The sequence below is a fragment of the Deltaproteobacteria bacterium genome (assembly GCA_016709225.1).
In the GTDB taxonomy this organism is placed as follows: Bacteria; Myxococcota_A; Polyangia; order Nannocystales; family Nannocystaceae; genus Xiheibacterium; species Xiheibacterium phototrophicum.
Genome location: JADJEE010000001.1, coordinates 3054384 through 3112054, shown reverse-complemented (window position 1 = coordinate 3112054; position 57671 = coordinate 3054384). Strand labels below are relative to the sequence as shown.

At 70.2% G+C, this 57671-nt stretch carries 49 protein-coding genes, 5 tRNA genes and 1 pseudogene (2 of these 55 cut by a window edge); 33 read left to right on the top strand and 22 right to left on the bottom strand.

The annotated features are described in order from the left end of the window. The 3 genes from IPH07_12730 to IPH07_12720 form a co-directional block, all read right to left on the bottom strand. Nucleotides 1–604 carry the beginning of an acetyltransferase gene (locus tag IPH07_12730; GenBank protein MBK6918254.1) on the bottom strand. 1136 nt of this gene lie to the left of the window's left edge, so 604 of the gene's 1740 nt are visible here — the first part of the coding sequence; its start codon is at nucleotides 602–604; its stop codon lies off the left edge, out of view. A gap of 2 nt (nucleotides 605–606) precedes the next feature. Then, on the bottom strand, nucleotides 607–2454 hold the full coding sequence (locus tag IPH07_12725) for a hypothetical protein (protein ID MBK6918253.1): 1848 nt from the start codon (nucleotides 2452–2454) through the stop codon (nucleotides 607–609). 107 nt (nucleotides 2455–2561) lie between these two features. After that, entirely contained in the window at nucleotides 2562–4235 is a 1674-nt protein-coding gene (locus IPH07_12720; GenBank protein MBK6918252.1) for an outer membrane protein transport protein, read from the bottom strand. A gap of 49 nt (nucleotides 4236–4284) precedes the next feature. Between IPH07_12720 and IPH07_12715 the strand changes: the two genes are divergently transcribed. Beyond that, a complete protein-coding gene (locus tag IPH07_12715; protein MBK6918251.1) occupies nucleotides 4285–5118 on the top strand; it encodes an enoyl-CoA hydratase/isomerase family protein in 834 nt (277 codons plus the stop codon). A 9-nt stretch (nucleotides 5119–5127) separates the two neighbouring features. Here IPH07_12715 and IPH07_12710 read toward each other — a convergent pair whose 3' ends face one another. Both IPH07_12710 and IPH07_12705 read right to left on the bottom strand, forming a co-directional pair. Beyond that, nucleotides 5128–5442, bottom strand: a complete 315-nt coding sequence (locus IPH07_12710) for a hypothetical protein (GenBank protein ID MBK6918250.1) — start codon at nucleotides 5440–5442, stop codon at nucleotides 5128–5130. A gap of 71 nt (nucleotides 5443–5513) precedes the next feature. Further along, a complete protein-coding gene (locus IPH07_12705; GenBank protein MBK6918249.1) occupies nucleotides 5514–5900 on the bottom strand; it encodes a VOC family protein in 387 nt (128 codons plus the stop codon). Between the two features lie 28 nt (nucleotides 5901–5928). Here IPH07_12705 and IPH07_12700 point away from each other — a divergent pair, with 28 nt between their 5' ends. Further along, nucleotides 5929–6864, top strand: coding sequence for an AraC family transcriptional regulator (locus IPH07_12700; protein MBK6918248.1), 936 nt, complete (start codon nucleotides 5929–5931; stop codon nucleotides 6862–6864). Between the two features lie 59 nt (nucleotides 6865–6923). Here IPH07_12700 and IPH07_12695 read toward each other — a convergent pair whose 3' ends face one another. Continuing rightward, the gene (locus IPH07_12695) at nucleotides 6924–7661 is read right to left on the bottom strand and encodes a 2OG-Fe(II) oxygenase (protein ID MBK6918247.1); all 738 of its coding nucleotides are present in this window, start codon (nucleotides 7659–7661) and stop codon (nucleotides 6924–6926) included. A gap of 252 nt (nucleotides 7662–7913) precedes the next feature. Between IPH07_12695 and IPH07_12690 the strand changes: the two genes are divergently transcribed. Together IPH07_12690 and IPH07_12685 are read left to right on the top strand one after the other, a co-directional pair. After that, on the top strand, nucleotides 7914–9059 hold the full coding sequence (locus IPH07_12690; GenBank protein ID MBK6918246.1) for a VWA domain-containing protein: 1146 nt from the start codon (nucleotides 7914–7916) through the stop codon (nucleotides 9057–9059). A 210-nt stretch (nucleotides 9060–9269) separates the two neighbouring features. After that, nucleotides 9270–9920 (top strand): hypothetical protein, encoded by a 651-nt coding sequence (locus IPH07_12685; protein ID MBK6918245.1) that lies wholly within the window; start codon nucleotides 9270–9272, stop codon nucleotides 9918–9920. A 301-nt stretch (nucleotides 9921–10221) separates the two neighbouring features. On the opposite strand, the gene IPH07_12680 is transcribed toward IPH07_12685, so the two are convergent. Continuing rightward, nucleotides 10222–10581, bottom strand: coding sequence for a DUF202 domain-containing protein (locus IPH07_12680; GenBank protein ID MBK6918244.1), 360 nt, complete (start codon nucleotides 10579–10581; stop codon nucleotides 10222–10224). A 273-nt stretch (nucleotides 10582–10854) separates the two neighbouring features. Next, on the bottom strand, nucleotides 10855–11208 hold the full coding sequence (locus IPH07_12675) for a hypothetical protein (GenBank protein ID MBK6918243.1): 354 nt from the start codon (nucleotides 11206–11208) through the stop codon (nucleotides 10855–10857). Between the two features lie 120 nt (nucleotides 11209–11328). Here IPH07_12675 and IPH07_12670 point away from each other — a divergent pair, with 120 nt between their 5' ends. From IPH07_12670 to IPH07_12660, 3 genes are all read left to right on the top strand, one after another. Beyond that, complete coding sequence (locus tag IPH07_12670) at nucleotides 11329–14604, top strand: serine/threonine protein kinase (GenBank protein ID MBK6918242.1); 3276 nt, start codon at nucleotides 11329–11331, stop codon at nucleotides 14602–14604. 25 nt (nucleotides 14605–14629) lie between these two features. Next, nucleotides 14630–15268 (top strand): sigma-70 family RNA polymerase sigma factor, encoded by a 639-nt coding sequence (locus tag IPH07_12665; protein MBK6918241.1) that lies wholly within the window; start codon nucleotides 14630–14632, stop codon nucleotides 15266–15268. Nucleotides 15269–15358: 90 nt separating this feature from the next. Beyond that, nucleotides 15359–16630, top strand: coding sequence for a hypothetical protein (locus tag IPH07_12660; GenBank protein MBK6918240.1), 1272 nt, complete (start codon nucleotides 15359–15361; stop codon nucleotides 16628–16630). A 148-nt stretch (nucleotides 16631–16778) separates the two neighbouring features. On the opposite strand, the gene IPH07_12655 is transcribed toward IPH07_12660, so the two are convergent. The 8 genes from IPH07_12655 to IPH07_12620 all read right to left on the bottom strand — a co-directional run bounded on the left by IPH07_12655 (nucleotide 16779) and on the right by IPH07_12620 (nucleotide 25494). After that, complete coding sequence (locus tag IPH07_12655) at nucleotides 16779–18257, bottom strand: hypothetical protein (protein MBK6918239.1); 1479 nt, start codon at nucleotides 18255–18257, stop codon at nucleotides 16779–16781. Nucleotides 18258–18271: 14 nt separating this feature from the next. Beyond that, the gene (locus tag IPH07_12650) at nucleotides 18272–18865 is read right to left on the bottom strand and encodes a hypothetical protein (protein MBK6918238.1); all 594 of its coding nucleotides are present in this window, start codon (nucleotides 18863–18865) and stop codon (nucleotides 18272–18274) included. An 8-nt stretch (nucleotides 18866–18873) separates the two neighbouring features. Further along, nucleotides 18874–20310: a DUF1585 domain-containing protein gene (locus tag IPH07_12645; protein ID MBK6918237.1), complete on the bottom strand. Its 1437-nt coding sequence runs from the start codon at nucleotides 20308–20310 to the stop codon at nucleotides 18874–18876. A gap of 13 nt (nucleotides 20311–20323) precedes the next feature. Continuing rightward, nucleotides 20324–21007: a hypothetical protein gene (locus IPH07_12640; GenBank protein ID MBK6918236.1), complete on the bottom strand. Its 684-nt coding sequence runs from the start codon at nucleotides 21005–21007 to the stop codon at nucleotides 20324–20326. A gap of 48 nt (nucleotides 21008–21055) precedes the next feature. Then, nucleotides 21056–22489: a hypothetical protein gene (locus tag IPH07_12635; protein ID MBK6918235.1), complete on the bottom strand. Its 1434-nt coding sequence runs from the start codon at nucleotides 22487–22489 to the stop codon at nucleotides 21056–21058. Nucleotides 22490–22491: 2 nt separating this feature from the next. Continuing rightward, nucleotides 22492–23259: a hypothetical protein gene (locus IPH07_12630; GenBank protein MBK6918234.1), complete on the bottom strand. Its 768-nt coding sequence runs from the start codon at nucleotides 23257–23259 to the stop codon at nucleotides 22492–22494. Beyond that, the gene (locus IPH07_12625; GenBank protein ID MBK6918233.1) at nucleotides 23256–24758 is read right to left on the bottom strand and encodes a serine/threonine protein kinase; all 1503 of its coding nucleotides are present in this window, start codon (nucleotides 24756–24758) and stop codon (nucleotides 23256–23258) included. Before IPH07_12625 ends, IPH07_12630 begins: the two co-directional genes overlap by 4 nt. A 115-nt stretch (nucleotides 24759–24873) precedes the next feature. Then, on the bottom strand, nucleotides 24874–25494 hold the full coding sequence (locus IPH07_12620; GenBank protein MBK6918232.1) for a sigma-70 family RNA polymerase sigma factor: 621 nt from the start codon (nucleotides 25492–25494) through the stop codon (nucleotides 24874–24876). Between the two features lie 243 nt (nucleotides 25495–25737). On the opposite strand from IPH07_12620, the gene IPH07_12615 reads away from it, so the two are divergent. Beyond that, nucleotides 25738–26322, top strand: coding sequence for an ATP-binding protein (locus IPH07_12615; GenBank protein ID MBK6918231.1), 585 nt, complete (start codon nucleotides 25738–25740; stop codon nucleotides 26320–26322). A 7-nt stretch (nucleotides 26323–26329) separates the two neighbouring features. Here the strand turns inward: IPH07_12615 and IPH07_12610 are convergent, their stop codons facing one another. Genes IPH07_12610 through IPH07_12600 form a run of 3 tightly spaced genes read right to left on the bottom strand, consistent with a single transcriptional unit; the run spans nucleotide 26330 to nucleotide 31019 of the window. Further along, nucleotides 26330–28105 carry a hypothetical protein gene (locus tag IPH07_12610; GenBank protein MBK6918230.1) on the bottom strand — a complete coding sequence of 592 codons (1776 nt, stop codon included), beginning with the start codon at nucleotides 28103–28105 and terminating at the stop codon, nucleotides 26330–26332. 56 nt (nucleotides 28106–28161) lie between these two features. Then, complete coding sequence (locus IPH07_12605; GenBank protein ID MBK6918229.1) at nucleotides 28162–29571, bottom strand: hypothetical protein; 1410 nt, start codon at nucleotides 29569–29571, stop codon at nucleotides 28162–28164. Nucleotides 29572–29624: 53 nt separating this feature from the next. Next, the gene (locus IPH07_12600; GenBank protein MBK6918228.1) at nucleotides 29625–31019 is read right to left on the bottom strand and encodes a glutamate--cysteine ligase; all 1395 of its coding nucleotides are present in this window, start codon (nucleotides 31017–31019) and stop codon (nucleotides 29625–29627) included. Between the two features lie 276 nt (nucleotides 31020–31295). On the opposite strand from IPH07_12600, the gene IPH07_12595 reads away from it, so the two are divergent. From IPH07_12595 to IPH07_12495, 21 genes and pseudogenes are all read left to right on the top strand, one after another. After that, nucleotides 31296–31661, top strand: coding sequence for a polymer-forming cytoskeletal protein (locus IPH07_12595; GenBank protein ID MBK6918227.1), 366 nt, complete (start codon nucleotides 31296–31298; stop codon nucleotides 31659–31661). Between the two features lie 93 nt (nucleotides 31662–31754). Further along, nucleotides 31755–32069, top strand: a complete 315-nt coding sequence (locus IPH07_12590; GenBank protein MBK6918226.1) for a polymer-forming cytoskeletal protein — start codon at nucleotides 31755–31757, stop codon at nucleotides 32067–32069. Between the two features lie 3 nt (nucleotides 32070–32072). Beyond that, the gene (locus IPH07_12585; protein ID MBK6918225.1) at nucleotides 32073–32840 is read left to right on the top strand and encodes a polymer-forming cytoskeletal protein; all 768 of its coding nucleotides are present in this window, start codon (nucleotides 32073–32075) and stop codon (nucleotides 32838–32840) included. A gap of 49 nt (nucleotides 32841–32889) precedes the next feature. Next, complete coding sequence (locus IPH07_12580) at nucleotides 32890–34680, top strand: HEAT repeat domain-containing protein (protein MBK6918224.1); 1791 nt, start codon at nucleotides 32890–32892, stop codon at nucleotides 34678–34680. 89 nt (nucleotides 34681–34769) lie between these two features. Beyond that, nucleotides 34770–36005 (top strand): hypothetical protein, encoded by a 1236-nt coding sequence (locus IPH07_12575; protein ID MBK6918223.1) that lies wholly within the window; start codon nucleotides 34770–34772, stop codon nucleotides 36003–36005. 113 nt (nucleotides 36006–36118) lie between these two features. After that, nucleotides 36119–36190, top strand: a tRNA-Thr gene (locus IPH07_12570). Between the two features lie 91 nt (nucleotides 36191–36281). After that, nucleotides 36282–36364: transfer RNA gene (locus IPH07_12565), tRNA-Tyr, on the top strand. Nucleotides 36365–36431: 67 nt separating this feature from the next. Then, nucleotides 36432–36504: transfer RNA gene (locus IPH07_12560), tRNA-Gly, on the top strand. A gap of 19 nt (nucleotides 36505–36523) precedes the next feature. Beyond that, nucleotides 36524–36599 (top strand) — tRNA-Thr (locus tag IPH07_12555). Nucleotides 36600–36901: 302 nt separating this feature from the next. After that, entirely contained in the window at nucleotides 36902–37063 is a 162-nt protein-coding gene (rpmG, locus tag IPH07_12550; protein ID MBK6918222.1) for a 50S ribosomal protein L33, read from the top strand. Between the two features lie 76 nt (nucleotides 37064–37139). After that, nucleotides 37140–37212: transfer RNA gene (locus tag IPH07_12545), tRNA-Trp, on the top strand. Between the two features lie 159 nt (nucleotides 37213–37371). Beyond that, nucleotides 37372–37800, top strand: a complete 429-nt coding sequence (secE, locus tag IPH07_12540; GenBank protein MBK6918221.1) for a preprotein translocase subunit SecE — start codon at nucleotides 37372–37374, stop codon at nucleotides 37798–37800. Between the two features lie 23 nt (nucleotides 37801–37823). Beyond that, a pseudogene (gene nusG / locus IPH07_12535) lies at nucleotides 37824–38362 on the top strand (transcription termination/antitermination protein NusG). A 37-nt stretch (nucleotides 38363–38399) separates the two neighbouring features. Then, entirely contained in the window at nucleotides 38400–38822 is a 423-nt protein-coding gene (gene rplK / locus IPH07_12530) for a 50S ribosomal protein L11 (protein ID MBK6918220.1), read from the top strand. A gap of 121 nt (nucleotides 38823–38943) precedes the next feature. Further along, nucleotides 38944–39645: a 50S ribosomal protein L1 gene (locus tag IPH07_12525; GenBank protein ID MBK6918219.1), complete on the top strand. Its 702-nt coding sequence runs from the start codon at nucleotides 38944–38946 to the stop codon at nucleotides 39643–39645. Between the two features lie 167 nt (nucleotides 39646–39812). Then, nucleotides 39813–41123: a hypothetical protein gene (locus IPH07_12520; protein MBK6918218.1), complete on the top strand. Its 1311-nt coding sequence runs from the start codon at nucleotides 39813–39815 to the stop codon at nucleotides 41121–41123. A 493-nt stretch (nucleotides 41124–41616) separates the two neighbouring features. Then, entirely contained in the window at nucleotides 41617–42138 is a 522-nt protein-coding gene (locus IPH07_12515) for a 50S ribosomal protein L10 (protein MBK6918217.1), read from the top strand. 87 nt (nucleotides 42139–42225) lie between these two features. Next, entirely contained in the window at nucleotides 42226–42606 is a 381-nt protein-coding gene (gene rplL / locus IPH07_12510; protein ID MBK6918216.1) for a 50S ribosomal protein L7/L12, read from the top strand. Nucleotides 42607–42797: 191 nt separating this feature from the next. After that, a complete protein-coding gene (gene rpoB / locus IPH07_12505) occupies nucleotides 42798–46979 on the top strand; it encodes a DNA-directed RNA polymerase subunit beta (protein ID MBK6918215.1) in 4182 nt (1393 codons plus the stop codon). 215 nt (nucleotides 46980–47194) lie between these two features. Next, entirely contained in the window at nucleotides 47195–47803 is a 609-nt protein-coding gene (locus tag IPH07_12500; GenBank protein ID MBK6918214.1) for a group 1 truncated hemoglobin, read from the top strand. Nucleotides 47804–47806: 3 nt separating this feature from the next. Continuing rightward, complete coding sequence (locus IPH07_12495; protein ID MBK6918213.1) at nucleotides 47807–48028, top strand: CDGSH iron-sulfur domain-containing protein; 222 nt, start codon at nucleotides 47807–47809, stop codon at nucleotides 48026–48028. Between the two features lie 7 nt (nucleotides 48029–48035). Here IPH07_12495 and IPH07_12490 read toward each other — a convergent pair whose 3' ends face one another. Beyond that, a complete protein-coding gene (locus IPH07_12490) occupies nucleotides 48036–49823 on the bottom strand; it encodes a hypothetical protein (protein ID MBK6918212.1) in 1788 nt (595 codons plus the stop codon). 65 nt (nucleotides 49824–49888) lie between these two features. Next, nucleotides 49889–50374: a hypothetical protein gene (locus tag IPH07_12485; GenBank protein MBK6918211.1), complete on the bottom strand. Its 486-nt coding sequence runs from the start codon at nucleotides 50372–50374 to the stop codon at nucleotides 49889–49891. A gap of 324 nt (nucleotides 50375–50698) precedes the next feature. On the opposite strand from IPH07_12485, the gene IPH07_12480 reads away from it, so the two are divergent. Then, nucleotides 50699–52042: a hypothetical protein gene (locus IPH07_12480; protein ID MBK6918210.1), complete on the top strand. Its 1344-nt coding sequence runs from the start codon at nucleotides 50699–50701 to the stop codon at nucleotides 52040–52042. Here the strand turns inward: IPH07_12480 and IPH07_12475 are convergent. Then, the gene (locus IPH07_12475; GenBank protein ID MBK6918209.1) at nucleotides 51958–54531 is read right to left on the bottom strand and encodes a serine/threonine protein kinase; all 2574 of its coding nucleotides are present in this window, start codon (nucleotides 54529–54531) and stop codon (nucleotides 51958–51960) included. The genes IPH07_12480 and IPH07_12475 overlap by 85 nt on opposite strands. A 464-nt stretch (nucleotides 54532–54995) precedes the next feature. Between IPH07_12475 and IPH07_12470 the strand changes: the two genes are divergently transcribed. From IPH07_12470 to IPH07_12460, 3 genes are all read left to right on the top strand, one after another. After that, nucleotides 54996–56147 (top strand): endonuclease/exonuclease/phosphatase family protein, encoded by a 1152-nt coding sequence (locus IPH07_12470; GenBank protein MBK6918208.1) that lies wholly within the window; start codon nucleotides 54996–54998, stop codon nucleotides 56145–56147. 210 nt (nucleotides 56148–56357) lie between these two features. Next, on the top strand, nucleotides 56358–57335 hold the full coding sequence (locus IPH07_12465) for a restriction endonuclease (protein ID MBK6918207.1): 978 nt from the start codon (nucleotides 56358–56360) through the stop codon (nucleotides 57333–57335). A gap of 7 nt (nucleotides 57336–57342) precedes the next feature. Beyond that, on the top strand, nucleotides 57343–57671 hold the start of the coding sequence (locus IPH07_12460; protein ID MBK6918206.1) for a hypothetical protein. The gene runs 373 nt beyond the window's last position; the window shows 329 of its 702 coding nt (coding positions 1–329); it begins with the start codon at nucleotides 57343–57345; its stop codon lies beyond the right edge, outside the window.

Here is a 57671-nt window from a genome sequence, read left to right as displayed (position 1 = left end):
GCGCGACCGGGTACTCGCCGTCGGGGTGCTCGGCGTCGACGGGGCCACGCCGGGTTTGCGCGTTGGGGTGGGTCGCGACCACGTTGGAGAGCATCACGTCGGCGACGACCTCGACCGGGATCACCGGATCGGTCACGCCGATCGCGAGCAGGTCGGCCAGGCACTTGGCGCGCGGGATGCCGACCGCCGACGACAACGCGATGAGCTCCTCGAGGTTGGTGCCCTCGAGCTCGGCGTTGTCGGGCGTCATCAGCACCAGCTTGCGCATGTTCTGGGCCGCGACTGGCAGCGCGTCGACCTCCTCCTCGGGCATGTCGCGCAGGCGCTCGAGCGCGTTGACCAACAGCGGCCTGGCGTCGAGATCGAGCAGCCATACGTCCTGCAGCACCCGCCGCGGCATCGCGCGCAGCTGCTCGAGGCTGTTGGTCTTCGCGAAGCCCTTCACGTCGAGTCGGAGGTAGCGCAGGTCGACCTCGCGGGTCTCGCCCACCGCGATCTCGGTGGGATCGCCGGGCACGCCGACGCCGTCTTCGTGGCATGCGGCCGCGAACGCAGGCAGGAGCGCAAGGCAAAGCGGCATGCGGGAACGCGTCGCGCGGGACATGGCTACTCCTTGCGTGCGAGGTGCACGGCGATGGTGTCGTCGTCGGTCGGCAGCTCGAAGCGCGCGCGCCAGGTGATGCCGCCGTCGTCCTGGAAGTAGACGGTGGTCACGCCGTCGACCAGCGCGAGCTTCTCGTGGGTGGTGTCGCCGACGCCGGCGACCTGCGTGCTCGAGCGCTTCTGCGTGAGCGCGGGATCGTCGAAGAAGCCGGGGTTGCCGTAGGCGTAGGGCTGGCCGTCGGGCAGGTCCTTCTCGTTGACGAAGAAGAGGTACGGCACGCCGCCCTCGGCCCTGCGGTAGTAGAAGTCCACCGGGTCGTTGTTCTTCTTGTAGTCACCCAGCAGGAAGTCCGACAGCACCGAGGCCTGCTCCTGCAGGTAGGGACGGACTGCCTGCGCGGCCTCGGGCCCGGTGATGCCGACCGGCACGTCGAACAGCGTGAACGCGACGTTGGCCTGGCCCTCGGGGATCGACGCGTACGGCGTCTCGTGCAGGGCGACCTGCGCGACCTCGAGGATCGTCTCCCAGACGTACTGCGGATCGGGCGGGCTGCCGAGGTTCAGCGGGATGTCGTACTCGACCCAGCCGGGCGGGTTGCCACCCTGGCCGATGAGCACGTGCGCGGTGTTGAAGAGGTAGCCGCCGAGGAAGGTGCGATCGATGTAGTCGTTGCGTGCGCCGGCGGTGACGTTGTACTCGAGCAACCACGGGTCGAGCCCCCACACCGAGCTGCCGCCCTGCGGGCTGCCCGGTGCGTTGTCCTGGCACGGCGGATCACCCAGGCACGACGGCACGAACCCGACCGTCTCGGTGGTGCGGAAGCGCAGATCGACGGTGGGGTTGTCGATCAGCCCGCCGAGCTCGAAGTCGGCGGGGTTGGTGAAGTCGAACTCGAGCTCGTCCTCGTAGGTCGGGCCGGTCTTGTCGGCGATCACCGAGATGAAGCCCTTGCCGGCGTCGGCATCGATGCCGTCGCACAGCTGCAGGTTCGACTGCGCCACCGCTCGCATGTGGAAGTCGGGCCCCAGCACCGCGCCACTCGGCACGAAGCTGGGATCGACGATGCCCGGGTGATCGCCGACCGGGCCGTAGCGATCGGCCAGCGTCGCGAGATCGCTGAGCGCGTCGGCGAGCGTGATCGAGAGCTTGCCGCTGGCGCCGACGTTGGGGTGGCTGGCGACGAAGTTCTCCTTGAACGACTGCACCAGGCCCGCGGTCGAGACCACCGGCGAGGTGCGCGGGATGCCGAGCGCATCGGCGAGGATCTGCCCATAGCCGCCGCCGATGCCGAGCGCGTCGGAGAGACCCTGCAGGCCCTCGCTCGAGGTGCCCTCGACCACGACGTTGGCCGGCGTCATGGTGAGGATGCGGACCAGCGCATACTCGGCGCTCGAGCGCCAAGTGCCGTCGGGGCCGACGAAGGTCTGACCGAGCGGCGTCAGCGAGCAGTCGTGATCGGGGTTGGGATCGTCCTCGCGCCAGAACTGACCGCACGCGTCCTTGATCTGTTCGAGTGCCTCGGTGAGCAGCACGCTCGAGTCGAGCTCGAGCAGCAGCACTTCGTCGGCCCGATCACCAAACAGCTCCGCGACCTCGTCGCGGCTCATGTCGAGCACCAAGGGCGGCGGCAGGTCGTCGTTCAGTCGCAGCTCGAAGGTCTGCTCGGGCCCGAAGCCGTCAGGGCCGCCGGAGTCCGATCCGACGCTCGCGTCGTCGCTGGTGACCTCGCCGGTCGAACCCGAGGTGGCCTCGCCCTGGCCCTGCGGGCCGCCACAGGCGACGCCGCCCGTCCCTGCGACGAGCCCCGCGAGCATCCACGTCGTCGTGCCTGCAGCCCTGCGTTCGGCCATGCGTTCGAACCCCGCTCACATCGTCGTACACGATCGGTCGAGCTGTCAAAGCGGCGATCCACCTCGGCGCGCACGCGTGTCGCGATCGCGGACCCGCGATCGCGCGATCACGCCGCGTGCTTCGGCGAGGGTGGCGGTGGGGGTGGCGGCGGCACGACATCGCCGTGGCCGGCATCTGCGGGCGAACCCACCGGCGGCGCCGCGTCGTCGTCGTCGCGCGCGGCGTCGCCGGCGGCGTCGGGATCGGCCGTGGCGGTCGCGTTCGTTCCCGCGCCTGGGGGCGCGGCCGCGGGCGCGTTCGCGGGCGTCGCCACGGCGCGGTGACGTCGACCCTTGGGCAGGCCGAAGTAGAACTGTCCGTGCAGCATCAGCACGCCGATGAACATCGTGTACTTGCCGTTGCCGAGGTCGTAGTCGCTGTTGGTGTTCGTGCGCGGCACGATGAACTGGGCCTTGGCGTCGGCCAACAGCGCGACTCGATCGGTGAAGCGGTGGCGGATGCCGGCGCCGACGATGAGGCGATGGCCATCGGGCGAGAACACGTCGAGGGTCGCGTCGGGTGAGGCCGGCGAGTTGTAGCCGGCGGTCACCGACACGCGCAGCTTCTTGGTCGCCTCGATGCGCGCGTTGACCTCGGTGTTGACGGTGCCCTTCCAGTTGCGGACCAGGTTCTGGTCGTTGTTGGGCCCGAGGCCCAGGGCCGGCTGCGCGAGGTCGGGCGAGCTCAGGCGAATGCGGATGCGATCGAAGTCCTGGTAGAAGACGTACGACACGAAGCCGTCGAGGCCGAAGCGCTTGGTGATCTGGTAGCCCGCGCCCAGTGTCACGCGCTTGGGCATGCGCAGCTTGACGGTGGCCTTGCCGGCGACCACCGGCTTGTACTGCAGGCCTTGCGCGGCGAGGTCCTGCGTGAAGAGGTCGTCGTTCATGTCGAGGCGGAACTTGCCGTGGAAGGTCAGGTTGGCGCCGTGGTGGTAGACCAGCGAGATCGCGAGCTTGTCGGTGGGCTGCAGCGCCACGCCGGCGTGGAACGAGATGCCGTGGGCGATCGCCTGCTTGATCTCGATCGGCCGTGCGAGCGCGTCGAGCTCGCGCACCTCGGAGGGGGCGTCGACGCCGAAGTCGTTGGCCTGCCCGATCGGTGGCTTGGCCAGCGCGTCGCCGAAGAGATCGACCGCGCCGAAGTCCTGGACCTTCGACAGCGACAGCGTACCGAGCACGTACGAGACGCCGGCACCCAGCGAGATGACGCGATGCAGTCGCACCCCGAGCGCGGCGGTGGCATGCGGTGCCGCCAGCAAGATCGACTCGCCTGCGAAGCGCTGCGGGCCACCCTTGGGGAAGCTCAGCAGCGCGACATAGGGGATGCCGACGCCGAGCCCGATCACCAGGCGATTCGGGATCGCGGGGATCGCCGCGTAGAGATCGAACGCGGGCCCGACCGGATTCGCGCGAACCTTCTCCTGGCTGCCGGCCTTGTTCGGATCGATGTCGGCGGGATCGATCGGCGTCTTGAAACCGAGGTTGTCGGAGAACTGGTAGGGACCCCGCAGGTCGCGTTGGTAGCCGATCGATCCCAGCACCACGCCGGCGCCGAGCTGCAGCTCGGTCTGCTTCAACATGCCGAGCCGCCCGGGGTTCCACCAGGTCGCTGCCGCATCGTCGCTCACCGGGCCCGACTGTCCGCTGCCGACCAGCGGCGCATCGAAGCCGGATGCGCGCGCCGTGCTGGCGGGCAGCGCGGTCGCGAGGACGGCGAGGGCAGCGAGCGCACGTCGCATCGGCTCTGCGGCTATAACACTCCCCGCGGGGCTCCGGTAGTCTGCGGCGGTGGCCGGTGATCTCCTGCTCCGCAACACCCGTGACGGCGTCACGACGCTCACGATGAACAACCCGCGGCGGCTGAACGGCTGGACCGTCGACATGCTCGCCGCGGTGTTGTCGGCGCTGCGCGAGCTCGCCGGCGACGACGACACCAAGGCGGTGATCCTCACCGGTACCGGCGACTACTACTGCGCCGGGGTCAACCTCGCGGGCGCGCTCCAGCTGGCCCACCCCGCCAAGCTGCACGCGTCGATCATCGAGCGCAACCAAGCGTTGTTCGACACCTTCCTCGACTTCCCCAAGCCGATCCTCGTGGCGGTGAACGGGCCGGCGATCGGCGCGAGCGTGACCGCGGCGACCCTGTGCAACGGCATCGTCGCCTCCGAGCGCGCGACGTTCTCGACCCCGTTCGCCGCGCTCGGCGTGACCCCGGAGGGCTGCTCGAGCGTGGTGTTCCCGCGGCTGCTCGGTGCATCTGCCGCGCGCATGCTCGGGCCCGAGGGTTGGAAGCCCACCGGCGCGCAGGCGGTGGAGATCGGGCTCGCGATGCGCTGCGTCCCCCACGCGCAGCTGCAGGAGGAGGCCCACCGCATCGCGCGGGGGTGGATCGAGCAGGGCGTCGGTCGTCGCTACCCGGTCGGCATGTCGCGCGACCAGCTGCACGCGATCAATGCCGAGGAGTCGCGCGTGCTCGCGACCGCGTTCCTGCGTCCGAAGTTCCTCATGGCGCAGTACGACTTCCTGTGGCGCAAGAAGAAGCGCCCGCTCGCCCTGGCATTCTTGGCGTTGGCGAAGACGCAGCCGGCGTGGCGCTTGTTGCTGTCGCCCGAGCAGCGCTAGCAGGGCACCTCAGCCGGGGCACTGCGCGTCGACCACGACCTCGCAGTCGGTGCCCCAGTCGGACTGGCTCGTGCAGCCGTTGACGTTCCACGGCTGGCCCTGGCAGGCCTCGAAGAACGGTGCGTCCTTCAGGGTGCAGCGCTGGATCGCCTCGAACGTCGTGGTGTCGGTGGTCGACCACGCCTGCAGGTACGCGGTGCCATCTCCGATCAGCAGCAGGTCGCTGCCGAAGCAGCCGATGTCGCAGTACGAGCTGGTGAGCTCCGCGGGCGTGCCGTCGGCGATGGCCGCGAGCGCCTGGGTGATGGCGCACTCGAGCAGCACGGCCTCGCGCGCGCTGCGTTGCCGGGGACTGGCAAGCGGGGCGAGTCCACCGGCGCTGCACCGACTTGGGTTCAGACGTGCTGATCGACCAGCACAGGGTTGCCGTCGGGGTCGACCACGACAAAGCTGTCCGGCCCCGAGCCGCCGTCGTCGGCACGCTTCACCGGCGTCACGCCGCTCGCCTCGAGCCGTCGCTGCAGTTCACGGACGTCGGTGAACTGGTCGAGCGCGGCACACTGCGCATCCCAGCCGGGGTTGAAGGTCAGCAGGTTGCGCTCGAACATGCCGCAGAAGAGCCCGATGGTCGCGCTGCCGTTGCGCAGGACGAGCCAGTTCTGGCTGGGGTTGCCGCCGACGGGCTCGAAGCCGAGCTTGCGGTAGAAGTCGCGGGACGCGGCCAAATCCTTGACCGCGAGGCTGATGGAGAATGCACCCAGGGAGGTTGCCGGTGTCGTCATCGTCGGCCCAGGCTACATTGGGCCCGGCGTGGTCGACTTGCCAAATCTTGCGAACCTCGACTACCTCGATCGGGTCAATCGCGCGATCGATCACGTCTTGGCCCACCTCGCCGAGCCGCTTCTGCTCGACGACGTCGCGAAGATCGCATGCTTCTCGCCGTATCACTTCCACCGCATCTTCCGTGCGAGCGTCGGTGAGACGCTGGCGGCGTTCGTCAAGCGCGTGCGCCTGGAGCGGGCGGTCACCGAGCTGTCGCACCGGCCCGACGCCACGCTCACCGAGATTGCGCTCGCCTGCGGCTTCAACTCGAGCTCCGACTTCTCCCGCAGCTTTCGCGCGCACTACGGGGTCCCACCGCGGATGTTCGACGTCGAGCGGTTCCGGGCCGCACGACGCGAGCACGTGCAGCAGCAGCTGTTGCCCGCCGAGCAGACGCATCGCCTGCAGCGGTTGCCACGCGGCGAGAACCCCGATGGCTTCGTCGTGTGCGTGCGCGAGCTGCCGGCTCGACGCCTCGCGTACGTGCGCGTGCACGCGCCCTACGCCGGCGGTGGCGGTGGTGTGCTCGCGGCGATCGAGCGCCTGCGCGCGTGGGCCGAGCCGCGCGGCCTCGCCGACGGGCAGTGGTTCGGCTACCAGTGGGACGACCCGGAGATCGTGCCGCTCGAGCGCTGCCGCTACGACGTGGGCCTCGAGCTACCCGCGGACACGGCGGTCGATCGCGAGGTGGGCACGCTCGAGCTGCCGGCGCTGCGTGTCGCCGAGCTCGCGATTGCCGGGTCGATCGAACTCGAGATGCGCGCGCTCGATTGGCTGTACGCCACCTGGCTCCGCACGAGCGGCTTCGCGCCCGCCCACCAACCCTGCTTCGAGGCCTGGGACGGCCCGCCGTTTCGCCACGGCATGACCCACTTCGAGCTGCGCCTGCAGCTGCCGGTGGTCCCGCTCGACGCCCCGCTGTGAGGAGGTCGCGGGCGCGCCTCGGGTTGCTGGATGGGCGAGCTCGCGCTGCGGGCGTGACGTCAGGGCGCGTCGTGGAAGATGATGCCGAGCGTGCGGCGCTGGCCCGAGCGCAGCACGCTGACGCCGTGGCGGTGCATCACGTGGTAGCGGCCGCGCGCGCCCTGCACGGGGCGGCGGCTCACGGCGAAGATGGCCGCATCCCCCCGCGCCAGCGGCAGCACCGACGCGCGTGATTGCATGCGTGGGCGCTGCTCGGTGATCACGAACTCTCCACCGTCGAAGTCGCGGCCCGGGGCGTCGAGCAGGATCGCGACCTGCAGCGGGAACACGAGCTCGCCGTAGCGATCCTGGTGGAGGCAGTTGTAGTCGCCCGGCGAGTACGAGAGCAGCAGCGGCGTCGGGCGCACCTGACCGGCGTCGTGGCAGCGGGCGAGCAGCTCGGCGAGGGTGTCGGGGTACCGCAACTCGATGCCACTCGCCGCGGCCCAGCGGTTCGCGATGCTGGCGAGCGGCGGGTAGAGCTCGGTCCGCAGCCGAGCGATCGGCTCCGGCAGCGGCGCCGCGAAGTAGCGGTACTCGCCGCGACCGAAGCCGTGGCGCGCCATCACCACGGTGCTGCGGAAGCGCCGCTCGTCGGACCACATCGCCGCGATCTCGCCGCACGCGTACGGTGACAGCAGCTGCGGATGCACCGACCAGCCCTGCTGGTCGAGCTCGTGCGTGCGCGCGCTCCAATCGATCGCGCTCACGACGGGCGCTCGGCCTTGCAGCGCTCGAACGCGCGGAAGCCCGCGCACGTGGACGTGCGGGTGGGTCGCGGGAGCTCGGCCCGAACTTCGTGGATCTGCACGCGACCAGCGTGGCCGAGCCGCGGCTGCCGAGCACTCCGACGCTTGCTTGCGAATTCGACGACGCGCATCGAACGACGTGCTCTGCGATACGCGAAGTGCATCGATAAATGGTCGATGTCACGCCGAAAATCCGAGAAAGCTCCGCTCGCCGCAAGGAATTACAGGCAAGCTGCCATCTACGGCTGGGCCCCCTTACCGATGCTTCGACACCCTGCGCTCGCTTCGACCTCCCTGTGCTTCGTGCTCGCCTGCGGCTGCGCCGTGCAACCGTCGGGGAGTCCGCTGAGCTCGGCGACGGCCGCCGACGGCACCACCGGTGCGCCGGTGCAAGGCGACGACGACGGTGACGACAGCTCGACGGCGATGCCCGAGCAGCGCCTCGACCTGCCGCCGGGCGGGAGCTCGAGCGGCGAGGGCGATGGCACCTGCGTCAGCTTCAGCGACCAGGGCGGCGTCACGCGCAAGCCCGCCGACATCATCTTCGTGGTCGACAACTCGCCGAGCATGCTCGACGAGACCCACGCGGTGCGCGACCACCTGAACGCGTTCTCTCAGCAGATCATCGACGCGCAGATCGACATCCGGGTGCTGCTGTTGACGGCGTATCCCAACCCCGACGCCGCACCCGAGGTCGACACCGGCATCTGCATCGAGCCGCCGCTCGGCGGCGGGGGCTGCCCGACCCACGACTCCAACTTCCCCATCTTCGCGCACGTACAGCAGATCATCGGCTCCGAGCACGCGCTCTCGAAAGTGCTGTCGACCCACGAGACCTGGAAGCCGATGATGCGCCCGGACTCGAGCAAGCACATCATCGTCATCAGCGACGACGACTCGTTCATGACGGCCGAGGACTTCGACGCGCAGTTCCTCGCGCTCGATCCGAGCTACGCCGGCTACCACTTCGACGCCATCGTCTCGACCTCGCTGTGCCCCGAGGCGGGCGCTATCGGCGAGCACTACATCACGCTGGCAGGCATGACCGACGGGGTGATCGGCGATCTGTGCCAGCAGGAGTTCCAGCCGTTGTTCGACCAGCTGTCGACCGCGGTCACCGAGGGCACCGGGCTGTCGTGCGTGTGGAGCATGCCGATGGCACCCGAGGGCAAGTCGATCGATCCCGAGTCGGTCGAGGTGTCGCTGGAGCTCGACGGCGCGCCGCTGTACCCGGTGCGGGTCGACGGCGCCGAGGGCTGCCCGCCCGGCGGCCACGGTTGGTACTACGACGATCCCGATCACCCGAGCACGCTGTGGGCGTGCCCGACCACCTGCGACGCGCTCGAGACCGCGATGTCGGCCGAGCTGGAGATCGACGTGGGCTGCGCCTTCGTGCCCGCGGGCTAGCGCTGCCCTCGCGGCGGTCGCGGCCGGAGCTGGATGCCCCTCCCAGACCCCGCCGTCGGCCTTCTCCGAGGCTTCCGCAATCGATTCGCGCCCGCGCGCATCGGTCGCTCCATGACCACCACCACCCCGCGCCCCTGTCGCTCGAGGATCCCGTCCGTCCTACTCCACGCCACCGCGTGTGCCGCCCTCGGGTTCGGCGCGATGGGGGCCATGTGCAAGACCACACCGGTCGGCGATGACGACGACCACACCGCGACGGCCTCGAGCAGCACCGGCGGCGGCACCGGCCCGACCTCCGGCGAGCCCGCGACGCTCGAGGGCACGACGGACACGCCGACCGGCACGACCGACACGCCGCCGACGACCACGGTCGATCCCGACACCACGGCAGCCGATCCGACCACCGGCGATCCCACGGGCGCCGGTGGTTGCATCGCGCCGGGGATCTACGGCGCACAGCTGGCGACGCTGACCGACCCCCACGGGCACTTCCCATTCTTGAAGCTCTTCTACGACCCCGACGCGCCGGAGCAGACCACCGACGAGCAGCTCGAGGTCACCGTCGCGGGCGACGGCGTGATCACGGTGTCGGTCCTGGCGCGGACCACGACCGAGTTCGAGGGCCACGACGGCCTCTTCGATCTCACCGGCACCCTCGCAGACGGCAGCTGCACCGCGGCGATCGCCGCCTCGGCGCCGTTCGTCGCGGGCGGCTCGCCCTTTGGCACCGTCGACGTCGCGCTCGACGGCGACCTGCCGACGGTGAGTGTCGACGACACCGCGACGGTCTCGCTGCGCGTGGAGGGCGGCGGCATCCCGAACGGGCCGATCGAGTACACCGTCACGATCGTGCCCCAGTGATCGGGGGCTCCCGAACGGGCCGGACGTCTCGAAGGGATCGCGAAGATGCTCCGCGCGGATGCGACCGGTGTTGCTGCAAGAGGTCATCTCATCGAGCTGGTGCTGCTCGACGACCCCGCCGGCCTCGATCCCGGCGGTCGACTGCGAGCACGCCTGCTGTACCGCAGTAAGGCGCTGGGCAACACTCCGGTCACCGCACTCACGGCAGCGGCACGATCGCAATCCGCGGCGGCGCCTCGTCGCCGAGGCCATGACGCGGTGCGGGGCGGTCGGCGTCCTCCCACCGCGGATCCCGTTAGATTCAGAAGACGATCATTGCCCCAAGCACGAGCCCCGCGACCGACACGCCGAATCCTGCCACCAGGGCGGGGCCAGTGCGGTAGCCGACTGGCAGGTCATCGTGGCCAAGGGTGCGCCGGAAACGGATGTGCTGCCACGACGATGTTGCCGCCATCGCCGCGCCGAGCATGGCAAGCCCGACGCCGATCCAGGGCGAGACATGATGGCTCGCCGATGTGGCGGCTTGCTGGTCGAGCAGTTGAAGGAAGAGCCCGAACCGCGCGACGACGAACCCCAGCCCGATGAGCGAGACGGCCGTACGAATCCACGCAAGGAGCGTGCGCTCCGCTGCGAAGAACACCCGAGGGTCGGCGGAAGGCATGGGGCGCGCGGTGGGGACCTTAGCAGGCGCGCGGGCCGGATGCACCCGTCCGCACAGGTCTGAGGGTGGCGAGCGCGACTAGCACCAGCGCTGCGACGCACCGGCGGGGGCTGCCGCGCGCGAGTGGCAACGTGCTCGGTGCGATTGCCTCGCGACGGCAAGTCGCGTCATGACACGCCCGCGGCGGCAGTGTCTCTCGCGGCGATCCAAGGTTGAGGCTCGCGAGGTTCCGTCCCGTGGCACCCGGCGCGAAGGTGATGCGTTCGCCCGCGTTCAATTGCAGGTGTTGTACGCGCCTCCGCCACAGTTGTCGGCCCAGAACGAGCATTCTCCGAGCGTGAGGACGCAGACCACGCAGCCGTCACCGTACTCGCCGCACCACATCTGCTTCAACTCCTCTGGATCGATGGGAGCGGATGCGAGGCCGTCGACGGGGGCCCCGCCGCTCGGGTTGTCCTCGGCGTCTTGATCGGGGAGCTCTGCGAGTGTCGCCACGACCTCGACCGCGTAGTTCTCGACCCCGTGCGCTTCGGCGACCTCCGCCGCGAGCGACTCGATGGCATCGGAGGTTTCTTGCTCGCAGGCCGCGGCGCCGAGCAGGGGGATGAGCAGGAGGGGCAGGGGCATGCTTCGCTTCATCAGCCGGCAAGACGCGCAGCCCGGCGCATCGATCAACGATGGTGTTGTGCGGGTGACCAAATCGCCACTCGACCAATCTGCGGCACCTGCGGTACGCCTGAGCGGGAGATGGCGGACGAGAACGTGACCCGCGGCGAGGCGTTCGGTCTCCCGGCGGTGGCGGCCGCGCCCGAAGGCGCCGCCGCGGACGTCGACCGCCAGCTCGTCCGCGCGCGGGCGCACGAGATCCTCTTCGCAGAGCCACCCCCCACGATCCGGGTCGGACGCTACGTGGTGCTCGATCGCCTCGGTGCGGGTGGCATGGGCGTCGTGTACTCGGCCTACGATCCCGCGCTCGACCGCAAGGTTGCGGTGAAGGTGCTGCGCTCCAGCGAGGCGGTGGGACAGCAGCGATTGTTGCGCGAGGCGCGAGCGCTCGCGAAGCTCACGCACGATCACGTCGTCGCCGTGCACGACGTGGGCACCGTCGGCGGCATCGAAGGCACCGTGTTCATCGCGATGGAACTCGTCAGCGGCGCGACGCTCGGCGAGTGGATCGCCGGCGAGCGGCCCGGCTGGCGCACGCGGCTCGAGGTGGTCGCACAGGCCGGTCGTGGGCTCGCGGCTGCACACGCCGCGGGCTTGGTGCACCGCGACTTCAAGCCCGACAACGTCATGGTCGCGCGTGACACCGTGCGCGGAGGCTGGCGTGCGCGCGTGATGGACTTCGGGCTCGTCCACGCGCCCGTACCGATGACCACGCACGACGGCCAGAACGACGAGCACAGTTCCGCGGAGGTCCGCATCACGCGGCAGGGCGTGCTGGTCGGCACGCCCGCGTACATGGCCGCCGAGCAACTGCACGGCGCCGCCGTCGACGCTCGCGCCGACCAGTTCGCGTTCTGCGTGACGCTGTGGGAGGCGCTGTTCGACGTGCGGCCGTTCCACGGCAGAACGCCGACCGAGTTGGCGTCGGCCCTCGTGGGCGGCGCTCCGACGCGGCCCGCGACGAGCGCGGACATCCCGGCGTGGGTAGAACGCGTGCTGCTGCGCGGGCTCAGCACGGATCCCGCGGACCGCTTCCCCGACATGCCTGCCCTGCTCGCCGCGCTCGGCGACGACCCCTCGCAGCAACGCCGACGCTGGGCGCTGGGCCTCGGCGCGATGGCGCTGGTGGGCGCGCTGGTCGGCGGATGGAGCTGGATGCGTGCGCGCGAGCGGGCCGCGTGCGCACAGGCGGGTGCGGAGATCGATCGTGTGTGGAGCGACGACCAGCGCGAAAGGCTGCGCACGGCGATCGTCGAACAGGGCCCGAGCTACGGCGGCGACACGTGGACGCGGGTCGAGCCGAGCATCGATGACTACGCCGGACGGTGGTCCGCGCTGCGCGAAGAGAGCTGCCTGGCCGCGCTCGCGGGCGAGCGCTCGCGCGATCTCGCGGACCGCAGCGAAGCGTGCCTCGACGAGCGTCGCGTCGAGTTGGCGGCGACGGTCGATCGGCTCGGCAGCGGCGATGCGCTCGCGATCCGCGAGGCCGTACCCGCGGTGCTCGATCTCTCGGATGTCGAGCGGTGCGGTGACGCTGCATGGCTGGTCAAGCGCCGCCCGGAAGCGTCGGATCCGGACCTGCGCCGCGAGCTCGACGGCCTGCGTTCCGAACTCGTGCGTGCGTCGCGACTCCCCTCACGAGATGCCGCGCAGGCCGCCGACGTCGCGCGAACCGTGTTGATGCGCGCGAACGAACTCTCGTGGGCACCCATGCGCCTCGATGCACTGGTCGCGCTGGCTCGCGCGCTCGCCACCGGCGGCGACTTCGAAGGTGCCGCGGGGGCGTACCGCGACGCCTTCGCGCTCGCCGTGGAGCTGGGTGACGACGACGTCGCGGCGACCAGCAGCACGAGGCTCGTCTTCAACGTCGGCTACGAACTCGGGCGGCAGCAGGAGGGGGCTCTGTGGTCCGACGTCGCGCGGGCCTTCCTCGCGCGCAGCGATCCGGAAGGTGGCCTACCGACCGCTTGGTGGCTCGGCTCGCGCGGTGCCTTGGCGAGTCGAGCAGGCCGCTTTGCTGACGCGCTCGCCGACTTCGAGCAGGCCGCGGCGATCCGCGAGCGGATTGTCGGGCTCGATCACCCACAGACGCTGAAGGCCCTCGCCAACACGGCGGTCGCGAATTTCGACCTCGGTGACTACGAGGCCGCCGCGACGACGCTCGGCCGTGTCGCATCCGCGCGCGCACGATTGCTGGGCCCCGAGCATCCGGAGGTGGCGACCGCCATGGCGTCGCAGGCAGCGGCCCTTGGAGCCCTCGGTCGCCCCGCCGAGGCGCTGGCAACATTGCAGCGGGCCCTCGCGATCGAGGAGCGTGCGCTCGGCCCGATGCATCCCGAACTCGCGACGACGCTACAGAACATCGGCCTCATCCAGGCGATGCAGGGTGACCACGTCGGCGAGCTGGCGACACAGCGCCGACAGCTCTCGCTCCTCGAGGCCAAGCCGGACACGGATCCCGTTCGTCTCTCTCGCGCGCTCGTCGCGGTCGCGATGGCCCAGTCGTCGCTCGATCACCCAAGCGAAGCACTACCGCTGCTGCTGCGTGCGCGCGCGCTGCTCGAGGGCTCGCTCGGCGTGGGCCATCCCGATCTCGCGCTGTGTCTCGATGCGCTCGCTCTCGCACAGACTCAGCTCGGTCGACATGTCGAAGCGCTCGTGCTGCGTCGCCGCGTGCTGGAGATCCGCACGGCGACGCTCGGCTCCACGCATCCCGACACTGCGCTCGCGCGCCGCGATCTCGGGGCGGCCGCGGCTTCTGCGGGAGATCTCGACCTCGCGCTCCTCGAGCTCCGCACCGGTCTGCACCAGCAGTTGACGAGCGTCGGCGTGAAGCACCGCGAGGCCGCAGTGACCCTGCGGATGATCGGCATCGTGCACCAGCTGCGGGGCGACAGCGACGTCGCACTCCCTTTGCTTCGCAGTGCGCTGGCACTGCAAGAGCACGCCGAGGCGTCTGAGCCCACGCTTGCCAGCACGCACGATGCGATCGGTCGAGTGTTGCTCGATCTGCAGGAGCCCACGCTCGCCGCCGTCGAGCACCGCCTCGCGGTCGAGCTCGCAACGCGTAGCCTCGGCGCCGCGCACTCCACAACCGCGGGGCACACGATCGGACTCGCGGATGCCGAGCGCGCGATCGGCCGACTCGACGACGCCGAGGACCATGCTCGCGGCGCACTCGCAACGCTGCAGCGCGCTGATTCGAACCCCGAGCTCGCCCTCGAGGCCGAGCTCGTGCTCAGCGAGATCCTCCGCGCCCAACATCGCAGTCGGGAGGCGCGCGACCACCTCGGTCGTGCATGCGGCGGCGCTCCGCCGTCGAACACACTGCGCCTGCGACGTTGTCCCGGCGGTTGACACATGACGCGCCACGAGTGGTAGCGTGAACTTCGTGCCGCGTGACGAGGAACTGCTGACCGCCTGGAGCGCGGGCGACAAGAACGCGGGCAAGGCGCTCTACGACCGCTACTTCCCCACCGTGTACCGCTTCTTCAGCAGCAAGCTCGCGGACGAGGTCGACGACTTGGTGCAGCGGACGTTCCTCGCGTGCACGAAGCACCGCGATCGCCTGAAGGACGGCGCGAGCTTCCGCGGATTCGTGCTGGTCGTCGCGCGCAACGAACTCGCCAGCTTCCTGCGGCGGCGCTACCGGGACGGTGCGCCGCTCGACCCGACGACGGTCGCACTCGCGGACCTGGGCGCGACCCCGAGCCAGCTCATCTACGACCGCGAAGAGCACCGGCTGCTCGTGCTCGCGTTGCGGCGCATTCCGCTCGTCATGCAGGAGGCGCTCGAGCTGCACTTCTTCGAGAGACTCACGGGACCCGAGCTCGCGGAGGTGCTGGAGATCCCCGAGGGCACCGTGCGCAGCCGTATCCGCCGGGGCCTCGAGGCGCTCCGAACCGAGGTCGAGCGGCTCACGGAGTCGCCGGAGCTGATCGAGTCGACGGTGGGCTCCATCGCCGGCTGGGCGGCCGAGATTCGCGCGCTGGCCGACCGCTCCCTGCCGTCCGCCGGGTGACTACAGCCGCAGCCCGCGGCATTGATCGATGCGATCGCGTGCGCGTCTCTTGCGGGCACGATGCGATGCTCACGACTCCACTCCACATTGATGGTGGTGCTGCCTGCGTTCGGCTGCGTTCTGCCCGGCAACGACGGCGAAACCCACACCGGGAACGACACAACGGGCGGTCCCGTCAGCGATACGACCACCGTTTCGACCACGCAGAGCGGCGGCGACCCTTCGACGAGCAGCAGTGAAGGTGCCGATGGCACCGTCGGTACCAGCACGTCGGGCGACGACGACGACACCACCACCGGTGCCCATCCGCTGACCAACTGCATCGACGCCACCGTAGCGCTTGGCAACCCCTACTACGCGGGCCCTCAGGAGGGCTGGAATCCGGCCGGCCAAGGCGTCCACGACGATCCGCCGATCCCCAACCTGCACCTCGCGGCGAGCGACGACGGCGTCTACATCGACACCCAGAGGGAAGTGTGGTTCTCCGACGGTCGCACGGTGCGGCGCGTCGCGGGCAACGACGGCCTGAACGAGTACCGGCCGAACGGTGCCTGCGACGACATCCGCTTGCTCGCCGTCGAGGGCATCGCGGCATTGCCCGACGGTCGCGTCGTGATCGCCGACGCCATGGGTAACGGAATCATCGAGCTCACCGACCCGACCGGCGAGTGCACGGCTGCCACCATCGCCGGCAACGGAATCGACACGCAGATCTCCGACTTCGAGGACGTCGCGTATCCGGGTGACGTCGACGGCCCCGGCGTGACTGCGATGTTCTACAGCCCGCGTCGACCGGTCGCCGACGCGCAGGGCAACATCTACGTGAACGACTTCGGCAATGCGAAGATCAAGATGATTGCCGATGACGCGGAGCGTACAGTCACGACGCTCGCCGAGTATCCGCATGGTCAGGCGCCATTTGGGATGACGGTGATGAACGGTACCGTCTATGTGGTGGGTGCAAACGGGACCGCCGACTTCATCTGGGCGATCGACACGAACGCACCGGGCGAAATCGACGTCGTGTACGAAGGACTTGGGCTGTTCGACGAGGTCCAGAATGCCCAGGCGCTGCTGTTCGCGGCGGCAAACGACGGCGTCGATCTGCTGCTGGCTTCGAGCAAGGGCTACGTCTTCCGTGTGTCGACGGATGGTCTGCCGCTCGCGACTGTCGCGGGCATCGGGCAGGTCGTGGATTTCCCGGAGGACCTCGATCTCTCGATGCCGGTGCCCGTCGCCGAGCTCCCGCTGAGTTCGTACGGCAGCGGTCGCGGCGACCTGTTGCGCCGCGGCAACGACCTGCTGTTCACCGGGAACGCCGACGGCAGCGGCTGGCACGTCTGGGACATCCGCTGCGAGTAGTCGGCCGACGACCGCCGGCGATCGAGGGTAAGGGTAGTGGCGAGTGACGGCGCGCATCGGCGCGCCACCTCGCAAACTCGGTTACCGCCTCGCGGGGGTCGACAGTGCCGAGGTCGGCATCGAGCTCAGCCACCGGCGGCGTGGCTGCTCAGGCGAGCACGGCGGACATGTCGTGCCGCGCCGGGAAGTCGATGTCGAGCGCCTGGGCAACTGCGGAGTAGATGTGCCCCTCGTCGCAGCGCAGGGTCGGGTCGGCCTCGCCGCTGCTGCCGTCGAAGCCGTACGTGGTGCAGCTCTTGGGATCGATGCCACCGAACACGCGGTTGCCCTGCAGCAGCGGCGACATCAAGAGGGTGCCGTTGTTGAGCGCGTGCGCGGTGCCCCAGAACGGCGCACCGACCGGACGCGTCTTCTCGCGGCCGAAGTCGGTGGCGATGTACACCAGCGAGCGATCCCACATCTTGCCCAGGCTCGGATCGCCGAGGTAGTCGAGCTCCTTGAGCAGCGCAATCAAGGCGTCGGCGACCTCGAGCATCGCGCCCCACATGAGCTGCTGCGCGACGCGGTGATCGACGTGGGAGAAGTCGAATGCGACCGGCGCGGTCGCGAGCTTGTCGGCGTCGCCGAACACCGGCTCCTGTGCGAGCGAGATGGTCGTCGCGCAAGACAGCCCGTAGTAGGTGAGCAGCACCGACAGCGCGGCTTGGGCCTGCCAGGGGTTGGTGTGGAGCTCGGGGAGGCGCGCGAGCAGAGCCGGCAGCAACGGGCTGCTGGTGACGCCGTAGCGAGGGTCGAGCAGCTCGGGCGGCAGCAGCGTGAGCGGATCGACCAGCTGCGCCGCCTCGAGGCGTGGCAGGCGTTCGCGCCGGTCGTCGAGGAATCCGCGACGCAGCGGGCTGGCCTCGAATGTGCGCCCGAACGGAGATGCGTCGTCGAGTCGGTCACGCACGCCGCGGGCGTGCTGCACGAGCTTGCGATCGGGCACGCCGAGCACACCCTTCATGCCGTCCATCGCCGCGGCGAAGCCCATCGGCGACGAGATGATCTCGGCGCGAGCGAACGACGGGATCGTCGGGTCCCAACCGGGCTGGATGAAGCCGTCGACCGCCATGTTGCAGTTGGGCAGGATGAGATCTTCACCGTGGCGCAGCGCCATCGCCTCCATCAACGTGCGGCCCGAGTTGATGCCATTGCCGTTGAGCGAGCGCGCCTGCGCGACCTGATGGTTGACGCTCGTGCACTCTTGGGTGAGTACGGTCATCTCGCGGTGGTGCTTGGCCAGGAAGTCCGACGTGTAGTAGCTGGCCTGGTAGATGCCAGCGAGCAACCCCGCCGAAGCGACGTACGCCGGTGCGCGGATGTTGCTGCCCTCGGGCACGACGATCTCGTCGTCGGCGAAGACGTTCAGCGTGTCGGCGAGCGCGTCGTCGTCGACCTCGCTGCGCACGACGGGCAGGAAGCTGTCGACGATGCTCGCACCGCCGTAGCCGCACAGCACGAACAACAGCTTGCGGTCCTTGTCGCCGGTGCTTCCTTGGCGCGCAGTTGCAGCGCGCACCATGGTGTTGCCGACCGCCATCGTGCCCATCGCACCGCCCAGACCCATGAGTAGCTCGCGTCGTCGCATCGTTCGTCGCCTTTCTAGTAGAAGAGGAACTCGGTGGTGCTGCCGACCGCGTAGCAGGCGAGAATCGCGAACTGCTGCGTCGTCATCGGCTCGGTCGCGAGGTCGCCGAGCACGGCGACTTCTTCGTCGGTGGGATCGCGCGAAAGCAGGCGTCGGTACAGCGCGGTGACGGTCGCGGCGTAGGCCTCGTCGCGTGGCGTCGGCGCCGTCGAAGCCTCGAGGTCCAGCGCCGTGAACACCACCGCCGGGCCGGCGGCGTCCTTGGCGACGCGCGCGGCACAGGCGCTCAGGATCACGCGATCGACCACCACCGCCGTCGACAGCATCGGAGCGGGCAGCGCCTTGTGCAGGCCGAGCGAGAAGGGGGCCGGCCCACCGAGCGCGACGTGGTGCACCTCGCGGGTGCACGAGTCGGTCCCGCGTTCGTTGCACAGCTCGTCGGCCTGCAGCTCGAGCGCGCGCACGAGGTCGCGCTCGAGCTTGACGTTGCGCTTCCACAGCAGCCGAGCACGCGTCGATGGCGTCAGCGCCTCGGCTTCGACGGGTGGGTCGCCGGCGCAGGCCGCGAGCGACAGGATGCCCACGAGAAGGAGATCGAGCTTGGTCATGGTTCTCCTCACGGCGTCCCGAAGGCGTCGGTGTCGATCAGGCGGTGGAGCAGGCGGTTGGCCGAGTAGCCGTCGTCGGGCAGCGCGGTCCACAGCGCGTCGAACTCGGCCAGCTCGTCGGGCTGTGGCTCGTGGCCGACGGCGTACACGAAGAAGGTGTTCGCCAGGTTGCGGATGAACTCGGGCGAGTCGGCCATCACGCGCGCCATCTCGACCAGGTTTGCGACCTCGTGCCCGAGCATGATGAACGCCGGTCGTGACGCCTCCCAGCCGGGGATCCGCATGGCAGGCCGCTCGGGTCGGTAGGTGCCGATGACCAGGCTCGGCGCATTGGTCATGTCGAAGCCCTCGTACTCTGCGAAGGCGTACGCCATCGGATCGAGCGTCGAGTGGCACTGCGCGCACGCGGGCGCGTCGACGCCCTTGGCGTCGAGGTCGAGCGGCTCGCCGTGGACCGGCGCGATGCCCTGCTGCAGGGAAAGGTCGAGCCCGAGGAACGCTCGGTAGGCGTGGCCGGCGGTCACCCGCGGTAGGGCGGAGAACATGGTGTTGAGGAACAAGTTCCACTGCGTCGTCAGCAGCCCCGCGCGGTGCTCGGGCTCGATCGGCTGGCCGCCCGCGAAGCGCATCGGCGGCGCCGGGATCACGCCTTCGACGCGTACCAGCGCGCCGTCATCGTCGCGCGCGACGTGGTACTGGGCGGTGAGCATCTCGCGGGCGTCGTGATCGTCGGTGAGCGCCCACTGCCACAGTCGGTAGTCCCAGTCGTAGTCCGCCACGGTGATCACGAAACCCATCACCGAGATCGACGTGTCGGCGCCGTAGGCGGTGACCGGACGAATCTTCGGGTGCGCGAGCTCCACCAGCGCCTCGTCGATCCAGTGCTCCGACTGCAAGCACGCGGCGAGGTCCTCGTGCAGGGCCTCGCGCTGTGCGTCGCCGGTGAGGCCGGCGAACGTCTCGATCTCGTCGAAGCTGGGCGACGCGCCGCAGAACAGCAACCGCACCCGGCGGTACGCGAACACCGGGTCGTAGTGGCCGACCGCGTAGTGATCGTTGCCGGGCCCCGATGGCTCGGGCAGCGGCATCCACTGCGACAAGGGGTCGCCGGGGTTCGTGCCGATCTCGATCTCCTCGAGGTTGGTGAGCCCGTCGCCGTCGCTGTCGTCGTCCTCGATTGCGGCGAGCGCGGCCCCGAGGTTGTCTTCGAACGCCTCGCCATCGAGGGCCCCGTACACCGCGAGCCCATAGTTGTTCCACGCGACGGGTTGCGTCGATGTGTGGCACTTGGCGCACGTGATCGTGCGACCGAGGCACTCGGGCGCGTCGGCATAGATGCCGCAGAACTCGCGCGGCGCCGAGGGCTTGGCCTCGGCGACGCCAGCGATCACCCCCGGCGCGAGGCCGCACGCCGCCGTCAGGAGTCTGGTGTGGAGTGTCGCCATCGCGGTCACTCCTTCACAGCGGGTACACGAGGTTGAGATTCACCGCCGCGGGCGCGGTCGTCATCTGGCCGTCGACGATCGTGACCTCGACGCAGCCCGGCGCGAAGCCGTTGGCGGTGACGAGGTCGGCGTTGTCGGCGTAGGGCGCGTTGGGATCGGCGTTGAGGTTGTCGTCGAGGAACGCGACCAGGAAGTAGGTGCCGGGTGCGACGCCGGTCACTTCGTACAGCGCCTGCGATCCTTCTGCGGAGAGGTCTGCACCCATCACCGGGGTCGCGCCGCCGGCCTGTGCCGAGTCGGCGGTGCACTCGAGCAGCAGGCCCACGTAGAGCGTGCCGATTGCGTCCTGACCGGGCGCCGGCGCGACCGACCGCACCACGGCACCGCGTACGCCGGTGCTCGGATCGCCGCCGCCCGTGGTCGGGTCTGCGCCGGTGTCTTCGCCGGCGCTGGGGTCGGGCTGCGGGTCGGTGGACGTCGAGCCGTCTCCGGGGTCGCCGGAGTCGTCACCAGGCTCGCTCGAGTCGGAGCCGGCGTCGCCTTCGGCCCCGCTGGCGCTGGTTGCATCCGCAGAGCCTGCGGTGGCGGCGGTACCGGTGAGGTTGCCGCTGCCCTCGCGATCGTCACCGCCGTCGTCGCAGGCGGTCAACAGCATGCCGAGCGTGAGCCCGAGTCGGAGCAGGTTGCGGTCGTTCATTCGTGTCATTCCCTTCTGAAGAGGGAAGTTCCACGGGCGCCGACCTTGTCACGCGTCGTCGGGAGAAAATCGTGCGACCCATGCGTCGGTCTCACCGGGCGCAACCTCGGCTTCGCCGACGACCACGATGTCGTCGCCCGGCAAGATCGCGACGGCGCTCGCGAGGTCGCGTCCGCCGGTCACCTCGTTGGGTAGCGCGTACGACCACAGCAGCGCGCCGCCGGAGTCGAGCCGCACGATCCAACGCTGCTGATCGCTACCGTCGCTGACGAAGCCGACCGCGACGGTGAAGCCCTGGCTGTCGACCGCGACCGCTTCGATGCCCGAGGTCGGCCACGGTGCGTGGCCCGGCCGCCACGACCAACGCTCGCCGCCGGACGGCGTGTGCGCGCTGACCCAGGCCGTGGCCGCGCCAGCGGTGGACTCGAATCCGCCGAGCACGAAGCCACCCGCGTCGGGCACGAGGCCGTGCACGGCCCACAGCGCGTCGGAGAACACCGCGAACTGCGAGGGACTCTCGGCGTCGTCGAGTCCAGCGACGACGCCCTTGCCGGCCTGTGTGCTCGCGCCGAGTCGGCCACCGAACATCGGGATGCCGCTCACCTGCGCAGCCGCGTGCCACACGCTCTGGTCACCTTCGTTCTCGTGCACCGTGCCGAGCGTGGGGTTGTCGCGCTCGAAGGCGTAGAGCCACGCGTACCCGGGGCCGGGCAGGAACGGCAGGCCCTCGCCGGCGGCGATCATGCGCTCGGCGTCCAGCGGCATGACGGCGTGACAGGTGTGCTCGCGCCAGAACGACGCGACCAGCGGTGGCTCGGTCAGCGCGGCGTCCACGGTGCCGATCCACGCCTGCACGCCGAGGATCGCGTCGTCGTTGCGTCCGCATGCGACGAGCTCGCCACCGTCGCCCAGCGCGAGCGCGTGGACGGCATCGTCGCTGCCGCCGACGTCGTGGATGAGCTGCGCGACGATGTCGCCGCTGCCGGCTGCGAGCGCCACGATCGAGAGGTCGGTTCGCTGCTGGCCAGCTGCGACGATGCGATCGCCGGTGACGAGCAGTGCGCCGAAGCGATCGGAGCCGCCGCTCGGGTGACTCACGAGCCGGCTCCACACCAGGTGTCCGTCGCTCGGCGCCGGCGCGCCGCCATCGTCCTCGCTGCCGTCGTCGGGCGTGGCCTCGGTCGCGCCGCCGTCGTCCGCGACGCCGTCGTCGTCGTCGGTGTCACCCGGCACGGTCGGTGACGACGATGCGACGCCCTCGGGGGTCACGCACTCGCCGGCGAACGGGCCCGCGAGCTCGCTGTACCGCCGCCGCGACCCGCACAGCGCGTCGTCGTAGCTGCAGAACGACGTCTCCTCGCAGTGGCCGACACCGGCCGCCCGGACGCAGTCGAGGTCTTGATCGCAGACGAACGCGTCGGGCCGTACGCAGCCCATCCCGACGCCGCAGGCCACCACGGCGAGGCGGAACCACGCGCGCACGGCTACCGCGCCCCCGCGGTGGCGGACAGGCGGGCCAGCGAGCGTCCATGGCGACGCGCGCGTGCGGCCACGACGGCGAAGCGCACGATGCCGGCGGTGATGAGGGTCGCGCTCGAGGCGAGCACGGCAATGCCCGCGTTGCCGAGTGCGGGCGCGCCGGCGAACGCGGCCTGGTACTCGATCTCGGTGCGGGCACCCGCGGCCTGATGACGGCGCGCGTGGCCGGCCCCGAGCAGGCCCGCGCCGAGACCCGCGACGCCGACGCCCGACCACAGCAACGCATGGGCCCAGCGATCGCGGCGCGGGTTCGGCTCGGCGCGGCGCGGTGGGCTTGCGTCGTCGACGGGCCCGCGTGGCGACGGCCGTGCGCCCGCGGCAGCCGTCGGGAGGACGCTTGGTGCGGGCGGGGGTGCAGGCGCTGCCGCCTGCGGCGTCGCGATCGCCTGGGTCGCGCCGACCTCGGCACGACAGGCGTCGAGGTTGGTGTGCACGTCGGCGAGCTCGTCGGCGTCGGGATCGGCGTCGAGGAACTGCTGGTACAGCGGCAGCGCCTCGTCGCAGCGACCCGCGAAGCGCAGCGACTGCGCATGCGCCCACAGCAGCTCGCGGCAGGGGTGCTCGGCGTAGGCTGCCGCGAATGCGTCGGCGGCCTCGTCCCAGCGTTGGGCGTCGAACGCCCGCGCGCCGCGGAGGAACTCGGGATGCTCGCGCCACGCCTCGGTCGCCGGGGCTGCGCCGAGCAGCGCCAGGGTGAACGCCAGCGCGATCATCGGGCAGACCTCGGCAGCATCGCGTCCGCAGAGCGCGTCGGCGCTGTCGTCGTGGGCTGGTGTGGCGGCGCGGCGACGCGTCGCTTCGCGCGGGCGCGCTTGATCCGAAGCTGGGCGGCGGCGGCGGTCGTGGCCGTCGCACCGACAGCTCCGGCGGCGACCGGGTCAGCGGCGATCGGCACCACCACGGGCGCGACCATGGTCGGCGTCGCGGTTGTCTGCACCGGCAGCGGTGATCCCGACGATGGGCGCGGTGCTGCGTCGGCGACGACACGCGCCGGCGCGATCGCCTCGACGACGTGTGGCGCGGTCGCTGCGTCGAGCGGCCCGGGCGCGGCGGCGGACGTGCCACCGGCGCGGGCGATCTGCCAGCCGAGCAGGCCGCCGGCGAGCACCCCGAGCGCACCCACGCCCAGTCGATGGTGCCTCGGGCGTGCTCGCTCGAGCACGGTGGCACCGTTGGCCGGCACCAGCATCGGACTCACCGAGTCCACCACCGTCGTGGGCATGACCACCGTCAGCGCCGGCGTGTCGAGGTCGGGCTGCGGCGCGGCTCCGAAGCGCGCGGTGAGCAGCGCGACGAGGCCTTCGGTGCCGGTGTCGAGCCCGGGCTGTTGGCGCGCAAACCCGTCGATCGCGGCCCGCAACGCCGCCGCCGACGGATAGCGCTGCTCGGCCCGCGGTGCGAGGGCGCGTGCGACGATGGTCGCGAGCGCCGGCGGATAGCCGCGGACGAGCTGCCCCGGCGCCGTGTAGCGACCGTCGAGGATGCGGTTCATCGTCGCGATCATGTCGCCGGGGAATGCCGCGCGGCCGGTCGTCAGCTCGTAGAGCACCACGCCGAGCGCGAACACGTCGCTGCGCGCGTCGATGTGCTCTTGCAGGCACTGCTCGGGCGACATGTAGCCCGGCTTCCCCTTGAGCGCGCCGGTCGCAGTGACGTGGGTCTGCTCGGTCATGTGCGCGATGCCGAAGTCCGTCAGCTTCACCGCGCCGTCGTAGGCGATGAGGATGTTGCTCGGCGACACGTCGCGGTGGACGATGCCGAGCGGGCGACCACTGCCGTCGCACAGGCTGTGGGCGTGGTGCAGGGCGGTGGCGATGTCGAGCACGATGCGCAGCGCAGCGCCCAGCGGGAGCGGGACCCCGCGACGCTCGGCGAGCACCCGACGCAGGTCGAGGCCGTGCACATACTCGAGCGCGAGGAAGTACTCGCCGTCGTACTCGCCGACATCGAGCACCTGGACGATCTGGGGGTGCTGCAGCGACGCGGCGATCCTAGCCTCGCGCATGAACATGCCGACGAACTCCGGCGTGTCCGTCAGGTGTGCGTGCATCAACTTGAGCGCGACCGGCTTCACGAAGCGGTTGGGCCCGTCGAGCCGCGCGAGGTAGAGCTCGGCCATGCCGCCGCCGCCGATGCGACGCACCACACAGTAGCGGCCGAGCCGCGTCCCCGGACGCAAGCCGCGTTGCGGCCTCGAGATCGTCGCGCGCACCGTCACCCCGTAGTGGGGTTGCCAAAACGACGCCGGGGTTCCGTGAGGCCTGGATCCACCGCCGAACGCCGCCAGGACACGGGCCGGCGCTGGGGCGGCCCTCGTGCGCCAAGGCTCAGTCGTTGGGCTCGCCGGCGACGAGGCCCGCGAGCGAGCGCGCCCACGCCTCGAGGTCGTCGAGTACGGCATGCCGGGCGGCCTCGGGTGCGCGCAGCGTCGCGACCTGCTCTCGCAAGGCGTCGCGGGCCCGCGACAGCCGGGTCGTGACCGTGGTCGTGGTGACGCCGAGCACATCGGCGATCTCGCGGCTGCGCAGGCCCTGCACGTAGTGCAGCCCGAGCAGTAGCTGGGTGTCGTCGGGCAGCCGCTCGAGCGCGCGCAGCAACAGCCAGTGTTCGTGACGCTGTGCGATCACGCCGCTGGGGCTGAGGACGCTCTGCGGTCGGCCGGCGTCGAAGTGCGCGAGGTCGAGGTCGCGATGGCGGTCTCGCAGGTGACGCAGCAGCAGGTTGCGCGCGATCCCGAAGAGGAACGCACGAACGTTGCCCGCTTCGACGTGCGAGCGGCCCTCGACGCAGGCGAGGAACGTCTTCTGCGCCAGGTCGTCGGCCACCTCGGGTGCACGCAGGCGGAAGAAGCCGAGGATGCTGCCGTAGTACGCCCGCGTGAAGGCCTCACCGGCCGCGCTGTCGCCGGCTCGCCACGCACGCAGCAGCGCCGCTTCGTCGTCGCCCACGGTGGAGAACTTTGGGCTGCGCAGCGCTGCGATTGCAAGCGCGCTCCGGGCAGGCCCGCGCAGTGGGAGGCCCGGCCGCCGGGTCGCCAGCGCCCACGCGTCGTCGGCGTACACGCCCGGGCAGGTGCGCGTGCCATCGTCGCGGCGGGCCCAAGTCGCCGCCGCAACCCACGAGGGGGACGCTGCGGCTCGCTCGCCGGGTCGGTGTGTTCCGGGGCCACAGCCGTCGCATGCTCGCAGCCCATGACCCATCCACGCATCGTCGTCACCGGGGGCCCGGGGGCCGGCAAGACCACCGCGATCGATCTGTTCCGCCGCGAGCTGGGACCGCGGCTGGTCACGGTGCCGGAGGCCGCCACGATGTTGCTCGGCGGCGGCTTCCCGCGGCCCAGCGATCCGCCGGCCCGGCGGGCGGTGCAGCTGGCCATCTACCACGTGCAGTACAACCTCGAGGCGGTGCAGCTGGCCCGCTATCCCCGGCGCGTGCTGCTGTGCGATCGCGGCACGATCGATGGTGCCGCCTACTGGCCGGGACCCGCGCAGGAGTTCTTCGCAGCGGTCGGCAGCTCGATGCAGGCCGAGCTCGCGCGCTACGACGAGGTCATCTTCTTCGAGACCGCCGCGGTCGGTGGCCTGTCCATCGAGAGCGGCAACCCGGCACGGGTCGAGAGCAACGACGAGGCGGTGGTGCTCGACGCCCGCCTGCGCGAGCTGTGGTCGCAGCATCCGCGCTTCACCTTCGTCGCGCACGAGCCATCGTTCTTGGCGAAGATCACCAAGGGGCTCGGCAAGCTCAGCGAGATCGTCGATCGGCTCGCGCCTGCGTGAGTCGGACTCACGGTCGCCGCGCGCGTCCGTGCCGGGCGCGTGTGCGGGCGGCGGCGATCGCCAGCTGCATCGCGGCCTCGGGGTCGAAGTGGTGCGCCGCCAGCTCGCGCCACGTGAGTTCGACGTCGGGGCGCAGCAGCTCGCCGCGCGCGGGATCGTCGGGGAACATGAGGCTGCGCTTGTAGGAGATCGAGCCGCGCAGCCCGCTGTAGGGGAGCTCGTAGCCGAGCGCGTCGATGAAGCAGTTGCCCGCCTGTGACGACGGCGTGCCCACGAAGGTGGCGCCGCGCCGCACCAGCATCGCCAGCAGGTCGAAGCCCGCGCTGTAGGTGTCGGCGTCGCCGACCACCACCACCGGGCCGGTGAAGCCCGCGCTCCATCGCCGCTCCCGTAGCTCGGCGGCGAAGGTCGGGATCGCGTCGGCCTGGGCGACGAACGCATCGATGCGGGCTTGCACGTCGTCGACGGGCGGCGTGTCGTGGTCGGCCGCGCGATGGTGCGCGCGCCAGCGCCGTTCCTCCGAGAAGTCGAAATCGCCGAGCTCGATGCCGGGGATCCGCGCGCGCAGCTGGTCGAGGGTGGCGTCGTGGTTGTCGAGCCACAGCTGCGAGTAGCGCGGGATCTGGTAGCCCTCGTCGAGGCTGACGAGCTCGTTCACCGGCATCAGGAAGTAGCCGACGATGGCGTTCATCGCCGAGTTCCCGCCGGTGTTGCCGCGCAGATCGACGATGAGCACCTGCGTGTGGTGCTCGGCCATCTCGGACATCAACGCGGTCATCGTCGCGGTCGCCGAGGGCACCAACGCGATGGCCTCGTCGACGTTGCGCGGCCGGTCGTAGGGGGCGGCAGCCTTCGCGACCGCGGTGAGGTGGTCGCCGAGGTTGGCGGTGAAGCCGGTCGCGCGCCAGACCTCGAAGGCCTCGCGGTAGCGCATCATCGACGCGATGCGCAGCACCGCGATGGACTTCGAACCGTCGACGAAGCCCCAACCCATGCCGGCGTCGTCGAGCGAAGGCGCCTCGTAGTGGGTCGGCGGTCGCAGCATCGCCGGTGTTGCGTTCGCGAACGGCACCTTCCACGACGCGGCCGCCCCGTGGGCGGGCGACAGCTCCAGCGCCAGCGTGGTCGGCGGGGCCTCCGAGCGCAGCAGTGCCGCGAGGCCATCGGGTCGCACCAACGCGTCGCGCAGGTGCACGAGGTTGGTGTACGCGTTGTCGTAGCCGCGCAGGGTCTGCATGCGCGCGGCGAGCTCGGCGATGCCCACCCCGGCCACGCCGCTCACGCGCGCGCCGAGCCAGTGGCGATCGGCGGGCGCGGTGACCCCCGCCACGTAGATCTCACCGCCGGCGATCGACAGCTCGAGCTGTGCACGGCGGCCGCCGTCGCCCGCCAGCGGCGAGCCGATCGTGGTGTGGCCGTCGCGGACCGCCGCGACCAGTGGCTGCACGCGCGCGAGGAACTCGGCCACGCTCATGCCGTCGTCGCCGATGGCCGCCGCGACATCGGCGAAGCGGCGGGCGAACGCGACCCGGCCACCGCCACCGCTGAAGGCATCGGGGTGGCTGTCGACCAGCAGCTGCTCGAGCCGCCGCAGGTCGGCGTGCAGCAGCTCGCCCGACACGCGGGCGTCGAGGGCCGCAGGCGGCGTGATCGCAGCGCCGGGTGGCGGGCTCTCGGGGGTCGCAACCGCGACCGTCGGGGGCGCGGCGGTGGGGCCGTGCACGGCCGGTGTGCAGGCGAGGGCGAGCACGGCCGACAGCGTGGGCAGCAGGCGTGACGGCATCGAAGCTGCAGTACCACGGCTGCGGCACCGCGTGCCACGTCGCACGACGGGTGGCGTCAGCCGGCGTCGAGATCGTACATCAGTGCATCCGCGAGCACGCGCCCGAGGTGCAGGTAGCCGAGCTTGGTGAAGTGCAGGTGATCGGCCTTGGCGAGCTCGGCGACCACCCAGCGGTCCATCGAACCCTCGCCGCCCATCCACGCGCGGGTGTCGAAGAACCCGCAGCCCTGGGTGCCGGCGAGCTCGCGCTGGATCTCGATGATCTGCGAGAGCCGGGCGCGTGGCCCCCACAGCTGGGTCTCGGGATCCTGCACCGGGAAGTCGACCGGGCCCACCAGCACGCAGCTGGCGTCGGGTGCCGCGGTGTGCAGGCGCAGCAGCACGCGCTGGAGGTTGTTGCGGTAGACCTCGATGTCCTCGTCCTCGTCGATGCACTCGTTGGCGCCGTAGGCGAGCACCCACAGGTCGGCCGTACGCGCGGCGACGGCCGTGGCCCACTCGGGCTCGTCCCACGCGAGCATGTTGGCGGCCCGCGTGCCGCCGATGCCGAGCGCGTCGACCACCACGCCGGGCTCGTCGCGCTCGAAGCTCGCGCCCAGCAGCGCGACCTCGCCATCGCCCTGCAGCACCACGTGCAGCGGCGGCAGCGGACCATCGCGCTTCGGGACCTCGAGCTGCTTGGCGACCACCGCGTTGCCGCGGGTCGGCACGGTGCGGAGCTTGCGATCGCCGAGCTCGACCGTGAAGCGGCCGCCCTTGGGCTGCTCGAGGTAATGCAGCGTCACGCGATCGCTGTCGGCGTAGTCGGTGAACGACTCCGGCGTGCCACCGCGGATGATCGTCGACGAGCGCTTGCGCTTGGCGTAGGTGGCGGCGCCGAGCAGGCCGAGGTGACCGCCCAGGTGCGTGGTCTTCTTCTGCGCGTGCTCGGTGCTCCAGCCCTTGGTGCTGGTGAGCGCGACTTCGTTGTGGCGATGCCATCGCCACAACGGCGCCGCGGCGACGAAGCCGATGCCGCCGTCACCGAAGCGCTGCTGCAGGTAGCCGCGCAGATAGCCGGTGTAGCGATCGACGGCGACCGACGACGAGCCGTACACCAGCACGCGGACCTTGCCGTCGGCGTCCCTGCCGCCTTCGAGCTCGCGCAGCGCGGTGTGGAAGTGCTGCAGCGCCGCCTTCGCGCGCTCGATCGGCTGGTAGGGCACGTCGTCGCGCGCGGGCAGGGCACTGCCGGCCGCGCGCGTCTGCACGTGGAGGTGCGCTGCTCGGCTGGCGTCGTTCTCGATCGCGGTCGGCTCGGGCGGCGGCGGTGTCACCACCGGCGGCGCGGTCTCGCCGGCGGCCTGCGGCACCGCGGTCGCGGGTCCGGCCGGCGCGGGCTCGGCCCAGGGCTTCGCGCCACACGAGCACAGCGTCAGCGCGAAGCCGAGCGCACCCTTCGACCGGGCGAGGCTGCGGGGCAGCATCGCTGGCGATCGTAGCGCGAGCTGCCGCGGCGCGCTGCTTTTTGGGCTGCGAACTATGGCTCGACGCCGGCGAAGTAGTGCGCCCGCACCAGCGCGCGCTGGCCCTCGGGCGTGCGGCCGGCGTGGCCGCCGACCTCCTCGAGCACGAGATCGGCCGGGCTCTGTCCGCCACGCACCAGCGGCTCGAGGCGGTCGAGGAAGCGCGCCTCGGTGCGGCCGCGATCGTCGCGCACGTCCGCGCGTTCGAGGCCCTCGCGGGCCAGCTGGAGCATCCGCTGCGCGTGTGGCTGGAGCAGCGCCGACGACAGACCCGCGTGCCGGGCCTCGAACCACAGCTGCGCGCGGGCGCCGGCGTCCAGGCCCCCGAGTCGCTGCCACAGCTCCTCGCAGGCGTCGTCGCTATAGAGGATGCCCTTGAGCAGCGCCGGCAGGGCGCACACGTACTTCGACGATACCGCATCGGCCGAGCGGAACTCGATGAACGGCTTGAGCCGCACCTCGGGGAACACCGTCGACATGTGCGTGATCCAATCGGCCCACGTCGCGGTGTGATGGCGGCCCTGCGCGTCGGTGAAGCCCTCGCGCATGAACTGCGAGAACGGCACGTGGTGCGGATGGTAGCGATCATCGCGCTTGACGAAGAACATCGGCACGTCGATCGCCCAGTCGACGTAGCGCTCGTACGAGAAGGGCTGGCCGTCGAACACGAAGTCGGGGGTGCCGCAGCGATCGTTGTCGACGTCGGTCCACACCGTGCTGCGGGCGGTTCGCAGTCCGGTGTCGCGGCCCTCGACGTGCGGCGAGTTGGCGAACATCGCGGCCACCACCGGCGCGATCGCGTTGGCGACCCGCATGCGGCTGCCGCACTGCTGCTCCGACGCGAAGTCGAAGTTCGCTTGCACGGTGCAGGTGCGCAGCATCATGTCGAGCCCACGCGCACCGCGGGTCGGCAAGAACTCCCGCATCACGCGATAGCGGCCCTTGGGCATCCAGTTGAGCTCGTCGCGGGTCGCGAAGGGGTGGAAGCCCGCCGCGAACCACGACAGTGACAATGGCAGCGAGACGTCGTGCAGCTCGCGGTAGTGCTGGGTGAACTCGCCGCAGGTCTGGTGGATGGTCTGCAGCGGCTTGCCGCTCAGCTCGAGCTGACCGCCGGGCTCGAGCGTGATCGAGGCACCATCGCGACGCAGCTCGACGACCTCGCCGTCGATGCCGTGGTCGGGCCCGATCTCCCAGCCGTGGCGCTCGCACAGCGCGGCGAGCACGTTTGCGATGTCACCGTAGTCGATCGGCAACAGCGGCCCGCCATCGGCGGGCACGCGCACGCCGAACTTCTCCAGCTCGGTGCCGACCAGATGGGTGCTCGGGTCTGGCCGCTCGGCCGCGACGAAGACGTCGAGCAAGTCGGTGCGTGAGATCGGCTCGTCGTCGGCGTGTCGGGGTCGCATGAAAGTTGGCGGGAGGACCGGCGTGGGGTGGGGGTCTGCGACGAGCATGGCGACCTCGCGTCTCGCTCGATCGCCCGTGCGCACGGCGTTGTTACCCCGACTGCGTGGCCGTTCGCGCGGGCCCACGCGAGGTCCGCCCCAGCGCGCCCGAGCATGCCCGAAACCCCGCATGGGTGCGTCGCGGCACCGGGCCCGGGCGCGCTTGACCGCCCCGATGCGGCGTTGTTAGCCTGCGCCCGCCGGTTTCCACCGGAAGGACGAGAGCACGAAGCGCCGATGGCCGCCGCCGCCCCACGAACCACCACCTGCGTCCTCGGCCCGCAGATCACCGTGCGCGGTGCCCTCTCCGGTGAGGAAGATCTCGTCGTCGAGGGTCGACTCGAGGGCAGCGTCGCCCTGGTCGGCCACCTGGTGGTCGCGCCCGGCGGCATCGTCGAGGCCGACCTCGACGTCTCGAGCGTCGAGGTCCACGGTGAGGTCCGCGGAGACATCGTGGCCAGCCGCTCCATCACCATCGAGCGCGGCGCCCAGGTCGTGGGCAACGTCCGTGCCCCCCGCGTCATGATCCACGACGGCGCGCGCTTCGACGGCGCCGTGGAGATGGACGTCCAGCTCCCCGACGGCCTGGGCCGCGGCCGCTAGCCCGCGCCGCCCGAATTCCCGCTTCCGACCCCGATTTCGCCCGCGCCGTTCCCTCGGCTCGCACGCGCGCCCCTTCGCAAAGCAGCAAGCATCATGGCCAACACCGTCATAGGCAGCACCATCGTCATCGACGGCGAGATCACCGGCGACGAGGACCTCGTCGTGCAGGGGACCGTCAAGGGCCGCGTCAGCCTGCGCGAGAACATCTTCGTGGAGGAGAGCGGCGTGGTCGAGGCCAACGTCGAGACCTCCACCATCACGATCCACGGGACCGTCACCGGTGACATCCATGCCACCGAGCGCGCGGAGCTCAAGAGCAACTGTCGCGTGGTCGGAGACATCCGGGCGCCCCGCGTTCTCATCGCCGATGGAGCGTCCTTCAAGGGCTCCGTCGACATGGATGGCTGACCCATGGCCCGCACAACCCACGCGAGCACACCCCTGGGCGGCAGCACCAACGGCACCGTCATCGGGCCCGACATCCGCGTGCTCGGGCGCGTCAGCGGCGAGGAGGACCTCCACGTGCAGGGCCGCATCGACGGCGCGATCTCGCTGACGCAGACGCTGTACGTCGCGCCCGGTGGCATCGTGGCGGCCGAGGTCGACGCCCACGACGTGGTCATCTCCGGCGTCGTGATCGGCAACGTCACCGCGCGCGACTGCGTCACGCTGCACGCCGGCGCCAAGCTGGTCGGTGACATCAACGCGCCGCGGCTGGTCGTAGCCGATGGCGCCGCGTTCAAGGGCAACGTGCGCATGGGCGCCGAGCCGCCGCCGGCCCGCGAGAAGCCGCGGGTCGCCGCCGCACGCACGCGCCCGGTGACGACCACCGCGCGTCGACCGACGCCGGCGGTGACGCGGGCACCCGAGCGAGCCGAGCGCGCCGTGACCCTCGATCGCGCACCCGAGCGACGCGCGCCACCCAAGCGCACCGAGCGGGCCGAGCCCGCGCGCGACACCGTCGACGACGAGCCGACGGTGATCGTGCGGCACAACGCGCTGCCGGCCGATCCCCCGTCGCCGCCCGAGGCCGAGCCCGAGGCGCGCTTCCGCGGCGTGCGAGCCACCCGTGCCGACGTCCCCGCCCGCGCCGAGACCCCGGCGAACGCGCCCAAGAAGAAGCTCTCGCCGCGCGCACGCATCCCCAAGCCGGGCAAGCGACGCGTCAGCCGTCGCTAAACGCCCAACAGCGCCGCCGGCGTCATGCCGGCGACGACCGGAGGTCCCCATGAAGTCGAGCGTCCAAAAGCTGCTGTCTGCGTCCCTGCTCTCGCTCGCGCTGTTGGCCGGTGCGTGCAAGGAGCCCGACCCCTACAAGTTCGAGACGCACATCGAGCGCATTCGCGACAGCAGCAAGCGCGCCGCGGGCTTCTCGGGCCTCGAGGAGCTGACCAAGACGGTCGTGACCTCGCCCGACAACAAGGACCGCCTGCAGGAGTTCGCCGAGAAGGTGATCCCGGTGTTCGCCGAGGTCTGGGACGAGGTGCCGGAGCATCACGAGAAGATCCTCGTGATGCTGCGCGACGTCGGTCGCCCGGAGGGCTCGGTCATCTGGAACAAGGCGCTCGCGCTCGACGGCAGCGTCGAGGCCCGCAAGCGCTCGATCCTCGCGCTCGAGGGCATCCGCAAGGCCAAGGCCGCCGACAGCGTCCAGACCGTCATCGACGAGTTCAAGAAGCTGATCCAAAACCCCAAGAACGACGGCGGCAACGACGAGGAGAACGGCAAGGTTCGCATGCTGATGGCCGAGGCCCTCGGTGCGCTCCGCGACAAGCGGGCGGTCGACGTGCTCATCGATGCGATGCAACAGCCCCGCGACAAGCAGCCCACCAACGTCCACCGTGCGGCCGCGACCGCGCTGGGCCAGATCGGTGACCCGAAGGCCGTCGACGCGCTGCTCACCGTGGCGTTCCGCGTGCCCGATGCCGGCACGAGCAAGAACGTGGCCGTCCGCGCCAAGCAGGCGTTGGTGGCGATCGGTGACCCGGCGATCCCGCGCGTCATCGAGATGCTGAACGGCAAGCACGAAGAGGTGCAGAAGCTGCTCGCGCAGGCGATGGCGCAGAACGAGGGCGAGGGGCTGAACCAGTTCGTGGTCACGCAGACCGCCGCCAGCATCCTCGGCGCCATGGGCTCGCCCAAGGCCCTCGACGCGCTGCTGGCCGCCTATCCCCGCAAGGACTGCGAGGCGCCGCCGGCCGATGCCAAGAAGGACAAGAAGGAGGGCGAGGAGGACGCCGAGGCCGACGACGGCGGTCTCGGCATCGCGCTCACCTCGCTGCGGGCCGTGGTTGCGCAGTCACTCGGTCTCATCGGTGACCCGCGCGCCGCCGAGGCGCTGTGCCTGTGCTCCCTGACCAGCAAGGAGCCCGACGTCATGTTCGCGATGCTCGAGGCGCTCGGGCGCGTGGGCGGGCCCGCGGCGGTCGACTGCCTCATCAACGCGATGAAGTCGGCCGAGTTCTCGAAGGACGCAGTGACCAAGGAGTTCGTGCTCAAGCCGCGATGGGACGCCGCGCGCTTCGCCGTGCTCGCCGCCAGCCCCGAGGAAATCGGCAAGGTCGAGGAGGCCATCGCGGCCGCCACCGATCCGGCGGTGAAGAAGGAAATGGCGCAGTGGAGCGAGGGCATCGCGCTGGCCAAGAAGTGCAAGGCCGGCAAGGACTGCTACCTCGAGACCCTGCGCGACTCGAACGCCAACTGGTTCGCACGCGAGAAGGCGGCGTTCGAGCTGGCCAAGCTGGCCGACAACGATCCCAAGGTCGCCGCCGAGATCGCCAAGGCCTACAAGGTCCGCAACCCCGACGCGCGCGTGACGATGGCCTGGCTGCCCTCGAAGATGCTGCACGGTGGTACCGCGTGTCCCGAGTGCGCCAGCGCGCTCGAGGCCGTGCTCGCGGCCGAGAACCTCTCGACCGACGTCAAGTTCCAGCCCGCCGTGCTGATGGCCCGCGACACCATCGCGCGCTTCGGCAACGAGGGCGCGGCGCCGGCGGCCCCCGCCGCGAAGGCACCCTAGCGCGGCGGCCGGTGCCGCCCCCGTCGCGGGGGCCGCGAGGCGCGGGAACGCCGGCATCGCGGCGTTGTCAGGCGAAGGCGATGGCGTCGATGGTCCCCTCCCACGCGCGCGCAACGACGCTGCTGCTGCTCGCGGTGTCGGTCGCGTGCGGGCCTCGTCGCGGTGGTGCCACCACGACGCCGTCGGACGCGGACGACCGCGGCGGTGGTGCGACCGTCGACGCCACCGATGCGCCCCGCGATCTCGCCGGTGCGCTGCGTGAGGCCGAGGACGCACTGCAGCAGGAGCGCGCCGCCGAGGCGGTCGCGCTGTTCGGTCGCGTGGTGGGCGAGGCCGCGGCCACGCAGGAGCAGCGACGCCGCGCCCTGCTGGGGCTGGCCCAGGCCCACGAGGACCTGCGCGACTGTGCGGCCGCGGTGCGCACCTGGGACGCGTACCTCGATCGCCACGGCCGCGCCGAGGATGCCGCGATCGCCTACGCCCGGCGTGGTGCTTGCGAGGCGGAGCTCGGGCGCTGGGAGGCCTCGGCGCGCAGCTTCGAGGCGGTCGCGGTGGCGCCGGGGCAGCTGCCCTCGACGCGCATCGAGGCGCTCGCGCGGCAGGGCTACGCGCTGTTCAACCTCGATCGCTTCGACGATGCCGATCGCGTGCTCACCCACGCCGACGAGGTCTTCGTGCAGGCCGAGCGCGACGCCAGCGAGCGCTTCAGCACCTACTACTTCGTCGGCATGGCGAGGTTCTACCGCGCTGCGATCCTGCACCGTCGCTTCCGCGAGGTGACCATCGAGCTGCCCGAGAAGGTCATGGCGGCGCGCTTCAAGCAGAAGCTCGAGCTGCTGGTCGCGGCCCAGGACGCCTACAACGCCACCATCAAGGCCAAGCACATGTTCTGGGTCTCGGCCGCGGGCTTCCAGCTCGGCACGCTCTTCAGCGAGTTCTACGACGCGCTGATGTACGCGCCCGTGCCCGCGTGGCTCGACGCGCGCCACAAGCAGATCTACTACGACGAGCTCAAGAAGCAGATCCGACCGATCGTCGACAAGGCGATCTGGGTGTTCGAGAAGAACCTCGAGACGGCGCGTCGACTGGGCTACGAGAGCGAGTTCACGGCGCAGACCGAGGCCAAGCTCTCCCACCTGCAGGCGGCCCTGCACGGCGACGATGCCGACCTCGGCAAGCCGCTCGCGCGCCTCGCGGGCGAGCCTGCGACCGCGGGGCCGGAGCGCCCCACGGGTACCTCGGCGCCCCCGGGCGAGGACGGGCCGGCTCCGCGCGCCGCGGACCGCAAGCTCTTCGTGCCGCCGATGACCCCGCTTTCGCCGTGACGCCGTGCGAGCACGCGTACCCACGGCGTTGCCCTTGACCAAGTCCGGAGCAGCGGATATAGACGCGGCCCCGACCGCAACCCCGGTCGAAGGAGGCCCTGCACGTCCCCCACGCTGGCGTAGCTCAACGGTAGAGCACCTGATTTGTAATCAGGCGGTTGCGGGTTCGAATCCCATCGCCAGCTCTGCGTTCGCGCCACGCCCTCGACCCGCGAGGGGGCACCTGGTCCACCACGTCATGACGTCGTCGGCTCGCCCGAGTCCGCGACACCTCGAGGATGGGTTCCCGAGTGGCCAAAGGGAGCGGGCTGTAAACCCGCCGCGTCACCGCTTCGTAGGTTCGAATCCTACCCCATCCACCGCCGGCCCTCGGGCACCTGCCCGAGTTCGGCACCGCCTTCGCGACCCCGGTCGCGAGGGCACCAAGCGGGAGTAGCTCAGTTGGTAGAGCGTCAGCCTTCCAAGCTGAATGTCGCGAGTTCGAGCCTCGTCTCCCGCTCCCCCTTCGCTCCACGTTCGCCCTCGTAGCTCAGTTGGTAGAGCGCATCCTTGGTAAGGATGAGGTCACCGGTTCAAATCCGGTCGAGGGCTCCACGGCGCACCGCCGTCGGGGTCGAGTCCCCGCGGGGAGGCTCGCGCAGCGACGGACGATCTCGCGTCCGCCCCGGCGGGTGATCGGCCAAGCGAGCCCGCTCACGCGAGGGCTTCGCCGGCGCCCGTGACCCACCCGGTTGGGGGGCCCAATTCGCCCGCGGCCCCGCCCGCCGGCGTCCGTCGCCCCGCCCGTCGCCCCGCATCGGTGCCCCCGACGACCCCGAGCGCGATCACCCTCGGGCCGGTTGCAACGCGGAACGAGTCTTGCTATCCGTTCGCACCCTTCGCCCGAAGACGACCCCATGGCCGCCGGACACCGCATCATCATTTCGCTCGAGTGCCAAGAGTGCAAGCGTCGGAACTACTCCAAGATGAAGAACCGACGTAACACGCCCGAGAAGCTCAATCTCAAGAAGTACTGCCGCTTCTGCCGGAAGCACACGGATCACAAGGAGACCAAGTAGCCCTCGTCCGTGGGAGCTCCGCCATCGCGCCCCTCGTGGGCCGTGGCGAGATCGCAGGCGAGGCAATCGTTCGCACAGGGCGTTAGCTCAGTTGGTAGAGCAGCGGACTCCAAATCCGCAGGCCGGGGGTTCGAGCCCCTCACGCCCTGCCGCTCGGTCAGAAATGACCGAGCTCGCATCATCCTCGACGGACCACCTCCTTCGCCCGCACGTGTCGCCCGCGACACCTCCGCGGGTCGCTGGGCGGCAGCGGTCGCGGGGACGACCCGCCGCGAAGCTCGGGTGGGTCACCAGGAGAAGCAGTCATCATGTCGCGCGCGCGCCGAAGCAAACGAAAGCCGACCACGGCACGGGAGTTCGACCCCCGTCGCTGGGCGCATCTCGTGTTCGTGCTCGGCGCCTTCCTCGGTGCGTGGGTGCTGGCCCACGCGGTGGAGGACATCTGGGCCGCGGTGTGGAGCTACTGGCCGCAGGTCGGTCGCGCCAACGAGCTCAAGTCGCAGATCATCGGCATCACGGTCGCGCTCATCGCCACCGCGTGGGCGTGGCGCAAGCCGCACTGGTTCCAGTACGTGACCGAGGTCGTGACCGAGGTGTCGCAGGTCTCATGGCCGACGAAGGCCGAGGTCCGCGTGGCGACCATGGTCGTGATCGTCATGACCCTCATCTGCTCGGTGATCCTCGCCGGCATCGACACCGTCTGGTCCAAGGTGACCGACCTCCTCTACGGCATCTAGCGCGGTAGGGCGACGAGAGGCAGATCCCCATGGAATGGTATGTCGTGCACACCTTCTCGGGCTACGAGAACTCGGTCAAGCGAGCGCTCGAAGACCGCATCAAGGGCAAGCCCATCGCGGAGCTGTTCGGTGACATCTACGTCCCGAGCGAGCAGGTCACGGAGCGGCGCGGCAAGAAGACCGTCAAGACCAACCGCAAGCTGATCCTGGCTACCTCTTCGTGAACATGGAACTCACGAAGGAGACCTGGCACCTCGTCAAGAACACACCGAAGGTCACCGGCTTCCTCGGCGGCAACACGCCGCGCGCGGTGCCGGCCTCGGAGATGGCCCGCACGCTGGGCCAGACCGAGCCGCAGGCCGAGGTCCAGGTGGTGGTGCCCGATGTCACCTACAACGTCGGCGACCATGTCCGCGTCAAGAGCGGGCCGTTCGCCAACTTCACCGGCGAGGTCGAGGACGTCGACCGCGACAAGCGCAAGGTGAAGATGTCCGTTTCGATCTTCGGGCGTCCCACGCCCGTGACCGTCGACTTCGCCGAAGTCGAGCCGGTGGCCAGCTGATGCCGTCCGCCGCCCCCGTTGCCCGCAGGATTTCGCCATGAAGAAGGTAACCGCGATCGTCAAGTTGCAGTGCAAGGGTGGTGAGGCCACGCCGGCACCGCCCATCGGCCCAGCGCTGGGTTCGAAGGGCGTCAACATCATGGAGTTCGTGAAGCAGTTCAACGCACGAACTGCCAAGGACAAGGGCACGGTGATCCCCGTCGAGATCACGGTGTTCTCGGACCGCTCCTTCACGTTCATCACCAAGACCCCGCCGGCCTCGGTGATGCTGATGAAGGCCGCCGGCATCGAAGGCGGCTCCGGCGAGCCGAACAAGGTGAAGAAGGGCAAGGTCACGCACAAGCAGGTGCGCGAGATTGCCGAGTTCAAGCTCAAGGACATGAACGCGTTCGACGTCGAGGCTGCCGCGCGCAGCATCGCCGGCACCGCGCGTTCGATGGGCCTCGACGTCGTCGACTGACGGCGTCGGTCTCCAGTGCGATCGCCGTCGACGCCAATCCCGGCCAAGACGGCACATCACGAGCAGCAGCGAGGGAGGGCGTTCACGCCCGTTCGGACCTCGCAGGAGTCGATACGACCCCATGGGCAAGCGTTACGTCAAAGAGCGTGCGAGCGTCGATCCGCAGAAGCGATACACCCTCGAGGAGGCATGCCGCCTCGTCACCGAGGTCTCGAAGACGAAGTTCGATCAGAGCATCGACGTCGCCGCGCGCCTGGGTGTGAACCCCAAGCACGCCGACCAGATGATCCGCTCGAGCTGCGCGCTGCCCCACGGCACCGGCAAGACCGTGCGCGTGGTGGTGTTCGCCAAGGGTGAGCGCGCGAGCGAGGCCAACGCCGCCGGTGCCGACCTGGTCGGCGCCGAGGACCTGGTCGAGAAGATCCAGGGTGGTTGGCTCGACTTCGACAGCGCGATCGCGACGCCCGACATGATGGGTCTGGTCGGTCGCCTGGGTCGCGTGCTCGGTCCCCGCAACCTGATGCCGAACCCGAAGGTCGGCACGGTCACGATGGACGTCGCCCGGGCCGTGCGCGAGCTGAAGGCTGGTCGCATCGAGTTCCGCACCGAGAAGACCGGCATCGTGCATGCGCCGATCGGGAAGATCTCGTTCGGACCCGAGAAGATCCGCGAGAACCTGGTCGCCCTGCTCGAGCAGCTGCAGCGCCTCAAGCCGCAGACCGCCAAGGGCAAGTACTGGAAGAGCCTTACCGTGAGCGCAACGATGGGCCCCGGCTTGCGCATCGACACCAACGAGGTCGCGGCGCTGGTCGAGAAGAACTGATTCGCACCGCCCCGGCGGTTCGACCCGAGCGGGCGTCGCGGCAGCAGCTGCGACGCCCGTTTGCGTTCGGGCCACCGTCCCCCGGCACGCCGGGCGCGCGCTCGATGCACGGCCCGCGGGAACCTCTTGGCGCCAGGGCACCACGACCTGCGGGGGCGTTGCAGGCGATGAAGCACATCCGTTGGGCCGTAGGGTTGTCGCTGATGGGGTGCGGTGCCGATGCCGGGGGCGATCGCTCGCCCGGTGGCGGGGTTTCGCTGACCGGCATCACGATCACGGGCGGCGGCTCGAGCGGGGGCGGAGACTCCGGCGATGGCATCGGCTCCGACGGCGGATCGGAGGCGCCCAGCACCAAGTACGACGTGGGCGTGTCGGGCTTCTGCGCCGAGAAGGCGGCGGGTGTCTACTGCACCAGCGAGAACGTCGCGATGGAGTGTGGCGACGACGGCAGCCTCGTCGAGAGCCAGGACTGCGCGCCGGATCTGTGCCTCGAAGGTACCGGCTGCGTGGCGTGTCTCGCCGGGCAGTACCACTGCCAAGGGCAGAAGGTCATGCAGTGCAACGCCGCCGCGATGCCGCCGGCGTGGCAGCTGCTCGAGGTCTGTGACCCGGGCCAGGGCGAGGGCTGCGATCAGGGCACAGGCACCTGCGAGGTGCTGCAGCCGCTCGGGACCATGGTGCCGACCGGGCAGTACTTCCAGTTCGCGGACTTCCACACCGGCGGCACCGCGTTCCTCGGCGGCTACGACGTCGACAGCTGGGACGACACCATCTACGTGCTCGGCAACGGTGGCATCGACGTGTACACGGTCGCGCTGCTCGACACCGATGGCGACGGCAAGCTCGAGCCCAACCAGCACCCCGACAACGCCGATGCGCCGGGCCCCATCGAGGGCCGCACGCTCTCGTGGGTGCAGACGCTGCCGTTCTTCGGCACGCCGCAGCCGAGCTCGTCGGAGCTCCTGGCCCTCGACGATCGCATCTACATCGGCGGCGGCGCGATCACCGAGTACATGCTCGCCGGTGGTGCGACCGCGGTGATCACCAGCCCGCCGGGCTGGGCCAACCACTTCGCGGAGATCGGCTACGACGACGTGCACGGCGTGTGGTACGCGTCGAACGAGTCGAACCGCCGCGTGTTCCAGCACGACGCGAGCGACGACACCTGGGGGCTCGCGTTCGTGTATCCGACCCTCGCGGGCGACCACATGGACGGCATGGAGGTCGTGACCGATCCGAACACCGGGATCCCGTACGTCTACGTCTCGGACATGACCAGCGACTTCATCGGGCAGTACCGCCTCGATCCAAGCCTCGGATGGGTGCAGGAGAACCTGTTCAGCTACGCCGGGACCGGCGGCTCGCTGGTCGAGGGCATGGGCTTCGGCGCGCTCCACCACTTCTGGGCCACCGGCGGCGACTCGCTCTACGAGGTCGGCGGCGGCGACCTGGCCGAGTACACCGAGCCCCCGGGCTGACGCCGGCCGCTTCGCCGAATCCATGCGTCAACGCACGGTCGCAGGTCGCGCCGACCCGGCAACGGCCCGGTGACGGCGCGCCGCGGGGGCCTGTGGGCGCGCGCGCACGCCGGACGGGCAAGGGGTTGCACAGCGGAACGGGTCTTGCTATCCGTTCGCACCCTTCGCACCCCCGGCACGCCCCGACGCGTCCCCTGGAGGGTCACCGCCAACTCGACTTCGCAAGGAGGCGCGCACCTCGTTCCACTTCATCTCCACACGCTCGGTGTTCGCCACCGAGCACCACTCCGAGACCGCAGGCCGTCGTCGGCACGACGCGAAACACCGAGAGCATCGATCGGTAGCCCGCATGAGAGTGGAAGGAGAGCCCGCGCGCCGTTCCCTCGAGGACCGCAAAGGTCGCCTTCCCAACGACGTTCCCACCAACCGGACGACCGTACGTGCCACGCAGTCGGTCGCCGCGGAAGGCCACCCAAAGTAGGTCCTATCCTCGATGGACACCACACAGAAACAAGAACTCAGCAGCAAGCTCCGTGAGGAGCTGTCGCAGGCCAGCGCGTTCGTGCTGGTGGAGTTCGCGGGACTCACCGTCGCCAGCGTCAACGAGCTGCGCGGCAAGTTCCGCGAGGCGGGGTGCAGCTACCACGTCTACAAGAACTCCACGATCCGCTTCGCGATCCAAGAGACGGATCACGCGGCCGCCACCCCCTTGCTCAAGGGCGTCAGCGGTCTCGCGTTCCATCCCGACGATCCCGGCGCGGCGGCCCGCGTCGCCCGTGACTTCGCCAAGGACAACGACAAGTTCAAGCTCAAGGGCGGCGTCGCGTACGGCAAGATGCTTGACGCCGATGGCGTGGTCGCACTCGCGAACATGCCCGGTCCGCGCGAGCTCAAGGCGCAGTTCCTGGCGCTGCTCAACACCCCCGCCACCCAGTTCGTGCGCGTGCTGCAAGCATCCGCGCAGGGGCTGCTCAACGTGCTCAACGCCCGCAAAGAGAAGCTCGAAGCGGCGTAGTGCACCGCCTTGCCGCGTCGCGGCCAAGGCCATCCAACCAACCAGATTTCAGATCACAAGCAAGAAGAGAATCGAACCATGGCAGACATCACGAAGGATCAAGTCGTCGAGTACCTCTCCAACCTCCCGGTGATGGAGATCGCCGCGCTGGTGAAGGAGCTCGAGGGTAAGTGGGGCGTCTCGGCGGCCGCGCCGGTGGCCGTTGCGGCGGCCGGTGGCGGTGGCGGGGCTGCGGCCGCGCCGGTCGAGGAGAAGACCGAGTTCACCGTCGTCATCAAGAACGGCGGCGACAAGAAGATCAACGTCATCAAGGCGGTCCGCGAGCTCATCCCGGGCATCGGCCTGAAGGAAGCCAAGGACATGGTCGACGGCGCGCCCGCCACCGTGAAGGAAGGCGTCTCGAAGGAAGAGGCCGAGACGATGGTCAAGAAGCTGAAGGAAGCCGGCGCCGACGCCGAGATGAAGTAGTCGGTCCCGGTTGCCGACCGCGGCGGACGAGCCTTTCGAGCTCCGCCGCGGCCGGTTCTCCCGACCCCACCCGAAGCCGGCACGGCGTGCCGGAGGGTGGGGGCGGGCTCGAGAGGCTCGCAAGGCACCACAACTGAATCGCGTCAGCTGGCCGCACGGCCGGAACTCGCAGCCAAGCAGGGAAAATCTCGATGCCACAGGTCGTCCAGAACAACTTCAGGGTCCGCAAGAACTTCGGAAAACTGAAGAAGATCGTCGAAGTTCCCAACCTGATCGACATCCAGAAGCGCTCCTACGACAAGTTCCTGCAGCACGACATCCCGCCCGACGAGCGCGAGGACGTGGGTCTGCAGGCGGTCTTCAAGAGCGTGTTCCCGATCAAGGACTTCGGCGAGACCAGCTCGCTCGAGTTCGTCAGCTACGCGCTCGACCGCCCCAAGTACGACGAGGACGAGTGCCGCGCCCGCGGCATGACGTTCGCCGCGCCCATCAAGGTCGTCGTGCGCCTGGTGGTGTGGGACGTCGACGACGAAACCGGCACCCAGTCGATCCGCGACGTGAAGGAGCAGGAGGTCTACTTCGGCGAAATCCCGCTGATGACCGAGCACGGCACCTTCATCATCAACGGCACCGAGCGCGTGGTCGTCAGCCAGCTGCACCGCAGCCCTGGCGTGTTCTTCGACCATGATCGCGGCAAGACCCACGCGAGCGGCAAGAAGCTGTTCTCGGCGCGCGTCATCCCGTACCGCGGCTCGTGGCTCGACTTCGAGTTCGACCACAAGGACCTCATCTACGTCCGCATCGATCGTCGCCGCAAGCTGTACGCCAGCGTGCTGCTGCGCGCGCTCGGCTACACCACGCAGGAGCTGCTCGACTTCTTCTACTCGAAGGAGACCGTGTTCATCGAGCGCGACGGCGGCGAGACCAAGCTGTGGCGCGGCATCGACTACGACCTGCTCGGTGGTCAGCGTGCCGCTGGCGACATCATCGACCCCGAGACCAGCGAGGTGCTGGTCAAGAAGGGCCGCAAGATCTCGCGTGCGCACATCAAGCGCATGAAGAACGCCGGCATCAAGCGCCTGCCGATGGACTCCGAGGAGCTGACCGGCAAGGTCGCGGCCGAGGACACCATCGACGACAACACCGGCGAGGTGCTGCTCAACTGCAACGAGGACATCAGCGAGGAGCACATCGCGCGCCTGAGCGAGTCGGGCGTGAAGAGCTTCCGCATCCTCTTCATCGACGACTTCAACGTCGGGCCGTTCCTGCGCGACACCCTGCTGCAGGACAAGCTCACCAGCTCGGAGGAGGCCATCCTCGAGATCTACCGGCGCCTGCGCCCCGGTGATCCACCGACGCTGGACACCGCGCGCAACCTGTTCGACTCGCTGTTCTTCCGCGCCGACCGCTACGACCTGTCGACCGTCGGTCGTCTCAAGCTGAACCACAAGTTCGGCCTCGACGAGGACCTCGCGACCCAGGTCCTGACCAAGCGCGACATCCTCGAGACGGTCAAGTACCTGGTCGAGCTCCGCAACGGCCGCGGTCAGATCGACGACATCGACCACCTCGGCAACCGCCGCGTGCGTGCGGTCGGCGAGCTGATGGAGAACCAGTACCGCATTGGCCTGGTCCGCATGGAGCGCGCCATCAAGGAGCGCATGAGCATGTCCCAGGAGATGGACGCGCTCATGCCGGCGGACCTCATCAACGCCAAGCCGGTCAGCGCGGTCGTGAAGGAGTACTTCGCGTCGAGCCAGCTGTCGCAGTTCATGGATCAGACCAACCCGCTCTCCGAGGTCACGCACAAGCGTCGTCTCTCGGCGCTCGGGCCCGGCGGTCTGACCCGCGAGCGCGCCGGCTTCGAGGTGCGCGACGTCCACCAGACCCACTACGGCCGCATCTGCCCCATCGAGACGCCGGAAGGTCCGAACATCGGCCTCATCGCGTCGCTCTCGACCTACGCACGCATCAACGAGTTCGGCTTCATCGAGACGCCGTACCGCTCGGTCGACGGCGGCGTGGCCTCGGGTGACGTCGCGTACTACTCGGCGCTGCAGGAGCAGGGGCACTACATCGCCCAGGCCAACGCCAAGACCGACGACAAGGGCAAGCTCACCGCCGATCAGGTGCAGTGCCGCTACAACGAGGAGTTCGTGATGGTCGCCCCGCAAGAGGTGACGCTCATGGACGTCTCGCCGAACCAGCTGGTGTCGGTCGCCGCGTCGCTGATCCCGTTCCTCGAGCACGACGATGCCAACCGCGCCCTGATGGGCTCGAACATGCAGCGACAGGCGGTGCCGTGCCTGCGTCCGGATGCGCCGCTCATCGGCACCGGCATGGAGCAGCACGTCGCGCGCGACTCGGGCACCACCGTGGTGGCCGATCGCGACGGCATCGTCGAGCAGGTCGACGGCGCGCGCATCGTGGTCAAGCCGGTCTCGAGCAAGGACGAGAGCCGCTCGATCCTCGGTGCCAAGCCCGACATCTACAACCTGGTCAAGTTCGAGCGTTCGAACCAGAACACCGCGCTCAACCAGAAGCCGATCGTCCGCGTGGGCGACCGCGTGAAGAAGGGCGATGTCATCGCCGACGGCTCGGCCACCGAGCGCGGCGAGCTGGCGCTGGGCCAGAACGTGCTGGTCGCGTTCATGCCGTGGCAGGGCTACAACTTCGAGGACTCGATCCTCGTGTCGGAGCGGCTCATCCGCGACGACACCTACACGTCGCTGCACATCGAGGAGTTCGAGTGCGTCGCGCGTGACACCAAGCTCGGCAAAGAAGAGATCACGCGCGACATCCCGAACGTCGGCGAGGAAGCCCTGCGCAACCTCGACGAGGCCGGCATCGTGTGCATCGGCGCCGAGGTGAAGGCCGGCGACATCCTGGTCGGCAAGATCACGCCCAAGGGCGAGACCCAGCTGTCGCCCGAGGAGAAGCTGCTGCGGGCGATCTTCGGCGAGAAGGCCGGCGACGTGCGCGACACCTCGCTGCGGCTGCCGCCGGGCGTGTCCGGCATCGTCATCGACGCTCGCGTGTTCGCGCGCAAGGGCGTCGACAAGGACACCCGCGCCTCGCAAATCGAGGATCACGAGCGCGACAAGCTCATCAAGGACCGCAACGACAACGTCAACATCGTCTCGGACGGCTACTACAACCGCATCCGCGAGGTGATGAAGGGCAAGACCACGGCGGCCAAGCTCGTCGACGACACCGGCGCGGTGCTGTGCGACGCCGGCGTGGTCTTGAACGAAGAGGGGCTGTCGAAGATCCCGCGGCGCTTCTGGGGTCAGTTCGCGCTGACCACCGCCGAGGACACCGAGCTGGTCGAGGCGCTGGCGCGTCGACTCGAGAAGGACCTCGACGAAATCGAGACCATCTTCCGCGAGAAGATCGCGAAGCTGACCAAGGGCGACGAGCTGCCGCCCGGCGTCATCAAGATGGTCAAGGTCTACGTCTGCATCAAGCGCAAGCTGCAGGTCGGCGACAAGATGGCCGGCCGCCACGGCAACAAGGGCGTGATCTCGCGGATCATGCCGGTCGAGGATCTGCCGTACCTCGAGGACGGCACCCCGGTCGATCTCGTGCTCAACCCGCTGGGCGTGCCCTCGCGCATGAACGTCGGGCAGATCCTCGAGACCCACCTCGGGTGGGCGGCGCGCGAGCTGGGCAACCAGATCGACCGCTACATGCAGAGCAACTACAACACCGACGTGCTGCGCAAGCAGCTCAAGAAGATCTACGAGAACGCGGAGGCCGACCGCTTCGTGGACAGCCTCCCCGAGGAGGACGTCATTCGCTTCGCCGACAAGCTGCGTCGGGGCGTGCACATGGCGACGCCGGTGTTCGACGGTGCGATCGAGACCGAGGTCAAGACCACGCTCGAGAAGGCCGGGCTGCCCCGCGGTGGCCAGGCGATCCTGTTCGATGGTCGTACCGGTGAGGCGTTCAACGAGAACGTCACGGTCGGCATCATGTACATGCTGAAGCTGCACCACTTGGTGGACGACAAGATCCACGCGCGCTCGATCGGGCCCTACTCGCTGGTCACCCAGCAGCCCCTGGGCGGCAAGGCGCAGTTCGGTGGTCAGCGCCTGGGCGAGATGGAAGTGTGGGCGCTCGAGGCCTACGGCGCCGCCTATGCGCTGCAGGAGCTGCTCACGGTCAAGAGCGACGACGTCGTCGGCCGCATGCGGATGTACGAGTCGATCGTGAAGGGCCAGCCCACCATGCAGCCCGGCGTGCCCGAGAGCTTCAACGTGCTCCTCAAGGAGCTCCAGGCGCTGTGCCTGAACGTCGAGATGCTCGAGGTCGACATGGAGACCGGCCAGGTGCCGGGCACGATCCGCGAGGCCGCGCCGGCGGCCGAGTAGCACCCTCGGGTGCGAAGCCTGCGACGCCGCGGTGGTCCGAGTGACCGCCGCGGCGTTCGTGCGTCTGGGGCTCGGGCGACCGCAGGTGGCCCACGTCGTCGCGCGGGCGACCCGTGATGGGCCGCCACCGGCGGCGCGCAACGACTTCACTTGCTGCGTCGGGCGGCGATGCGTAGGGATGGGGGAGCGTGGCCTCGGCCGCGCGGAGGACCTCGATGGACGCAGATCCGCAGCGGCGACCGCGACGGCGGGCGAGTGACACCGAGCCCAACCTCGCCTTGTGGGCGGCGCTCGAGCAGGGCGCCAAGCTCCGGCGAATCCTCGAAGACTTCTACGAGCAGGTCTACGTCGATCCCCGACTCGCACCGTTCTTCGAGCACACCACCAAGAGCTGGGCGATCGATCACCAGTACGCGTTCTTGGCCGAGGCGTTCACCGGGCAAGACCTCTACTTCGGCGACCGCCCCCGCAACGCGCACCACTGGATGGTCATCAGCCACGAGCTGTTCGACTACCGTGAGGCGCTGATGGATCAGACGCTGCGGCGCCACGGGCTCGCCGACGAGCACATCCGCCACTGGCGAGCGTTCGAGGAGAAGTTCCGCTCGCACATCGTCAAAGACGTGCCGTTCGCCAAGAAGCGTCGTGGACAGGCGCTGCCGCTCGAAGGCTACGAGCCGGTCGTGCTCGACTCGGGCGGCATCTGCGACGGCTGCGCCGGCATCGTCGAGACCAACGCGACCGCGCACTACCACGTACGCACCGGTAAGGTGTACTGCGCGCAGTGCCGGCCAGGTGAGGCGCGCGGCGAACAGGGGGCATGAGCGATGGTGACGAAGATCCAGGCACGAGCACGCGGACCACTGGTGATCGAGCTCGACGGCGAGGTGGAGCTGGTCGGGCCCGACGGTGTCACGCGCGACACCAGCGGCATGAAGCGCTTGATGCTGTGTCGCTGCGGCGCCTCGAAGGCGCGACCGTTCTGCGACGGCTCGCACAATCGCATCGGCTTCGAGGCACCGCCGCCGGAGCCCGACGAAGCGGGCTGACCGCGCGTCAGGGCGTGCGGGCGTTCGCGAGGCCCGCCTCGAGCACCTCGTCGCGGCCGGCGGCGAGGCCCGCCAACGTCGGCGCAGCCGCGACCTTCGGCTGCACGCCCTCGACGTGGAAACGGCTGCCGTCGTGGCGGGTGACCTTCATGCCGGTGAAGATCACGAAGAAGCCACCCAGGGTGTCGACGCGTACGATGTCGCCGTTGGCGCCCGCGCTCGGGGTCCCGACCAGCGTGCCGAGGTCGTGCGCCTCGACGTAGCCGAGGATCGACTCCGCATAGCTGATGGCCTCGGCGTCGATGAGAAAGGTGAGCTTGCCCTGCACGTGGGGCTCGGCGGGGCGTACGTGCCAGCCGATCGGATCCCAACCGACGATGTGCCCGTCGGGCGCGAGCACCTGCGGCACGTGCATCCAGTCGGCGTTCTCTTCTTCGCGAAGCAGATGCGCGAGGATCTTGTGCGTGTTGCTCGGGTAGCCCCGCATGTCGAACACCACCGCCGGCGCGGCGGCGATCTCCGGCAGCGCGGGCTCGAGGTCCTCGTACTGCGCGCGCGTGAGATCGACGTAGTAGGTGCCGTCGTCGAAGCGGTGCAGCTGCGGCGGACGGGGCGGTTGTGCGGGTTCCGAGGCGTTGAAGTGGGCATCGACCTCGAGTGCGCGTCGGCCCCGTCGCAGCTTCACGGTGGCGGCGGCGTCGCGCGGCCCGGTGAGCGACTCCCAGCTGGCGGCCCGGAAGCGGCGCCACTGCGGTGAGCCCGACAGGCGATCGGCCAGGTGCGCGACCCTTGGCGCCAACGCGACGCCGTCGACGGCCTCGATCACGTCGCCGATCGCAAAGTGGCTGGGATCGTCGGTGCCGGTGACGGTCGGCACACCGTCGACCATCTCGACGCGCACGGGCAGGCGTCCGCGCGCCGCGATCTCGCGATGGCCGACCATGCCGTGGCCGTCCTGCAGCGCGTGCACGAGGGTCCACAGCGTGGCCGCGGTGTCGTCGACCGTGCGATCGTTCTCGGCGTCGGCGAGCGCCTGCGCGAGCAGTCCGGGCCAGTCGATCTCGACGGTGTCCTGATAGGGGTAGAAGTGCCGGAACACGTTCCACACTTCGATCACGGCGCCCTGACGCACGTCGAGATCGTGGTAGCCGCTCGCGCTGCGGGCGGCGTGGGCGAGGCCGGCGTCATCCAGCGGGGCTTCGCCGTCGTGCTCGGCATCGGCCGGGGAGAGCACGGTCGGCAGACGCAGGTGCAGGCCCGGCACGAGCTCGACCTCGACGCGGGCGTCGGGGGCCGGCGCCTGTGTGAAGCGGCGGCGGTGCGGACCCTCGGCGTTGACCCGCACCTGGCCGTAGGGCGGTGCGTACAGCGACAGGCGCGTGCCGACGTAGCCCTCGTGCTGCCAGTACACCATCGTGTCGCGTCCCTGCGGCGTCGGCCCGGGCGCGGGCGTCGACTCGCCGTCGATCCACAGATCCAGCCGCGGCGCGAGCGGGCCGAACAGCTCGACGAGTCGCGTGCGCAGCTCGTCGAGGGTGGCGGCGTCGCGCACCTGGGCCACGCCGATCGCCGCGAGGGCGCGCCAGTCGGTGCGGCTGGCGGCATCGGTGGGGTGGAACCAGCGGACGTAGCCGTACACGCGGGCGAAGGCCTGCAGGTTCTCCTGCTGTGTGGTCGCGCGCCCGGGCACGCGGGCGGTCGCGCGGGGGGCGAGCAGCTCGGTGTCGCCGGGTGAGCAGGCCGCGAGCGTCGTCGCGAGCGCGCCCGCCATCAGCCACCGGAACTCGCGGAGCATTGCATGCTCCGACGCCCCAACCCCTCCGAGGTTCCGTCGCGGGCGAAGATTTTTCGCGGTCACCACTAGGGTGCGCGCAGGCGCACGCGGCAGGCGGTGGGTGGATCCTCGGGGCCCCGCTCGGCGCACGGGTAGAGATCCACGTCCGCGGCCGGCCCGTGGGGCTCGCACACACCGTGGGCGTCGAGCTCGCAGTCGTTGATCTCGCAGGCGAGGGTGCAAGCGCGATCGTTGCCGTTGGCGAGGCCGTCGTCGCAGGCCTCGCCGGGATCGAGCATCGCGTTGCCGCAAGGGTGCAGGCCCGGCACGTGCCCGCGCGCGGGCGCGGCCGGTGAGCCGCGTCGTGTCGCGCCGAGCTCGTCGTCGTCGTCGTCGTCGTCGTCGTCGTCGTCATCGTTGTCGTCGTCGTGTTCGTCGTCGTCCCCGGCCGATGGGGCGGCCGGCACACCGGCGCTCGCGTCGTCCTCGGCGACGTCGCAGGCGAGCAACAGCCATGACCATGACGACAGCACCAGCGCGCACGCGCGCGTTCGAAGCGTGGGTCCCAACATCTGTAATCCTCCAGCGACGGACGCCGGCGACACACCGCTCCGTCCGAGATCCCAGGCCATCCGCGAGCATCGCGAACGCGCCTGCACTCCCGCTTGTGGCGGCAGGTCGCGGTCCGTCACCGACTCGCCGCGCGGTTGGGCAGTTCGCCAGGTCGCCTCACGCGAACTGCACACCCGCGCCGCCGCGGCCCTCGAGCAATCGCGCCGCTTTGCCGCGCATCGCCCGTGGTACGGGACCTGCTCTCGCCGTCGCCCGAGCGCATGGCAGCATCGATGTCCCTCGGGTGGTGGCTTCTCTTCGGGGGCGGTGACGCCGGAACGTTCGTGGCCAGCCCACCCACGCCGGTGCTCGACGAGGCCACCGCGATCGCAGCGGGTCGTGTCACGGCCACACCACGCGCGGTGCCCGAGCAAGCGCCCCGTCGGCGTGCCGCGGATGCCCCGAAGGCGGCCAAGCACGGCGTGGTGTTCGTCAACTTCGACGGCGCCGAGCTCAGCTCGGGCTGGGACGATGCCACCCAGAACGTCACGCAGATCGGCGAGTGTGCCGGCAGCTTCGCGCCCTACGGCGACGGAGCCATGCGCGACGCGGTGCTGCAGGCGGTGCGCACCGACTGGAACGACTTCGACATCCTCGTGACCGACACGCGGCCGGCGTCGGGCGAGTACACGATGAACATGACCGGGCCCAGCAACCCCTTCGGTGGCGGCGTGCTGGGCATCGCGCCGCTGGACTGCGACGACAGTCAGACCGCCAGCAACATCACCTACGCGTTCGTCAGCGCCAACGACGGGCTCTCGGCCGCCGAGCACGCGACCACCATCGGGCAGGAGGTCGCCCACAGCTTCGGGCTCGAGCACGTCGACGACACCGCCGACATCATGAACCCCTACGTGGCCGGCGGCGATCCAACCTTCAAGGACGAGTGCCTCACGATCGTGCAGGGCGGCAGCTGCCCCGATCAGCACATCGCCGAGTGCGGCGATGCGTACGCGCAGAACGCCTACCGCGAGCTGATGACCCTGTTCGGGCCCAGCTCGCCCGATGCCCAGGCGCCGACCGTGTCGATCACGTTCCCGCTCGATGGGCAGGAGTTCGAGGCCGGCACCGGCTTCGCCGTGATGGTGGACGTGGTCGACGATCAGGGCATCGGCGGCGTGACGCTCTACCAGGACGGCGCGATGGTCGGCGAGGACGCCAGCGCGCCGTACAGCTGGCAGGTGAACGGTTTGCCGAGCGGGGTCTACGAATTCTACGTGCGCGCGGTCGATCTCGCGGGCAACGAGGCCATGAGCGACACCGTCACGATCGGCATCGGCACCGCGCCGCCCAATGGTGGGGACGACGGGCCGCCCGGAGGTGGCAGCGACGGCGGCGGCACGGGCGTCGATACGGCCGACGATGGCAGCGACGGAGGTGGCGACGGACTCGACGACGGCGACGGGGCAGCGACGGCGGGCGCGCTGCCGCCCGGCTTCGGGTTCGACGCCGACGAGGGGGCGTGCGCGTGCCGGTCGACGGCTCGCCGTCGCTCGCGTGGGCGTGGGTGCCGCTGCTCGTGTGTCGCCGTCGACGGCGAGGATCACAGCGAGGCGAGGGCGGCCGCTAGCTCGGCGATCTGCGGGTGGCCGGGCGTGGTCTCGCGCAGGCGCAGGGCGTGGGCGTAGTGCTCGCGCGCGAGCTCGGTCGCCCCGCGATCGCGCTCGATGTCGACGAGGCTCGCGTACAGCTCGACCAGTCGCACGTGCTCGGGCCCATAGGCAGCCGTGCGGATCGCGAGTGCCCGCTGCGCATGGGCGAGCGCATCGTCGAGCCGGCCGCGCGCGCGCTCGGTGCGGGCGAGATCATCGAGCACACTGGCGATCGCGCGGTCGTCGGCGCCGAGCGTGTCGATGCGGGAGGCCAGCACGCGCTGCAGTTCGCGCTCGGCCTCGGCGAGGCGCCCGACGGCTCGCAGGCCGCGGGCGCGACGGTGCGCGTGGAAGTCGAGCGCGGGGTGCTCGGGCCCGAAGTACGCGGCCGCGGTGGCGAGCGCCTGCTCGTAGGCCCCCAGCGCGCCCTCGGCATCGCCCTGTGCGAGCCGGGCCGAGCCGAGGGTGCTCTGTGCAAGTGCGCGTCGGTCGTCGCGCACGATGTCGGGGATCGCGGCCTGCAGCACCGCGACCGCACCGTCGGCATCGCCGGCCTCCAAGCGAGCTTCCCCGACCACCGCATCGATCTCCGCGGTGGACTCGCCGGCGCGTAGCGCTGCGACGCGCGCGTGCTCGGCGAGCGCTTCGACCTCGTGCAGCGGCGCGGTGAACAGCGCCTGCTGCAGCAGACGCATGCCGAGCTGCGCGAGCAGCCGATCGTCGCCGACGCTCGCGGCCTCGCGGCGCGCGTCGATCAAGGTCGCCCGCGCCGATGTGACCGACGCGACCCTCGCCTGCGCGGCGCCGAGCAGCGCCTGGGCCTGCGCATGCAGGCCTCGCATCGTGCGCTCGCTGTCGCGGTCGCGCGGTGCTGCGGCATCGCGGGCAGCGCTCGCAGCCGCGATCGCGTCGTCGTAGCGGCCGAGCGCGAGCAGGGCGGTCGCCCGATCGACCGCGCGCCGGGCTGCGAGCGACGCCTCGTCGAGCGGTGCGGCGTCGGGCTCGTCGCAGCGCTGCAGCGGCGGCAGGTCGTCGACCGCTGCGAGCGCGTCGATCACCGTGCGTCGCGCTGCGGGCTGCAGCAGTGCGTCGCGCAGGGCCACGAGCTCGTCGGCACGGCGATCGAGGCAGCGCATGCGCGCATCGTGCAGGCTGTCCGATTGCTCGGCGCGCACGCGGGTGGCCACGCAGATGTCGTGACGCGCGTGCGCCCAGGCGTCGCGCCGCGCCGCGAGTCGCTCGGCCACGCGGGTTGCGATCGCGTCCGCGCCCGCGGGTCCGTTCGCGACGAAGACCTGCTGCAGGCGGGCGGCGTCCTGCGAGGTCCACAGCCGTGCAGCCGGGGCATCGGCGCCGGCGCAGGGGTCCTCGCGGGCGCGTGCGGCCGCGAACCACGTCGCGGCCGCGATGCTCACGAGCGCCGCGATGGTGCCCGCTGCCATGCCGCGGTGTCGGGGCGCCGCGAGTGCGGCGGCGACCGCCTCCATGTCGGGCATGCGCGCGGCCACGTCGTCTGCGAGGGTGCGACGCAGGACCGTGCGCACGGCCGCGGGCAAGCGTGCGCGCGCGCGCGTGAGCGCTGCACTCGTCGCCGGCGGTCGCTCGCCGAGCAGTGCCTCGTGCAGCGCGACCCCGAAGGCAAACTGATCGGCGGCCGCGCTCGCCGGTGCGCCCGCGCGCCGCTCGGGCGCGAGGTAGGCCGGCGTGCCGCCGCCGGGTGTCGGATCGCGCTCGGCCAGCACCCGCGCCATGCCGAAGTCGGCCACCCGCACGCCCATGCTCGCGCTCGCGGCCGCGCCCGCGCCCGCGTCGAGCAGCACGTTCTCCGGCTTGAGATCGCCATGCACGATGCCGCGGGCGTGCGCGGCCGCGAGTGCGCGCGCGATCGCGACGAACACCGCCACCACCTCGTCGTGCTCGCGCGGGGCCTCGCGCAGCCACGCGCGTAGATCGGGCCCCTGCACGAACGGCATCGCGATCACGATCTGTCCGTCGATCTCGGCGGCCTCGTGGACGCCGACGATGTGGGGATGCGACAGCTTGGCGAGGACGCGTGCCTCGTGCAGCAGCGCCGCGCGCCCCTCGGCGTCGGCGGTGCGCAGCAGCTTGAGCGCGACCTTGCGATCGAGCATGGGGTCGTAGGCCGCGAGCACCACGCCGATGGCGCCGCGGCCCACTGTGCCGAGCACCACGAAGCGACCCAGCCGCGGTGGCTCGTCGACGCCGACCAAGGCGCGACGGACGTTGGCGCGCATCAGCTCCGCGGTGGCGTCGCGGCGCGCAGGCCTGGCCGAGCGCACCAACGCCGCGCCTTCGGGGAAGGCGTCGTCGTCGTCGCCGGGCGGGGCCTCGCTCGCCAAAGCTCGCGCAGTATACTGGCCGCGGTGTCCGACGACGACGAGCTGCTCGCGGCCTGGCGTGCGGGCGATCGCGTCGCCGGCGATGCGCTCATCGGACGATGGTTCGATCCGATCTGTCGCTTCTTCCGCAGCAAGCTCGGCGACGACGTCGAGGACCTGATCCAACGCACCTTCCTCGATTGCCTCGAGAGCCGCGAGCGCCTACGCGAAGCCAGCTTCCGCAGCTTCCTGTTCGCGGTCGCACGCAATCGTCTGTTCGACGAGCTGCGTCGGGGACTGCGGCGACCGGTCGACATGCTCGGCACCATCTCGATCGCAGATCTGCGATCGACTCCGAGCCTGCGTGTGGCCCGGGCGCAGTCCGCCGACGGCATCGTGCAGGCGATGCAGGCGCTGCCGCTCGATCTGCAGATCACGCTCGAGCTGGCGTACTGGGAGGGGCTTTCGGGGCCCGAGATCGCGGCGGTGCTCGGCGTCTCGGAGCACACCGTGCGCAGCCGCCTGTCGCGGGCGCGGGCGCAGCTGCGCGCCCAGCTCGATCCGGCGCTTTCGCCCAACTCTGCGTGAGTGCAGAGGTTTTTTTCTGGGATCGGTCGGACGGGGTCGCGCGCCTCCCCGTCTAGCACGCCATGGCCAGCCTCCGATCGACCTTCGCCTCGCTCGCACTCCTCGTCGCCTGTTCGCCCGCTGCTGCGGAGCCCACCGAGTCGAGCGGTGACGGCCGCGACGATGGCTTCCTCGCCGGCAAGGCCGACGGTGCTTGCCTCGACGCGGCCTCGCCTGCGGCGACCGGCGTGCTCGCGTTCGTGAACGACGCGGCGACGGACCTCGAGCTGCTCGATCGCGCCGCCGAGGACGGCGGCGTGGGCCTGACGCGGCGCGCCGCGCAGAACCTCGTCGCCGCGCGTCCGATCGCCGACCTCGCGGCGCTCGACGCCGTGCCGTGGATCGGCCCCGCGAGCTGCCGCGCGCTGGCCGAGTACGCCTGCAACGAGGCCGAGCGCTGCGTGGCGACGCTCGACGTGATGACGTGGAACCTCGAGCACTTCCCCAAGACCGCCGCCACCGAGGACGCGGTCGTCGAGCTGCTGGGCTCGCTCGCGCCCGACCTCGTCGGCGTGCAGGAGGTCGAGTCGACCACCGCGCTACAGCACGTCGTCGACGCCTTGCCCGGGTACGCGCGCGTGCTCGGCAAGCGCGCGGACACCCGTGTCGCGCTGCTCTACCGCGAGGCCGCGTTCGAGCTGCGCGCGGTCGAGCAGCTCTTCACCGACGACGCCGACGCGTTCCCCCGTCCGCCGCTCGCCGTCACCATGGTGCCGCACGACGCCGTGGACCCCCACGAGGTCGTGTTCGTGGTCGTGCACCTGAAGGCACTCTCGGGCGCCAGCAACGAGGCTCGCCGCCGCGACGCCGTCACCAAGCTGCGCGCGTGGATCGACCAGCGCCGCGCGCTCACGCCCGACATCGTCGTGCTCGGCGACTGGAACGACCGCATCGAAGAGGGCCCCGACACCAATGTCTTCGGCCCGCTGCTCGAAGCCGCCGCCCGCGTCGAGTTCCTCACCGCCGAGGCCGCGCAGACCGGCGCGTACTCCTACGTGCCATTTCGCAGCCTCATCGATCACATCGCCGTGACCGAGGAAGCGCTGGAGGACCTGCGGGATCCCGAGCTCGAGGTGCTGCCGCTCGAGCAGACCTGGGGTGGTGGGGACTACGTGGGTGAGGTGACGGATCACCGGCCGGTGCGTGCGCGCTTCGAGACTGCGGTCGGGTACTGAGATCACGCACCGCCCAGGGACGCGTGCGGGTGTGGGCTCGCGCTGCGCGAGCGCGGTGGCAGGGGTTCCCCGATGGCATTGGGTGGCCGCGGGCGCGAACGCTCCGCGAGAGATCGAATGGTCACTCGATGCTTCGATTCATCCCCACCTCCTGCGGTCTCGCTCACCGATCGCGCGGTCCCGAATCTCCTACACTGCCGGGCCCAGGAGATGACCGAAACTTCGACCACCAGCTCCATCAAACAGATCCCCCATCGGTTCTGGCCGATTCTCAGCACCCTCGCTGCGGTGCCCGGGGCAATGCACCGTCGCCAGATCATCGACATCGTCGCCGAACGGCTCGGGCTCGATGCCGCGGCGCGCGACCAGCGGATTCCGAGCGGTAAGGTGACGACGCATGCCCACCGCACCGGGTGGGCGCTGCAGCACCTCAAGCACGCCGGGCTCGTCCGTGCCGACCTTCCGGGGACCTGGGGCCTGACGCCGGAGGGACGTGCGTACATTGCCGCGCGGCCCGATGGGCTCACGGCGGAGGACACCGCCACGCTGATGCGTGCCACCGGACAGAGTCGCGTCGCCTCGGATGGCGTGCTCGCGCCCGGACCAAGCGAACTCCCGCCGTTGCCGTGCGAGGCCGCCGAGAGCGTGAGCGCCGGCAGCAGCAGCGGCGACCAGACCACGCCCGAGGAGCAGATCGACCACGCCCTGGGCGTGCTCAAGCAGTCGGTCGTCGAGCAGCTGCTGGATCGCCTGCAGGCCGGCACACCGCGGTTCTTCGAGTTCGTCGTGTCCGACCTCCTGCAGAAGATGGGCTATGGCACCGCCCGCGACGACCTGCGTCGCGTGGTGGGATCCGGCGACGCCGGCATCGACGGCATCATCTCCCTCGATCGTCTCGGACTCGAAAAGGTCTACATCCAGGCCAAGCGCTGGCAGAACAACGTCGGGCGGCCGGAGATCCAGGGCTTCTTCGGCGCGCTGCACGGGCGCCACGCCAACAAGGGCGTCTTCATCACCACCTCGCGATTCACTCGCGAGGCCCATGACTTCGCCACCTCCGTCTCCGACACGATCGTGCTCGTCGATGGTCAGACCCTCGCCGAGCTCATGATCGAGTACGGCGTCGGCGTCACGCGGCGGCCGGTCTACCTGCCCGACGTCGACTCGGACTACTTCGACGACGAGTGAGGTACTCATGACCCCCGAGCAGTTCTACGCGCGCTACCCGAGCATGAAGCCGTACGAGGGGCAGCACTACGAGGCGGGCGGTCGACCGCGACTACTGCTGGTCGGTGAGAGCCACTATCTCCCGGAGCAGGCCACGCAGCACCTCGACGCCGCCACCTGGTATCAGGGGAGCCAGGAGACGCTCGCCGCGGAGGAACTCCGGTGCACCGGGGCCCAGGGCGAATGGCGGCGGTGGATCGACACCGCGGGTGCAGTGTCACGCGCGTGCGCGACGAACTTCGCCAACAAGGCCCACTGGATCTGGAAGAACGCCTTCGAGGTGATCAATGAAGCCGG

Bases quoted from the DNA above. Each gene is read 5' to 3' on its own strand.
- IPH07_12725 (MBK6918253.1), bottom strand. From the start codon at position 2,454: ATGGCCGAACGCAGGGCTGCAGGCACGACGACGTGGATGCTCGCGGGG.
- IPH07_12720 (MBK6918252.1), bottom strand. From the start codon at position 4,235: ATGCGACGTGCGCTCGCTGCCCTCGCCGTCCTCGCGACCGCGCTGCCC.
- IPH07_12705 (MBK6918249.1), bottom strand. From the start codon at position 5,900: ATGACGACACCGGCAACCTCCCTGGGTGCATTCTCCATCAGCCTCGCG.
- IPH07_12690 (MBK6918246.1), top strand. From the start codon at position 7,914: ATGCTTCGACACCCTGCGCTCGCTTCGACCTCCCTGTGCTTCGTGCTC.
- IPH07_12685 (MBK6918245.1), top strand. From the start codon at position 9,270: ATGTGCAAGACCACACCGGTCGGCGATGACGACGACCACACCGCGACG.
- IPH07_12680 (MBK6918244.1), bottom strand. From the start codon at position 10,581: ATGCCTTCCGCCGACCCTCGGGTGTTCTTCGCAGCGGAGCGCACGCTC.
- IPH07_12675 (MBK6918243.1), bottom strand. From the start codon at position 11,208: ATGCCCCTGCCCCTCCTGCTCATCCCCCTGCTCGGCGCCGCGGCCTGC.
- IPH07_12670 (MBK6918242.1), top strand. From the start codon at position 11,329: ATGGCGGACGAGAACGTGACCCGCGGCGAGGCGTTCGGTCTCCCGGCG.
- IPH07_12660 (MBK6918240.1), top strand. From the start codon at position 15,359: ATGGTGGTGCTGCCTGCGTTCGGCTGCGTTCTGCCCGGCAACGACGGC.
- IPH07_12655 (MBK6918239.1), bottom strand. From the start codon at position 18,257: ATGCGACGACGCGAGCTACTCATGGGTCTGGGCGGTGCGATGGGCACG.
- IPH07_12650 (MBK6918238.1), bottom strand. From the start codon at position 18,865: ATGACCAAGCTCGATCTCCTTCTCGTGGGCATCCTGTCGCTCGCGGCC.
- IPH07_12645 (MBK6918237.1), bottom strand. From the start codon at position 20,310: ATGGCGACACTCCACACCAGACTCCTGACGGCGGCGTGCGGCCTCGCG.
- IPH07_12640 (MBK6918236.1), bottom strand. From the start codon at position 21,007: ATGAACGACCGCAACCTGCTCCGACTCGGGCTCACGCTCGGCATGCTG.
- IPH07_12630 (MBK6918234.1), bottom strand. From the start codon at position 23,259: ATGATCGCGCTGGCGTTCACCCTGGCGCTGCTCGGCGCAGCCCCGGCG.
- IPH07_12615 (MBK6918231.1), top strand. From the start codon at position 25,738: ATGACCCATCCACGCATCGTCGTCACCGGGGGCCCGGGGGCCGGCAAG.
- IPH07_12610 (MBK6918230.1), bottom strand. From the start codon at position 28,105: ATGCCGTCACGCCTGCTGCCCACGCTGTCGGCCGTGCTCGCCCTCGCC.
- IPH07_12605 (MBK6918229.1), bottom strand. From the start codon at position 29,571: ATGCTGCCCCGCAGCCTCGCCCGGTCGAAGGGTGCGCTCGGCTTCGCG.
- IPH07_12600 (MBK6918228.1), bottom strand. From the start codon at position 31,019: ATGCGACCCCGACACGCCGACGACGAGCCGATCTCACGCACCGACTTG.
- IPH07_12595 (MBK6918227.1), top strand. From the start codon at position 31,296: ATGGCCGCCGCCGCCCCACGAACCACCACCTGCGTCCTCGGCCCGCAG.
- IPH07_12590 (MBK6918226.1), top strand. From the start codon at position 31,755: ATGGCCAACACCGTCATAGGCAGCACCATCGTCATCGACGGCGAGATC.
- IPH07_12585 (MBK6918225.1), top strand. From the start codon at position 32,073: ATGGCCCGCACAACCCACGCGAGCACACCCCTGGGCGGCAGCACCAAC.
- IPH07_12580 (MBK6918224.1), top strand. From the start codon at position 32,890: ATGAAGTCGAGCGTCCAAAAGCTGCTGTCTGCGTCCCTGCTCTCGCTC.
- IPH07_12575 (MBK6918223.1), top strand. From the start codon at position 34,770: ATGGTCCCCTCCCACGCGCGCGCAACGACGCTGCTGCTGCTCGCGGTG.
- rpmG (MBK6918222.1), top strand. From the start codon at position 36,902: ATGGCCGCCGGACACCGCATCATCATTTCGCTCGAGTGCCAAGAGTGC.
- secE (MBK6918221.1), top strand. From the start codon at position 37,372: ATGTCGCGCGCGCGCCGAAGCAAACGAAAGCCGACCACGGCACGGGAG.
- rplK (MBK6918220.1), top strand. From the start codon at position 38,400: ATGAAGAAGGTAACCGCGATCGTCAAGTTGCAGTGCAAGGGTGGTGAG.
- IPH07_12525 (MBK6918219.1), top strand. From the start codon at position 38,944: ATGGGCAAGCGTTACGTCAAAGAGCGTGCGAGCGTCGATCCGCAGAAG.
- IPH07_12520 (MBK6918218.1), top strand. From the start codon at position 39,813: ATGAAGCACATCCGTTGGGCCGTAGGGTTGTCGCTGATGGGGTGCGGT.
- IPH07_12515 (MBK6918217.1), top strand. From the start codon at position 41,617: ATGGACACCACACAGAAACAAGAACTCAGCAGCAAGCTCCGTGAGGAG.
- rpoB (MBK6918215.1), top strand. From the start codon at position 42,798: ATGCCACAGGTCGTCCAGAACAACTTCAGGGTCCGCAAGAACTTCGGA.
- IPH07_12500 (MBK6918214.1), top strand. From the start codon at position 47,195: ATGGACGCAGATCCGCAGCGGCGACCGCGACGGCGGGCGAGTGACACC.
- IPH07_12495 (MBK6918213.1), top strand. From the start codon at position 47,807: ATGGTGACGAAGATCCAGGCACGAGCACGCGGACCACTGGTGATCGAG.
- IPH07_12490 (MBK6918212.1), bottom strand. From the start codon at position 49,823: ATGCTCCGCGAGTTCCGGTGGCTGATGGCGGGCGCGCTCGCGACGACG.
- IPH07_12485 (MBK6918211.1), bottom strand. From the start codon at position 50,374: ATGTTGGGACCCACGCTTCGAACGCGCGCGTGCGCGCTGGTGCTGTCG.
- IPH07_12470 (MBK6918208.1), top strand. From the start codon at position 54,996: ATGGCCAGCCTCCGATCGACCTTCGCCTCGCTCGCACTCCTCGTCGCC.
- IPH07_12465 (MBK6918207.1), top strand. From the start codon at position 56,358: ATGACCGAAACTTCGACCACCAGCTCCATCAAACAGATCCCCCATCGG.